This is a genomic window from Bizionia sp. (genome assembly GCF_048259285.1).
GTDB lineage: Bacteria > Bacteroidota > Bacteroidia > Flavobacteriales > Flavobacteriaceae > Algorimicrobium > Algorimicrobium hallyeonense.
In genome coordinates, this window is sequence record NZ_JBLXHU010000014.1 from 1 (window position 1) to 57671 (window position 57671).

61 protein-coding genes and 1 other RNA gene (1 of these 62 running past the window's edge) are annotated in these 57671 nt (G+C 34.1%); 33 read left to right on the plus strand and 29 right to left on the minus strand.

The genetic code is table 11. From position 1 onward, the window contains the following. The 4 genes from ACN0QX_RS08470 to ACN0QX_RS08485 all read left to right on the plus strand — a co-directional run. A partial coding sequence (locus tag ACN0QX_RS08470; protein ID WP_417196332.1) for a gliding motility-associated C-terminal domain-containing protein occupies positions 1 to 938 on the plus strand: 938 nt, incomplete at its 5' end. A gap of 11 nt (positions 939 to 949) precedes the next feature. Then, on the plus strand, positions 950 to 1876 hold the full coding sequence (locus tag ACN0QX_RS08475) for a type IX secretion system membrane protein PorP/SprF (RefSeq protein WP_248399208.1): 927 nt from the start codon (positions 950 to 952) through the stop codon (positions 1874 to 1876). An 11-nt stretch (positions 1877 to 1887) separates the two neighbouring features. Beyond that, positions 1888 to 3804, plus strand: a complete 1917-nt coding sequence (locus tag ACN0QX_RS08480; protein ID WP_417196334.1) for an OmpA family protein — start codon at positions 1888 to 1890, stop codon at positions 3802 to 3804. 215 nt (positions 3805 to 4019) lie between these two features. Then, positions 4020 to 4598: a hypothetical protein gene (locus tag ACN0QX_RS08485; RefSeq protein WP_417196336.1), complete on the plus strand. Its 579-nt coding sequence runs from the start codon at positions 4020 to 4022 to the stop codon at positions 4596 to 4598. A gap of 84 nt (positions 4599 to 4682) precedes the next feature. On the opposite strand, the gene ACN0QX_RS08490 is transcribed toward ACN0QX_RS08485, so the two are convergent. Beyond that, positions 4683 to 5180, minus strand: a complete 498-nt coding sequence (locus ACN0QX_RS08490; RefSeq protein WP_417196338.1) for a CAP domain-containing protein — start codon at positions 5178 to 5180, stop codon at positions 4683 to 4685. A gap of 164 nt (positions 5181 to 5344) precedes the next feature. Then, positions 5345 to 5992: a pyridoxamine 5'-phosphate oxidase gene (pdxH, locus tag ACN0QX_RS08495; RefSeq protein WP_248399200.1), complete on the minus strand. Its 648-nt coding sequence runs from the start codon at positions 5990 to 5992 to the stop codon at positions 5345 to 5347. Positions 5993 to 6073: 81 nt separating this feature from the next. Here pdxH and ACN0QX_RS08500 point away from each other — a divergent pair, with 81 nt between their 5' ends. Further along, positions 6074 to 6490 (plus strand): hypothetical protein, encoded by a 417-nt coding sequence (locus tag ACN0QX_RS08500; RefSeq protein WP_248399198.1) that lies wholly within the window; start codon positions 6074 to 6076, stop codon positions 6488 to 6490. Here the strand turns inward: ACN0QX_RS08500 and ACN0QX_RS08505 are convergent. The 8 genes from ACN0QX_RS08505 to lon form a co-directional block, all read right to left on the minus strand. Beyond that, positions 6480 to 7385 carry a ribonuclease Z gene (locus tag ACN0QX_RS08505; RefSeq protein WP_248399196.1) on the minus strand — a complete coding sequence of 302 codons (906 nt, stop codon included), beginning with the start codon at positions 7383 to 7385 and terminating at the stop codon, positions 6480 to 6482. The genes ACN0QX_RS08500 and ACN0QX_RS08505 overlap by 11 nt on opposite strands. Positions 7386 to 7463: 78 nt before the next feature. Next, positions 7464 to 7796: a ribonuclease Z gene (locus ACN0QX_RS08510; RefSeq protein ID WP_248399194.1), complete on the minus strand. Its 333-nt coding sequence runs from the start codon at positions 7794 to 7796 to the stop codon at positions 7464 to 7466. Positions 7797 to 7803: 7 nt separating this feature from the next. Further along, on the minus strand, positions 7804 to 8733 hold the full coding sequence (locus ACN0QX_RS08515) for an aspartate carbamoyltransferase catalytic subunit (protein ID WP_248399192.1): 930 nt from the start codon (positions 8731 to 8733) through the stop codon (positions 7804 to 7806). Between the two features lie 19 nt (positions 8734 to 8752). Beyond that, positions 8753 to 9292 carry a bifunctional pyr operon transcriptional regulator/uracil phosphoribosyltransferase PyrR gene (pyrR, locus tag ACN0QX_RS08520; protein WP_248399190.1) on the minus strand — a complete coding sequence of 180 codons (540 nt, stop codon included), beginning with the start codon at positions 9290 to 9292 and terminating at the stop codon, positions 8753 to 8755. A gap of 300 nt (positions 9293 to 9592) precedes the next feature. Continuing rightward, entirely contained in the window at positions 9593 to 11422 is a 1830-nt protein-coding gene (gene rpsA / locus ACN0QX_RS08525; RefSeq protein WP_248399188.1) for a 30S ribosomal protein S1, read from the minus strand. Between the two features lie 225 nt (positions 11423 to 11647). Then, on the minus strand, positions 11648 to 12343 hold the full coding sequence (gene cmk, locus ACN0QX_RS08530) for a (d)CMP kinase (protein WP_248399186.1): 696 nt from the start codon (positions 12341 to 12343) through the stop codon (positions 11648 to 11650). Next, a complete protein-coding gene (gene porQ, locus ACN0QX_RS08535) occupies positions 12344 to 13363 on the minus strand; it encodes a type IX secretion system protein PorQ (RefSeq protein WP_417196343.1) in 1020 nt (339 codons plus the stop codon). It lies immediately after the preceding gene. A gap of 116 nt (positions 13364 to 13479) precedes the next feature. After that, a complete protein-coding gene (gene lon / locus ACN0QX_RS08540; protein WP_417196345.1) occupies positions 13480 to 15930 on the minus strand; it encodes an endopeptidase La in 2451 nt (816 codons plus the stop codon). Positions 15931 to 16345: 415 nt separating this feature from the next. Between lon and ACN0QX_RS08545 the strand changes: the two genes are divergently transcribed. From ACN0QX_RS08545 to ACN0QX_RS08570, 6 genes are all read left to right on the plus strand, one after another. Continuing rightward, positions 16346 to 17197, plus strand: coding sequence for a hypothetical protein (locus tag ACN0QX_RS08545; RefSeq protein WP_417196347.1), 852 nt, complete (start codon positions 16346 to 16348; stop codon positions 17195 to 17197). Between the two features lie 479 nt (positions 17198 to 17676). Further along, entirely contained in the window at positions 17677 to 18918 is a 1242-nt protein-coding gene (locus tag ACN0QX_RS08550; RefSeq protein WP_248399178.1) for a hypothetical protein, read from the plus strand. Between the two features lie 353 nt (positions 18919 to 19271). Further along, the gene (locus tag ACN0QX_RS08555; RefSeq protein ID WP_248399176.1) at positions 19272 to 19835 is read left to right on the plus strand and encodes an RNA polymerase sigma factor; all 564 of its coding nucleotides are present in this window, start codon (positions 19272 to 19274) and stop codon (positions 19833 to 19835) included. 10 nt (positions 19836 to 19845) lie between these two features. Continuing rightward, positions 19846 to 20400 carry a hypothetical protein gene (locus tag ACN0QX_RS08560; protein WP_376860849.1) on the plus strand — a complete coding sequence of 185 codons (555 nt, stop codon included), beginning with the start codon at positions 19846 to 19848 and terminating at the stop codon, positions 20398 to 20400. A 10-nt stretch (positions 20401 to 20410) separates the two neighbouring features. Then, on the plus strand, positions 20411 to 21505 hold the full coding sequence (locus tag ACN0QX_RS08565) for a hypothetical protein (protein WP_417196350.1): 1095 nt from the start codon (positions 20411 to 20413) through the stop codon (positions 21503 to 21505). Between the two features lie 37 nt (positions 21506 to 21542). After that, the gene (locus ACN0QX_RS08570) at positions 21543 to 22265 is read left to right on the plus strand and encodes a head GIN domain-containing protein (RefSeq protein ID WP_248399171.1); all 723 of its coding nucleotides are present in this window, start codon (positions 21543 to 21545) and stop codon (positions 22263 to 22265) included. Positions 22266 to 22349: 84 nt separating this feature from the next. Here ACN0QX_RS08570 and ACN0QX_RS08575 read toward each other — a convergent pair whose 3' ends face one another. Genes ACN0QX_RS08575 through ACN0QX_RS08585 form a run of 3 tightly spaced genes read right to left on the minus strand, consistent with a single transcriptional unit; the run spans position 22350 to position 25351 of the window. Beyond that, positions 22350 to 23051, minus strand: a complete 702-nt coding sequence (locus ACN0QX_RS08575; RefSeq protein WP_417196351.1) for a hypothetical protein — start codon at positions 23049 to 23051, stop codon at positions 22350 to 22352. A gap of 15 nt (positions 23052 to 23066) precedes the next feature. Beyond that, complete coding sequence (locus tag ACN0QX_RS08580; protein ID WP_417196353.1) at positions 23067 to 24464, minus strand: MFS transporter; 1398 nt, start codon at positions 24462 to 24464, stop codon at positions 23067 to 23069. A 56-nt stretch (positions 24465 to 24520) separates the two neighbouring features. Beyond that, entirely contained in the window at positions 24521 to 25351 is an 831-nt protein-coding gene (locus ACN0QX_RS08585; RefSeq protein ID WP_248399166.1) for a M48 family metallopeptidase, read from the minus strand. A gap of 151 nt (positions 25352 to 25502) precedes the next feature. On the opposite strand from ACN0QX_RS08585, the gene msrB reads away from it, so the two are divergent. The 3 genes from msrB to lpdA all read left to right on the plus strand — a co-directional run bounded on the left by msrB (position 25503) and on the right by lpdA (position 28214). Then, on the plus strand, positions 25503 to 25985 hold the full coding sequence (gene msrB / locus ACN0QX_RS08590; protein WP_248399165.1) for a peptide-methionine (R)-S-oxide reductase MsrB: 483 nt from the start codon (positions 25503 to 25505) through the stop codon (positions 25983 to 25985). Between the two features lie 67 nt (positions 25986 to 26052). Continuing rightward, positions 26053 to 26589 carry a DUF1572 family protein gene (locus tag ACN0QX_RS08595; protein WP_417196355.1) on the plus strand — a complete coding sequence of 179 codons (537 nt, stop codon included), beginning with the start codon at positions 26053 to 26055 and terminating at the stop codon, positions 26587 to 26589. 248 nt (positions 26590 to 26837) lie between these two features. After that, positions 26838 to 28214, plus strand: a complete 1377-nt coding sequence (gene lpdA, locus ACN0QX_RS08600) for a dihydrolipoyl dehydrogenase (protein WP_376860864.1) — start codon at positions 26838 to 26840, stop codon at positions 28212 to 28214. A 158-nt stretch (positions 28215 to 28372) separates the two neighbouring features. On the opposite strand, the gene aroQ is transcribed toward lpdA, so the two are convergent. From aroQ to ACN0QX_RS08625, 5 genes are all read right to left on the minus strand, one after another. Continuing rightward, the gene (aroQ, locus tag ACN0QX_RS08605) at positions 28373 to 28795 is read right to left on the minus strand and encodes a type II 3-dehydroquinate dehydratase (RefSeq protein ID WP_417196357.1); all 423 of its coding nucleotides are present in this window, start codon (positions 28793 to 28795) and stop codon (positions 28373 to 28375) included. A gap of 63 nt (positions 28796 to 28858) precedes the next feature. Next, positions 28859 to 29497, minus strand: a complete 639-nt coding sequence (locus ACN0QX_RS08610) for a porin family protein (RefSeq protein ID WP_417196359.1) — start codon at positions 29495 to 29497, stop codon at positions 28859 to 28861. Positions 29498 to 29765: 268 nt separating this feature from the next. After that, on the minus strand, positions 29766 to 30428 hold the full coding sequence (locus ACN0QX_RS08615) for a porin family protein (protein ID WP_248399155.1): 663 nt from the start codon (positions 30426 to 30428) through the stop codon (positions 29766 to 29768). A 95-nt stretch (positions 30429 to 30523) separates the two neighbouring features. Next, positions 30524 to 31111 carry a hypothetical protein gene (locus ACN0QX_RS08620; RefSeq protein ID WP_417196361.1) on the minus strand — a complete coding sequence of 196 codons (588 nt, stop codon included), beginning with the start codon at positions 31109 to 31111 and terminating at the stop codon, positions 30524 to 30526. 109 nt (positions 31112 to 31220) lie between these two features. After that, a complete protein-coding gene (locus ACN0QX_RS08625) occupies positions 31221 to 31883 on the minus strand; it encodes a porin family protein (RefSeq protein WP_417196363.1) in 663 nt (220 codons plus the stop codon). A 215-nt stretch (positions 31884 to 32098) separates the two neighbouring features. Here ACN0QX_RS08625 and xerD point away from each other — a divergent pair, with 215 nt between their 5' ends. Then, the gene (gene xerD, locus ACN0QX_RS08630) at positions 32099 to 33010 is read left to right on the plus strand and encodes a site-specific tyrosine recombinase XerD (RefSeq protein WP_417196365.1); all 912 of its coding nucleotides are present in this window, start codon (positions 32099 to 32101) and stop codon (positions 33008 to 33010) included. A 62-nt stretch (positions 33011 to 33072) separates the two neighbouring features. Here the strand turns inward: xerD and rny are convergent, their stop codons facing one another. The 4 genes from rny to ACN0QX_RS08650 all read right to left on the minus strand — a co-directional run bounded on the left by rny (position 33073) and on the right by ACN0QX_RS08650 (position 35483). Then, on the minus strand, positions 33073 to 34644 hold the full coding sequence (gene rny, locus ACN0QX_RS08635) for a ribonuclease Y (protein ID WP_248399147.1): 1572 nt from the start codon (positions 34642 to 34644) through the stop codon (positions 33073 to 33075). 55 nt (positions 34645 to 34699) lie between these two features. After that, positions 34700 to 34827, minus strand: a non-coding RNA gene (gene ssrS, locus ACN0QX_RS08640) — 6S RNA. A 55-nt stretch (positions 34828 to 34882) separates the two neighbouring features. Further along, positions 34883 to 35176, minus strand: coding sequence for a cell division protein ZapA (locus ACN0QX_RS08645; RefSeq protein ID WP_248399145.1), 294 nt, complete (start codon positions 35174 to 35176; stop codon positions 34883 to 34885). A 16-nt stretch (positions 35177 to 35192) separates the two neighbouring features. Beyond that, positions 35193 to 35483 (minus strand): hypothetical protein, encoded by a 291-nt coding sequence (locus tag ACN0QX_RS08650; protein WP_417196367.1) that lies wholly within the window; start codon positions 35481 to 35483, stop codon positions 35193 to 35195. Between the two features lie 177 nt (positions 35484 to 35660). On the opposite strand from ACN0QX_RS08650, the gene ACN0QX_RS08655 reads away from it, so the two are divergent. The 4 genes from ACN0QX_RS08655 (at position 35661) to ACN0QX_RS08670 (ending at position 40883) form a co-directional block, all read left to right on the plus strand. Continuing rightward, positions 35661 to 37352 carry a M23 family metallopeptidase gene (locus tag ACN0QX_RS08655; protein ID WP_417196369.1) on the plus strand — a complete coding sequence of 564 codons (1692 nt, stop codon included), beginning with the start codon at positions 35661 to 35663 and terminating at the stop codon, positions 37350 to 37352. 12 nt (positions 37353 to 37364) lie between these two features. Further along, positions 37365 to 39830, plus strand: coding sequence for a TonB-dependent receptor (locus ACN0QX_RS08660; protein WP_417196371.1), 2466 nt, complete (start codon positions 37365 to 37367; stop codon positions 39828 to 39830). Between the two features lie 87 nt (positions 39831 to 39917). After that, entirely contained in the window at positions 39918 to 40292 is a 375-nt protein-coding gene (locus tag ACN0QX_RS08665; RefSeq protein WP_417196373.1) for a hypothetical protein, read from the plus strand. Positions 40293 to 40385: 93 nt separating this feature from the next. Then, a complete protein-coding gene (locus tag ACN0QX_RS08670; protein ID WP_417196376.1) occupies positions 40386 to 40883 on the plus strand; it encodes a hypothetical protein in 498 nt (165 codons plus the stop codon). Positions 40884 to 40975: 92 nt separating this feature from the next. Here ACN0QX_RS08670 and ACN0QX_RS08675 read toward each other — a convergent pair whose 3' ends face one another. Then, entirely contained in the window at positions 40976 to 42121 is a 1146-nt protein-coding gene (locus ACN0QX_RS08675; protein ID WP_417196378.1) for a cysteine desulfurase family protein, read from the minus strand. A gap of 115 nt (positions 42122 to 42236) precedes the next feature. Here ACN0QX_RS08675 and ACN0QX_RS08680 point away from each other — a divergent pair, with 115 nt between their 5' ends. Further along, complete coding sequence (locus tag ACN0QX_RS08680; RefSeq protein WP_417196380.1) at positions 42237 to 43175, plus strand: hypothetical protein; 939 nt, start codon at positions 42237 to 42239, stop codon at positions 43173 to 43175. 4 nt (positions 43176 to 43179) lie between these two features. Here the strand turns inward: ACN0QX_RS08680 and ACN0QX_RS08685 are convergent, their stop codons facing one another. Next, positions 43180 to 43728, minus strand: a complete 549-nt coding sequence (locus ACN0QX_RS08685; protein WP_248399130.1) for a Smr/MutS family protein — start codon at positions 43726 to 43728, stop codon at positions 43180 to 43182. Further along, complete coding sequence (locus ACN0QX_RS08690; RefSeq protein WP_417196382.1) at positions 43715 to 43924, minus strand: hypothetical protein; 210 nt, start codon at positions 43922 to 43924, stop codon at positions 43715 to 43717. The genes ACN0QX_RS08685 and ACN0QX_RS08690 overlap by 14 nt, the downstream gene beginning before the upstream one ends. Positions 43925 to 44045: 121 nt before the next feature. Here ACN0QX_RS08690 and ACN0QX_RS08695 point away from each other — a divergent pair, with 121 nt between their 5' ends. The 5 genes from ACN0QX_RS08695 to ACN0QX_RS08715 are packed head-to-tail and all read left to right on the plus strand — an operon-like array spanning position 44046 to position 47733. Further along, positions 44046 to 44780, plus strand: a complete 735-nt coding sequence (locus ACN0QX_RS08695) for a hypothetical protein (RefSeq protein ID WP_417196384.1) — start codon at positions 44046 to 44048, stop codon at positions 44778 to 44780. A gap of 12 nt (positions 44781 to 44792) precedes the next feature. After that, positions 44793 to 45215 carry a hypothetical protein gene (locus tag ACN0QX_RS08700; RefSeq protein WP_248399124.1) on the plus strand — a complete coding sequence of 141 codons (423 nt, stop codon included), beginning with the start codon at positions 44793 to 44795 and terminating at the stop codon, positions 45213 to 45215. Positions 45216 to 45224: 9 nt separating this feature from the next. Beyond that, positions 45225 to 47051 (plus strand): T9SS type A sorting domain-containing protein, encoded by a 1827-nt coding sequence (locus tag ACN0QX_RS08705; protein WP_417196386.1) that lies wholly within the window; start codon positions 45225 to 45227, stop codon positions 47049 to 47051. Positions 47052 to 47100: 49 nt separating this feature from the next. Further along, the gene (locus ACN0QX_RS08710) at positions 47101 to 47385 is read left to right on the plus strand and encodes a DUF2752 domain-containing protein (protein WP_248399121.1); all 285 of its coding nucleotides are present in this window, start codon (positions 47101 to 47103) and stop codon (positions 47383 to 47385) included. A gap of 9 nt (positions 47386 to 47394) precedes the next feature. After that, on the plus strand, positions 47395 to 47733 hold the full coding sequence (locus ACN0QX_RS08715) for a CCC motif membrane protein (protein ID WP_417196389.1): 339 nt from the start codon (positions 47395 to 47397) through the stop codon (positions 47731 to 47733). Positions 47734 to 47809: 76 nt separating this feature from the next. On the opposite strand, the gene rocD is transcribed toward ACN0QX_RS08715, so the two are convergent. Beyond that, on the minus strand, positions 47810 to 49057 hold the full coding sequence (gene rocD, locus ACN0QX_RS08720; protein WP_417196391.1) for an ornithine--oxo-acid transaminase: 1248 nt from the start codon (positions 49055 to 49057) through the stop codon (positions 47810 to 47812). A 199-nt stretch (positions 49058 to 49256) separates the two neighbouring features. On the opposite strand from rocD, the gene rlmD reads away from it, so the two are divergent. From rlmD to ACN0QX_RS08735, 3 genes are read left to right on the plus strand one after another with little or no spacing between them, the layout of a single operon-like run. Continuing rightward, positions 49257 to 50669, plus strand: coding sequence for a 23S rRNA (uracil(1939)-C(5))-methyltransferase RlmD (gene rlmD / locus ACN0QX_RS08725; RefSeq protein ID WP_417196393.1), 1413 nt, complete (start codon positions 49257 to 49259; stop codon positions 50667 to 50669). 5 nt (positions 50670 to 50674) lie between these two features. Continuing rightward, positions 50675 to 51217, plus strand: coding sequence for a DUF6452 family protein (locus tag ACN0QX_RS08730; protein ID WP_248399113.1), 543 nt, complete (start codon positions 50675 to 50677; stop codon positions 51215 to 51217). Beyond that, positions 51183 to 51920, plus strand: coding sequence for a DUF6048 family protein (locus ACN0QX_RS08735; RefSeq protein ID WP_248399111.1), 738 nt, complete (start codon positions 51183 to 51185; stop codon positions 51918 to 51920). Before ACN0QX_RS08730 ends, ACN0QX_RS08735 begins: the two co-directional genes overlap by 35 nt. A gap of 276 nt (positions 51921 to 52196) precedes the next feature. Here the strand turns inward: ACN0QX_RS08735 and ACN0QX_RS08740 are convergent, their stop codons facing one another. Further along, a complete protein-coding gene (locus ACN0QX_RS08740; RefSeq protein WP_417196432.1) occupies positions 52197 to 53360 on the minus strand; it encodes a THUMP domain-containing class I SAM-dependent RNA methyltransferase in 1164 nt (387 codons plus the stop codon). A gap of 131 nt (positions 53361 to 53491) precedes the next feature. Here ACN0QX_RS08740 and ACN0QX_RS08745 point away from each other — a divergent pair, with 131 nt between their 5' ends. The 4 genes from ACN0QX_RS08745 (at position 53492) to ACN0QX_RS08760 (ending at position 56163) form a co-directional block, all read left to right on the plus strand. Next, positions 53492 to 54220 (plus strand): class I SAM-dependent methyltransferase, encoded by a 729-nt coding sequence (locus tag ACN0QX_RS08745; protein WP_417196395.1) that lies wholly within the window; start codon positions 53492 to 53494, stop codon positions 54218 to 54220. Continuing rightward, on the plus strand, positions 54220 to 54894 hold the full coding sequence (locus tag ACN0QX_RS08750) for a ZIP family metal transporter (RefSeq protein ID WP_376860898.1): 675 nt from the start codon (positions 54220 to 54222) through the stop codon (positions 54892 to 54894). The genes ACN0QX_RS08745 and ACN0QX_RS08750 overlap by 1 nt, the downstream gene beginning before the upstream one ends. Before the next feature lie 9 nt (positions 54895 to 54903). Continuing rightward, complete coding sequence (locus ACN0QX_RS08755; protein ID WP_248399103.1) at positions 54904 to 55332, plus strand: DUF4268 domain-containing protein; 429 nt, start codon at positions 54904 to 54906, stop codon at positions 55330 to 55332. A 213-nt stretch (positions 55333 to 55545) separates the two neighbouring features. Next, positions 55546 to 56163: a MarC family protein gene (locus ACN0QX_RS08760; RefSeq protein ID WP_248399101.1), complete on the plus strand. Its 618-nt coding sequence runs from the start codon at positions 55546 to 55548 to the stop codon at positions 56161 to 56163. Between the two features lie 9 nt (positions 56164 to 56172). Here the strand turns inward: ACN0QX_RS08760 and trhA are convergent, their stop codons facing one another. Continuing rightward, complete coding sequence (gene trhA / locus ACN0QX_RS08765) at positions 56173 to 56799, minus strand: PAQR family membrane homeostasis protein TrhA (protein WP_417196399.1); 627 nt, start codon at positions 56797 to 56799, stop codon at positions 56173 to 56175. Next, positions 56799 to 57476, minus strand: a complete 678-nt coding sequence (locus tag ACN0QX_RS08770) for a DUF4294 domain-containing protein (protein WP_248399097.1) — start codon at positions 57474 to 57476, stop codon at positions 56799 to 56801. The genes trhA and ACN0QX_RS08770 overlap by 1 nt, the downstream gene beginning before the upstream one ends. Before the next feature lie 114 nt (positions 57477 to 57590). Between ACN0QX_RS08770 and ACN0QX_RS08775 the strand changes: the two genes are divergently transcribed. Continuing rightward, positions 57591 to 57671: the start of a M42 family metallopeptidase gene (locus ACN0QX_RS08775; RefSeq protein ID WP_248399095.1), read on the plus strand. The gene runs 1008 nt beyond the window's last position; only the first 81 of its 1089 coding nucleotides appear in the window; its start codon is at positions 57591 to 57593; its stop codon lies beyond the right edge, outside the window.

Genomic DNA, 57671 nt, shown 5'->3' on the forward strand with positions numbered 1-57671 from the left:
TGGCTTCGCCTGTAGATACAACAGATGATTCGGATCCTTGTAACGTTATTGTGACGCGTACTTGGACATTTACAGATAACTGTAATAATTCATCGTCGGTGTCGCAAACCATAACAGTAGCCGATACAACAGCTCCTGTTGCTACAAATGATTTATCTGACATATTTGTTAATTGTGCAGATATACCAGATGCTCCTACTCTAGTCTTTGACGATTGTTCAAGTGATGTAACCATAGTTAACTTTGAAGAAGTAAACACGTCGGATGGTTCTGAAACAGATTATGAAATAATTTGGAGCTGGACAGTTGTTGATACCTGTGGAAATGAGGCTCAATTAAGTCAGGCTGTGTATGTAACAAATGAAAACAGTATCATGACGTTAAATGATGATCGTTGTAATGATGATGGTATAATTGACTTATTTGATTACTATAATGGATCGGACATGTCCGGAGAATGGGTAGCATTATCCAATGTTGTAACGCTGAATGGTAATTTATTTGATCCATTAAGTGTTGATTTAGGTGATTACACATTTAGTTATACTATTATGGAAAATGGCTGTACAAGCACAACACAAGTTACAATAAACGTAAATGATGATTGTGTGGTACTTGCACCGGCACCAGAACCATGTGATAGAGAAAACATAATCGTTTCGACTGCTATTACACCAAATGGTGACCAATGGAATGAGAATTTTGAAATTTCTGGTGTTGATACTTGTGGATATACTTATGATGTTCAAGTCTTTAATAGATGGGGAGCAATCATATATAAAGCAAATAACTACCAGAATAACTGGAATGGTACAGCGCACAAATCATCTGTTGGTGGTGCTGACAAAGTACCTAATGGAACATATTATTATATCATTAACGTAAGAAATAGTGGATTTAAACCATTAACAGGTTACTTCTACGTAGGAACCAAATAAAACTTTAACCTATGAAACTTATAAAACATTATATAATTGCATTAGCATTATTGAGTTGTACGGTTGGAATTGCACAACAATTACCGCAGTTTACCCAATATATGTATAATACCATCTCTATAAACCCTGCCTATGCGGGAAGTAGAGAAACGTTAAGCGTTGTTGGTTTACACAGAAGTCAATGGGTTGGCTTTGATGGCGGACCAATAACCCAAACCTTATCTGTTCACTCTCCGTTAAGGAATGACAAAATAGGTTTAGGATTGTCTTTTATTAATGACAAATTAGGTGACGAACGTTTTTCATATCTGTATGGTGATTTTTCATATACCATACAAACTGGTCAGAAAACGGAGTTAGCATTTGGTATTAAAGCTGGTTTCACAAGTTATACTTTGGACAGGTATTCTGCAGATAGTTCGGGTGATCCAAGCATTTATGGTATTGATGATCGTTGGGACCCAAATATTGGTGCGGGTGTTTATTGGCATTCAGACAGATGGTATTTAGGTTTATCCACACCGCGTATTTTAACGAATGATTATAACGATGAAACAGGAGTCGGTCAAGACTATGCGGCATTGGAACGCGTGAGTTATTACTTTACAGGTGGATATGTTTTCACATTAAGTGAAAACACAAAATTAAAACCCGCGTTTCTTTTAAAAGCAACCAATGGAGCACCACTATCTTTTGACCTAACGGCCAACTTCCTATTCTACGAGAAGTTCTGGGCAGGAGCTGGTTACCGAATTGATAATCAAACCTCGGCTTTAGCGGGTATAGTTGATTTTCAAGTGTCCAAGCAGTTTCGCATAGGTTATGCCTATGAATATCCGTTATCAGACTTAATTGACTATACTGGAGGAACCCACGAAATATTGGTCATGTTTGAATTATTTAAAACAAAACGAATCAAATCACCAAGATACTTCTAAAATATAATCGTATGAAAACTAAAATTATATTCACATTTATTGCCTTAAGTAGTACGTTTCTATTTTCGCAAAAAAGAGTAGCAGATATATTCTTCGAGAATTACTCGTATGTTAAAGCTGCAGAATTATATGAAGAAACCGTTAGAAAAGGTGATAGTAGTGAACATGTATTAACGCGTTTAGGCGATTGTTATTACAACAACTCGGATACTGAATCTGCCGCAATATGGTATAAACTGGCCTTAAATAAATATAAAAAGGTAAATCCTGAATATATTTATAAGTACATCCAGACGCAACGTAGTTTAAGTAACTATGAAGAAGCTGACACCTGGTTAGCCAAATTTAAAGATATTCAAAATGATGATAGACGTGCCGATGATTTAGACGGAAGTAATATTGCGCTTTATGAATCTTTAGAATCCTTAAAAGGTGTGGAAGTAAAAGTTAAAAATCTAGATATTAATTCGAAATATTCTGATTTTGGTGCATTTGTTTATAACAACAATATGTACTTCGCTTCTGCAAGAAATACGGAAAATGATATCTACAAATGGAATAATGAACCCTACCTAGATATTTATTCTGCGGAAGTTAGTCAAGGTGAAAATAATATTGACAGCATTTCAAACCCAACTAGTGTCATTATAAAAGGAAAAGACCGAAATGATGTTCATGAAGCTAGTGTTGCCATAACTAACGATGGAAATACCATGTATTTTACTCGTGATAACGTTAACAAGAAAAATAAGCCGATCTACGATAAAAAAGGAACATCACACCTTAAAATTTATAAAGCCACTAAAGCGGAAGATGGTAGCTGGGATAATGTAATAGAATTACCGTTTAATGACGACATCTACTCTACGGGCCATCCTACTTTAAGTCCAGATAACAAAACATTGTATTTTGTGTCTGATCGTGAGGGCGGCTTGGGACAAACCGATATTTATCAAGTTGCTATTCGCGGCGATTCATATGATGCACCCGTAAATTTAGGCAAAAAAGTAAATACAGAAGGTCGTGAAATGTTCCCATTTGTTGCAAAAGACAGTACACTATATTTTTCCTCAGATGGCTATTTAAACCTTGGTTTATTAGATATTTTTAAAACAAACATCCTTAAAGATGCCGAAGCTGAAGTAGAAAATATGGGTGCTCCATACAATAGTGGCTTTGATGATTTTGCATACTTTGTAGATAGTGATACACAAAAAGGATATTTCTCATCCAATAGAGCCGATGGAAAAGGTGGTGATGATATTTACGGTTTTGTAGCACAACCTTGCAAGCAAATAATTACGGGAACAGTAAGAGACAGTAAGTTACTAACACCAATTGCAATGGCAACCGTTCAATTAATTGATGAAACCGGAAAAATTGTAAGTGAAGTATCAAGTGATGAAAATGGTTTATATCAAATTGAAGCCGACTGTAGTCAAAAATATAAAATTCTCGGTATGAAAGCCGATTACAAAGACGACCTGAAAGATGTTGAAACAACGGATGTTACGGGTGAAGAACACGTAGTAGACTTGAATTTAATTCCGTTAATTAATGATAATGAAATCGTAATTAATCCGATATTCTTCGACTTTGATAAATGGGGAATTAGAGCTGATGCGGCTTATGAGCTGGAAAACATTGTTTCAGTCATGCGCGCACATCCAAATATGGTAATTAAAATTGAATCGCATACTGATAGTCGTGGTGGTGATAACTACAACTTAAAACTTTCTGATAGAAGAGCGAAGTCTACCCAAGAGTATTTATACTCTAGAGGTATTACAACAGATCGTATTGAAAGTGCCATTGGATATGGAGAAACACGTTTAATAAATGAGTGCTCAAACGGTGTGAAATGTTCCGCGGAAAAACATCAAGAAAATAGACGTTCTAAATTTATTATCTTAAAAGATAATGATTAACTAACAGTTGTTTTTAAACATACAGTTAATAAGATTGGCGAACTGATTTAATATGCTTACACATCATTAATACCTTCCTAACAATAGTCTTAATAACTATAAAGCCACTCCAAATGGAGTGGCTTTTAAATTTTAAATAGATAAGATTTAATGAATTAATTATAGTAGATTTACGACCTAAAAAAAAATTAAATCTCAATCTACTATAATTCTAAATGAAACATAATCTACTACGCGCATGTCTTGTATTTTGTATTTACTATTCGTCTCAAGCACAAACACAAACATCTTCGTCTAGTGTTGAAAAATCTGTTTTTGGTATACAAACTGGCTTCTTGGGAATTTGGGTTCATCATGAGGCCAAATTAAGCAATAGTATAGCATTAAGAACGGAACTAGGTTTGGAAGCTGGCATTTTTGATGGTGCTAAATACCCTAAAACGGGATACTTTTTAGTTCCTGCCATCACTTTAGAACCGCGTTGGTATTATAATTTAAATAAACGTGTTAAAAAATCCCGAAATATTTCAGGTAACAGCGGAAATTTTATTGCCTTAAAAACAACCTACCACCCCGACGTTATTGTGGTTACTAATTATGACAATGTCAATTTTATTAGTGATTTTTCTATTGTCCCAACCTGGGGAATTAGACGACAAATTGGAGAACATTTCAATTACGAAACCGGAATTGGTATTGGTTATATTCATTTTTTCAATTCGAACAACGTCTCTTTTGATAATGAAGCCGATCTAGCTCTTAACTTACACTTAAGACTTGGTTATCGTTTTTAATTTCAGGTATTAATAACAAAAAAAACTACCAACTTGGTATCCAAAGTGGTAGTTTTTTTTAAAATAATCTGAATAAAGTCTTATTTATTTCTTAACAAAGATGTTTGTATAATACCAATCGCCTTCCGCATTTTGATCCGCTGATAAGTCAAAATCGGTAAAGTCTCCTTCTATATTCGCTTTATGATTTGTACTATTTAACCAAGCAGTTACAACCGTTTGAGCAGATGTAAAGCCATAAGCTACATTTTCCGATACATCGCGAGCCCCTAAACTACTTTCTAAAAATAATTTACGTTGGTAAAAATTATCATGAGAAACAATATTATTGGTAATCATATAATCTGTATGATTAAATGCCTGCGCTTTAATAATGCCAACATTATTCAACGGGTTTAACCCTTTACTTAATCTATAGTCATTAATCAATTCCATAATTTCTATTTCTATGGTCTTGGTTTCTGGAACTACTAAATTGGATGTATTTATTTCAGCAGCCTTATCTTCTATGGAATCAGAAGAACACGAAGTCATAAACATGACTAATAATAGCATAACTGGTAGTAAAGTAAACTTTTTCATTGTAGGTTATTTAGATTTGGGATTATAAAATTATAATCCTTTCTCTAAACAACTGTTAACAAAATGTTAAAATCGACAAACGACATGCATTTAATCGTTTTTTAATGTATTTAATCGATGAAATACACTTTAATATTTAATTTATATGCATTTCGTCGTCATAATCATGGCGATAATCGATTTTTAACCCAATTAAACGCTGTATCCAATTGATAATGAATCCGGTCATGCAATCTATTAGGCCGTCCCTGCCAAAACTCAATTGAAACGGGCTTTACCATATAGCCACCCCAAAAATCAGGTCTTGGAATTTCTTTTCCTTCGTATGCCTGTTCTAATTTTTTTAAATCGGCTTCTAATTCTGCCCGATCTTTAACCACAGCGCTTTGATTTGATGCTATAGCCCCTAACTGACTTCCTCTTGGGCGCGATTCAAAATAACCATCACTTAAATTCGCTGCTAACTTTTCGGCAACGCCTTTTATTATTATTTGGCGTTCTGCTCCATGCCAGAAAAATGATAAGCATACATGCGGGTTTTTAGCAATAGCTTGACCTTTTTCACTTTCGTAGTTTGTAAAAAAGATAAATCCTTCATAGGTAAAGCGTTTAAGTAACACGACACGGTTTTTAGGAAAGCCATCTAATCCAATAGTTGATATCGTCATGGCATTGGTTTCATCCTGCTCAAAATGAGTATCCACTTCATGAAACCATTTCTTAAAGAGTTCCATGGGATTTTCAGGTGTTTCCTTTAATAAAAGCGCGCCTTTAGCGTAGGTTTTTCTATAATTACTTAAGTCTCCATCCATTGATAATGTCATTTAATTTTTTGTACATTTGCACCAATTTATATGCATTTTACGCCCTAAATTTAAGCATTATTTAATAGAATGAAATTTGAAAATAGCATTTATTTCAACCAATTAAAACATCAAAAAGTAGTATTTCCATTTGGCACCTATTATCTCTTTGATAATTATATCATTGCCGAACATACAGAAGGAATCCACTTCGATTGGCCAGAAATTAAACAAATATCCGATTATTTGATTGAATTTTATGGACCTAATTTAAAAATTGGTCATATAACAAATCGTATAAACCACTACTCTATTGACCCCAATCTATGGATTAAGTTCAATAAAGAATATGGGTTTGTTATTGCATCTGCTATTGTAATCTATGATGACTTTGGCTACCGAAATGCTACTTTAGAAAAACAATTTTCTACTAATAGCATTAAGCGCTGCACCAGTTTGGAAGAAGCTATTTATTTTATGCAAAATTTAAAAGAGTTTAAAACGTAATAACCTTACCATCTCTTGCCAACTCTACAGATTCAAAAATAGTTTCAGCCTCTAATTTAAAATCTTTTAAATTATCGTAACGTGTGGAATAATGCCCTAAAAGTAAGGTACCTACTCCAGCCTGTTTGGCAATGCTAGCAGCTTGCTTGGCGGTACTATGTTTAGTTGGTGCTGCTAATTTTTCATGCTTCTCTAAAAAAGTAGATTCATGATACAGCAAATCAACGTCTTTTATAATTGGAATAATGGCTTCTGAATAAGCAGTGTCGCTACAAAACGCGTAGCTTTTTGGTTTATTTGGGGCTTTAGTAACCTCCTGATTTGAAATGATTATTCCGTCCATATTTTCTACATCAAAACCTTGTTTGAGCTTTCTATAATAGGCCACATCAATATCTGCATTCAAAACTGCATTCATATCCAGTTTGCGCTCACCTGATTTTTCTTTAAAAAGAAAACCGTTGGTGTAAATCCTATGATCTAAAGGAATGGTATGAACTTCCACCTTGTCATCTTCAAAAATCAACGCTGACTCTTTAGACGTGAGCTCATGAAAAATAAGTGGATAATTTGTCCAGGATTCGGCCAATTTCATTTGAAGGGTAATGATATCTTTTAAACCTTTAGGGCCGTAAATATGAAGTTCCGTTTCACGTGTTAATAAACGAAATGTAGAAATTAACCCAACGAGACCAAAAAAATGATCGCCATGTAGGTGTGAAATAAAAATATGCTTAATTCGTGCAAATTTAATTTTATTTCGGCGTAATTCCACTTGAGTACCTTCACCACAATCTATTAAAAATAAATGGTTATTTATGTCCAGAACTTGTGCCGTTGGATTGGTATCGGTACGTGGTGTAGCGCTATAACAGCCTAAAATGGTAAGTTTCATTCGTGTTGTTTGTCGTTAAGTTGTTAAGTCGATTGCGTTCAGATAGCTTAATACCCTGCGACTTACCAACAAACTTTTTTATAAACCTAAATCGCGTTCCATTTCTTCCATTTCAATAATATCGTGCGCTTCTTTTACGGTTGGAACCACTAACAATTCATCTGGCATATCGTCTAAACTTGCTTGATTAGTAACAATTACAAACGATTGTTTTGCTTTTCTATGCTTATTTGATAATTGGAGGAACTCTACAATATCTTGTAACACCACAGGTTTTAAGGTATTTAAATTAACAATAATATTGTCGTTTTTAAAGCGTTCGTATAGCACGTCTATTTTTTTAATTAATTCAATTACCGAAGCTTTCTCTTGGGTAATAATTGTTGTATTGTCAGTTTTATCAAAAATCATCATAGCGTTATTGTTTTATTTTGGATGCTAGTAAATAAATAATGGCCATTCTTACCGCTACACCATTTTCTACTTGGTTTAATATAATAGCTTGGTTGGAATCTGCAACTTCACTGGTAATTTCTACACCGCGATTTATAGGGCCTGGATGCATTATAGTTATTTCCTTATTTAAACTATTTAAAACATCCATAGTTACACCGTATTGTTGAGTATATTCTCTGGTGGATGGAAAATAATTAACTTCCATACGTTCGTTTTGAACTCGAAGCATATTAGCAACATCACACCAATTTAGAGCTTTCTGCAAATTGGTTTCTACCTTAACGCCTAATTTATCAATGTATTTTGGCAAGAGCGTTTTTGGTCCGCACACCATCACCTCTGCGCCTTGCAACTGCAATGCAAAGATATTTGATAAGGCTACACGACTGTGTAAGATATCGCCAACAATAACCACCTTTTTTCCTTTGACCTCTCCTAATCGTTCTCTAATGGAATAGGAGTCCAATAAAGCTTGTGTAGGATGTTCATGAGCACCATCTCCAGCGTTTATAATACTGGCATTGACGTGTTGCGATAAAAATACGCTTGCGCCTGGATTGGGATGACGCATAACAACCATATCTACTTTCATGGATAATATGTTACTAACCGTATCTATTAAGGTTTCTCCTTTTTTTACGGAGGATTGTGAGGCCGAAAAATTTATAACATCAGCTGAAAGTCGTTTTTCGGCTAATTCAAACGATAATTTAGTTCGGGTAGAATTTTCAAAAAATAAGTTAGCAATCGTAATATCCCGAAGCGAAGGTACTTTTTTAATGGGTCTGTTTATCACTTCTTTGAAGTGATCAGCAGTTTCAAAAATAAGCTTGATATCGTCTTTATTAAGGTATTTTATTCCTAATAAGTGGTTGACACTTAATTCGCTCATGATTATTAATTATTCTTTGTTAACTATTAATTAAATAAACGGCATCTTCTCCTTCGTTTTCAACCCAATTTACTTTTACGCGTTCATCATTTATAGCATCTACTTGTCGGCCTTTATAATTAGGCTGAATTGGTAAATGCCTGCTAAAGCGTCTATCAATTAGGGTTAAGAGTTCAATTTCGTGAGGCCTGCCAAAAGATTGAATGGCTGTTAAGGCTGCACGAATGCTTCGTCCAGTATATAATACATCATCTATAAAGACAATTTTCTTGTCTTCAACTAAAAAATTAATTTCGGTGGTATTGGCTTCAAGAGGTTTTTCGCCGCGTCTAAAATCATCTCTAAAAAACGTAATATCTAAAAGTCCTAATTGGACATTTTTGATTTTATATTCTTCTTTTAACATGGTAGCTAAACGGTTGGCAAGAAACTTACCGCGCGGTTGAATGCCTATTAAAACAGTATTGGTAAAGTCGTTGTGATTTTCAATAAGTTGGCAAGCCAATCGATGAAGAATGATGTTGATTTCCTTGGCGTTAAGTAACACTTTTTGACTCATAAACTATCCAAACATATTTGCTAAACAAAGTTACGGTAAAAAAATTGAGTTCACAATGCTTTTATAATACAAAGCATCTTGCGTGCTTATTACTAATTGGCTTTATTCCTGCTTATAAAACTGCTTATAAGCCACAACGTCCAAATAAGCATTAGGCCAGATACTAATCAAACATAACACTTAACAGGTTTTGGAAATCTGTTAAGTCTAGCTTATAAAAGATGTATGTTTCAAGAAAATTTAAGCATAAAAAAAGCCTCTCCAAATGGAAAGGCTTTTTTGTATTATAGAATGAGGAAATTATTTTCCTTCCATTTTATTTTTAAGAGCTTGTAAAGCATCATTGGCATCACCTAAAGTTGGTTTAGCTTCTGCAGCTGCGTTACTAGCAGCAGCTTTTACATTTGCAGCTTCTTCTTCTCTGAAGATTGCTGTATGCGATGCTACTACACGTTTGAACTCTTTGTTAAATTCAATGATTTTGAATTCAGCTTCTTCGCCTTTTTTCAATTTCTTGCCATCTTCTTTTTCAAGGTGACGAGATGGTACGAAAGCTACGATATCTTCATTAAAATCAATAGTTGCACCTTTGTCAACGATTTCTGTTAATTCAGCTGTATGAAGCGTTCCTACTGCGAATTCAGTTTCATATTTATCCCAAGGGTTGTCTGTAGTTTGTTTGTGCCCTAAACTTAATTTACGACCTTCAACATCTAATTCAAGAACAACAACATCTAATGTATCACCTACATTACAGAACTCACTAGGATGCTTGATTTTTTTAGTCCAAGATAAATCAGAAATGTAAATTAATCCATCAATACCTTCTTCTAATTCAACAAACACACCAAAGTTTGTAAAGTTACGTACAATACCTGAATGCTTAGAACCTACAGGATATTTTTTAGTAATATCAGTCCATGGGTCTGGCGTTAATTGCTTAATACCAAGAGACATTTTACGCTCTTCTCTATCTAATGTTAAGATAACGGCATCAACCTCATCTCCTACTGAAACGAAATCTTGTGCTGAACGTAAGTGTGTAGACCAAGACATTTCTGATACGTGAATTAATCCTTCAACGCCATCAGTAACTTCAATAAATGCACCGTAATCTGCAATTACAACCACTTTACCTTTAACTTTGTCTCCAACTTTAACCTCTTCACCTAATGCATCCCAAGGATGTTTAGATAATTGTTTAAGACCTAATTGGATTCTAGATTTGTTTTCATCAAAATCAAGAATTACAACATTTAATTTCTGATCTAACTCAACAATCTCATTTGGATGGTTGATACGAGACCAAGAAAGATCTGTAATGTGAACTAAACCGTCAACACCACCAAGATCAATAAAGACACCATAAGACGTAATGTTCTTAACAATACCTTCTAATACTTGTCCTTTTTCTAATTGACCAATAATTTCTTTCTTCTGCTCTTCAATATCAGCCTCAATAAGGGCTTTATGAGAAACAACAACGTTTTTAAATTCGTGGTTGATTTTAACAACTTTGAACTCCATTGTTTTATTAACATACTGATCGTAATCGCGAATTGGCTTCACATCAATTTGAGAACCTGGTAAGAATGCTTCAATTCCAAAAACATCTACAATCATACCACCTTTAGTTCTGCACTTAACAAAACCATTAACGATTTCACCTGTTTCATGAGCTGCATTAACGCGATCCCATGCTTTGATAACACGTGCTTTTCTGTGTGATAATACTAACTGACCTGTTGCGTCTTCACGAACATCAATTAATACTTCTACTTTATCACCAACTTTTAAATTAGGATTGTAACGGAATTCGTTTAATGAAATAACACCTTCAGATTTTGCGTTAATGTCAATAATGGCATCACGATCTGAAATGTGAATCACTTCACCTTCAACAACTTCATCATCTAAAGTGTCTACGAAATTTTCTGCTACTAATTTTTCAAATTCTTTTAATTGAGAATCTTCAACCTCATCAATACCTTCTTGGTAATTGTGCCAGTTAAAATCTTTTAAGAATTTTTCAGGGTTTGCTTGAGCTTCAGATACAACTGGAGCTTCTGCTGTTTTTACTTCTGTTGCTTCAGTTGCTTCAACTTCTGCTTGTTTTGCTTTTTCAGCCATTTAATATAAGTTAATACAATGCGTTAAAAGTTTTCAACTTCGCGAAACCGCAAGCGCATTGTGTTTTGTATTCTGTGTTGTTTTAGAAAATGGGCGACTAACACACAGAAGGATTATTGTTTTTTTAGTTTATTCCTTTTATTTTCTAACGCGTCGCTAAAAGGAGTGCAAAAATACTATATTTTCTGCAATTAAACAATAAGTAATTTTCTAAAAATTAAAGATTTAGTTATTTTCTTGAATCGCTGCTTCTGCCAACTTAACAATTTTTTGGAATTGTTGGTCCAGAGACAAATGAGAATTGTCTATTTCAATAGCATCATCTGCTTTTCTTAAAGGTGAATCTTCTCGGTTAGAATCAATATAATCCCGTTCTTGAATATTATGGAGTACATCATTATAGGTTACTACATCGCCACGGCTAATAAGTTCATCAAAACGACGCGTAGCACGCGTTTCTGACGAAGCCGTCATAAATATTTTGAGTTCTGCTTGTGGGAAAACAACGGTTCCTATGTCGCGACCATCCATAACCACTCCTTTTTCAGCACCCATTTTTTGTTGCTGTTTTACTAATTGGTAACGCACTTCTGGAATAGCAGCAACCTGACTCACAAAATTACTGACTTCTAAAGTGCGAATGGCTTTTTCTATATTTTCACCATTTAAATACACATCAGCAACATTTGTGGTTTCGTTTAGTTTGAAATAAACAACCACATCGTGAAGTTTGGATACCAAACCGACCACGTCAAATTGAGTCGAATTAATAAAACCATATTTCATGGCGTAATACGTCACGGCACGATACATAGCACCAGAATCCACATAAATATATCCTAAATGTTTGGCTAGTTGTTTAGCAACGGTACTTTTACCTGTTGAAGAAAAGCCGTCTATGGCAATGGTTATTTTTTGCATTTATCTTAAATCTAATTGCATGCCGAAAAAATTGGCATTGGATGCGCTTGTATATCTTACATGCGTAAAACTAAATCTAAATTTATTCAATTTCAGTCCAATTCCCGCAGAAATACCTGAAAAATTTCGTTGATCTACAATACGCAGCTCCTCACCCTTTCTGAAATTATAACCCAATCGGATATTAAAAGCACCTGCTGGAAAAATTTCAGCACCCAATATCGTATGTCTTATAACATTGCCGAAGAAACCAACTTTTTCTTGTGTTTGATTTCCTTCTAAATCCGTTTCAGCACGAGCCGGATTAGAAACGCCAATGGGCCATTTTTGTAAATTTTCAAAAGTAACGTGCCAACGTAATGGTACGTTTTCTAATGTTTGTGACATTCCAAAAGCGACTTCAAACGGCAACGGCTCATTTTGTCCTGCATAGGTTGTAATTTGTAATCCTAAATTGCGAACTACTAATGTAGCTTGAAATTCAATATCTTCATTTACATACATTAAACCAGCATCTAAAGCAGCTCCGAAAGAGTTGTATTGTTCTAATTTGGATGTAATTAATTTAACAGTTCCTCCTAAATAAAAATCGGAATACCCAATTTGTCTGGAATGTCCAAAGGATATAGCCGCTTCATTTCCACTAAACGAGCCTGTGGCGTTTCCTTGTTCGTCATAACCATCAAAACTTCCGTAATTTATATAGGTAACACCTCCAAAGAATGTGAGTGTGCGTCTATCCCAAGTGTAACCATAAGCTGCCGTTCCATAACTTATGCCTCCTAAATAACTAGAGTAATTAAGCGCTAACTGATTATCCATTTCGTCATTTATAGCTGCAGGATTGGTTAAAGCTTGACTAACATCATAATCCAAATTGGTAAACACTTTACCACCTAAAGCGGCTTGACGTGGGGAAGAAATTAGATTTAAAAATTGATATGTAGATTCACCACCAACTTGCGCAATCGCAGAAAGGCATAAAAGCAAGCAAAATCCAGTGGTAATTTTCTTTAACATATAAGGTTACGACGAAAGTAAGTCTATCTATAAACGGCTGCAAGTATAATTTATTTTTACATCATAAAAAAACCTCGAAAATAATTTCGAGGTTTTAATCTATGTAATGTCACTTTTTACAGTTTTTTGGCATTCTTCACCTTCTGATTAGTGAGTGCCAACTTAATAACATCGCTCATTTCAGACACATAATGGAAGGTTAAACCTTTTAAATATTCTGGTTTTATTTCTTCAATATCACGTCTGTTTTCTTCACTTAATAAAATTTCTTTTATACGTGCACGTTTCGCAGCAAGAATTTTCTCCTTAATACCTCCTACTGGTAGCACCTTACCACGCAGTGTAATTTCGCCAGTCATGGCTAAACTTTTTTTTACTTTTTTCTGTGTAAATAAGGAAACTAATGATGTTAACATAGTAACACCTGCACTTGGTCCATCTTTAGGGGTTGCGCCTTCAGGCACGTGAATGTGAACATTGTATTTATCAAAAACATCAGGGTCTAATCCTAAATCTTCTGCATTGGATTTAATATATTCCATGGCAATCGTTGCCGACTCCTTCATTACTTTCCCTAAATTACCGGTAACCGTTAAGGTACCTTTTCCTTTAGATAGAATAGATTCAATAAATAAAATATCGCCACCAACACGTGTCCACGCTAATCCGGTAACCACACCTGCAACGTTATTATTCTCATACTTATCGCGTTCCATTTTTGGGCCGCCAAGCACTTCAATAATATCTTCATTGGAAATTTTAACGTTATACGTTTCTTCCATAGCAATACTTTTGGCTGCATAGCGCACCATTTTGGCCAATTGTTTTTCCAAACCACGTACACCAGATTCCCGTGTATACCCTTCTACTATTTTCTCTAATTGCGGCTTGGCAATTTTAAGATGTTTATCCGTTAATCCGTGTTCCTTGAGTTGTTTTGGCAATAAATGGCGTTTAGCTATTTCCACTTTTTCCTCTATAGTATAACCCGTTACATTTATAATTTCCATTCTATCCAATAATGCTGGTTGAATGGTAGATAAACTATTGGATGTAGCAATAAACATGACTTTAGATAAATCGAAGCCCATTTCTAAAAAGTTATCATGAAATTCGCTGTTTTGTTCCGGATCTAAAACTTCCAGCATAGCAGACGAAGGATCACCTTGATGCGAATTAGACAATTTATCAATTTCATCTAAGACAAAAACAGGATTGGATGTTCCGGCCTTCTTTAAACTTTGAATAATACGCCCTGGCATAGCACCAATATAGGTTTTACGATGTCCGCGTATTTCCGCTTCATCTCGTAAGCCACCAAGCGACATACGCACATATTCGCGTCCCAATGCTTCGGCTACAGACTTTCCTAATGAAGTTTTACCAACACCTGGAGGTCCATATAAACATAGGATAGGCGATTTCATATCTCCTCGTAATTTTACGACCGCTAAATGTTCAATAATCCGACGTTTTACATCATCTAAACCGTAATGATCACGATCAAGAATACGCTGGGCGCGTTTTAAATCGAATTTATCTTTACTGAATGTATTCCATGGTAAATCTAGAAATAAATCCAAATAATTTCGTTGTATAGAATATTCGGCAACTTGAGGATTCATGCGTTGCATTTTAGCTAATTCTTTTTCAAAATGCTTGGCTTCCTTTGTTCCCCATTTCATTTTTTTAGAACGTTTACGCATGTCTTCTAATTCCTCATCATGACTTACACCACCCAATTCTTCTTGAATGGTCTTCATTTGCTGGTGCAAGAAATATTCACGTTGTTGTTGATTCATATCACTTTGAACCTTGGATTGAATATCGTTTTTAAGTTCCAATTTCTGGAACTCCATATTCATATATTTCAACGTTTCGAGAGCACGATCTTTTAAATCGTTTGTTTCTAATAAACTTTGTTTTTCCGTAACACTTAAGTTCATATTAGAGGATACGAAGTTTATTAAAAACGAATTACTCTGAATGTTTTTAATAGCAAACGATGCTTCACTTGGAATATTTGGGCTTTCCTCAATAATTTGAAGAGACAGTTCCTTTATAGAGTCTATAATAGCTTCAAACTCCTTATTTTGTTCAGCTGGTCTTGCTTCCGGAACATCTTCAATGGTTGCTCTTATATAGGGATCTTCTGTTAATACGTCCTTTATTTTAAAACGTTTTTTACCTTGAATAATAACCGTTGTGTTACCATCAGGCATTTTTAAAACTTTTAAAATACGCGCTACCGTTCCTGTTTCATGAATATCCGAAGCTTTTGGGTTTTCAACCGCTTCATCCTTTTGCGATACCACACCAATTACTTTACTGCCTTTATTGGCGTCGTTAATTAGTTTTATGGATTTATCACGACCGGCTGTAATAGGAATTACCACACCTGGAAACAAAACTGTATTTCGTAATGATAAAATAGGAAGCGTTTCTGGTAAAGCTTCGTTATTTATTTCTTCTTCATCTTCAGGTGTCATTAAAGGAATTAATTCTGAATTTTCGTCAAAATCTTGAAATGACAAACTGTCAAGGTTTAAAAAATTAGATTTCTTCATAGATATATTTAAGTCATTCTGTCATTAATTGGGGTTAAAAACAGAATCGTCTTTATGTTTTAATAATTCATTTTAGAAATATACAACTCGTTATCAGCTATTCATACCTTATTACAGCTGTATATATGCCTATAGTATTCAATTTATATGCCATGAATAAAAAGTCCCTTAAAACTAGTGCATTTTGCAATTATTCTTAAGTCTTATTTAATTCATACCTGCTTAAATATACATTTTTGTTAAATTTTCAGAGCCGCAAAACTTCGCGTATAACAACTCTATTGATAATGTATCAAGGGTTTAACAGATTAGGAATAGTAGTTTGATAATTTATTTACTAGATAATTTATGGTTGATTTTGTTAACCTTTTATTTCGTTACACATTAATATATAGAAATATTAAACACACAAATTATGAGAAGATTACATGTATATGCCATTACAGCCCTATTAATTTTTGCATTTAGCGCGCCTTTACATGCCCAACGCGGCATGATTAAGCGAAAAATTAAAAATGATATGAAGGAGAAATATGCGGAACCGGAACGAGAAAAAGGACGCGATGCCCTCCGCGATGTAACCTACGAAAATGATACGCGCTACCCAATACCAGAGAATCCTGTAAAAGCCACACTAGCAATGGAAATTAAATCCTTTAAAAAAAATGGCAAATTAGATGATACAAATACCACAAAACTCGTTTTTGGTGAAACGGGTGAATGCATGATTATGAATGAAGATGATAAAAATGAAACCCGAATGCTTTTTGACTATAAAGGTGCAGCCATGTATATGGTAAATCCTAAACAAAAATCGGCTACAAAAATGCCTATGATTAATTTTCAAAAAATGGCGCAACGCATGGCGGAACATCAAATGGATTTGGATGACGATACTGGAACTTGGGAACGTACCAATGAGCAAAAGGAAATTAATGGTTATAATTCTCGTAAGTATATTTATACCAACGCAGAGGAGAAAACGATTACCCATGTTTGGGTTACCCAAGATATTACAATCGATTTAAGCGAAAACCATCTTTTTGGCGGACAGATAAAGAATTTTATAAATTCGCCAGCCACGGCCAATTCAGCTTCAACAGACGAAAATGCACCAAGAGGCATGATGATACGAAGTGTTTATTTTGAAAAAAATCGAGACACGCCGAGTATGCAAATGGATATAACAGAGTTTAGTGAAAAGTCAAATCCTAAATATTTTGATTTAAGCAATTATGAGGTAGTTGACGTTTTAGGTAAACTATAATTTAAAATATCCATTTTATTATAAAAATAAGGTCTATTTATATTGTAGGACAACTTGCATTAACATCCAATAGGTTTGGTTAAAGCATACTACTGGATGTTTTTTTATGGTAAACGTTTAGGATATATAAAATAATCCCATTGAAAACTATATCACAGATAGCTTACAGTTTTAACCATAATTTCAAATTATTATGGCGAACTGATAAATCGATTTCATAAAACACCCTAAATAACTCAAAAGTAACTAGGCCTTTATATAGAAAATTAAACTTTTTAAAAATTTATTAAGTAATGTATTTACCTATCTTTTTTTAAAACACTAAAGAAATATAAAACGGTTTCGATAACCGAGAAATTAAGAACAACGTTTTAAACTATAAAACCAAGCGTAATTCATCAGGGTCTTTTGCCTTTAGATATTACAAAAGAAAACACAGAATCTATTTTTGTTAAACTATATAATAAATAAAACTAATTATGAAAAAATTACAAATTACATTAAAACCATTAATCTTTTTACTTGCCATGGGCTTCGCTATTTCGAGCTGTAGCAGTGACGATAGCATAGAGCCAATTCCTCAAAATAATGTGCCACCAACACTTTTGGACTGCGATTTCTTTAGTGCTGGAGGTGATATTCATCTCGAAAATATACCGGATGCGCCAGTAGATTATATTATAAGTTGCGATCCTAGAATTAAAGCCAATCTACTAATTGACGCAGGTGTTGTAATTGCGTTTGAAAAAAATGCAGGATTACAATTTATAGAAGATGAAAATTATAAAATAGAAATGAGGGGAACCTCTAGCAATCCTATAATTTTAACAGGTACAGAAAAAAACAAAGGACATTGGAGAGGTTTATTAATGACTAGCGATAATCCTTCTAATATTATGAGCCATGTAACGGTTGAATATGCAGGTCAAATTCGTCCTGGAGGCTGGAACTATAAAGGTGCTGTTATAGGTTCTTGGGGAGCTGTTATGGAGTTGGATAGCTGCACCATTCAAGATTGTCAAGAAATAGGCCTGCATTGGGTAGGATACGCATCCACCTTAAACATTTCAAATTCAACGTTTACAAGGAATGATCTTCCTATTTTAACGAATCCAAATTTTATCAATTCTATTGATGAAACTAGTACCTATTCTGGAAATGTCAATGATTATATCCGGTTAGAACACACTGATGTTAACAAAGATATTACATTTCATAATATAGATGTACCATTTTTCTCCAATGGATTTAAGCCAAGCAATAGCGCTAAAAGGCGATTTACATTTAAGCCAGGTGTTACATTAATTATGGATGCAGGAAGTGAAATTCGTTTTAATAATGCGTTTTCTTACCAACATGAAACTATAATGGTTGGTACAGCAGACAATAGAATTACCATTAAAGGAAAAGAAGCGGTTCCAGGGTATTGGAAAGGAATAAGTATAGAATCTAATAGTCCATTAAATGAAATAAGGTTTTTAGATATTTCGGATGCTGGTAAAACTACAGGTTATCCAAATGGCGCTATAAAATTAGGACATACTGATTATTTAAAAATTCACGATGTTAACTTTATTAATTGCTTTGAATATGGTGTGAGCATCAATTATTATTATGGTTATAATTTTTTCCTCGAATATAGTAACCTCACATTGGATAATACACCAAAATTATTCTCAGATTGGCAAGGAGCGGAAGTTATTGATCCATATAATCCATAATAGATTTACGAGGTTTATTCCCAAATCTTTAATTAGTCTGTTAGACCATTAAAAAAAGCGTCCTTTTAGAATTAAATCTAAAGGGCGCTTTTTTCATTGGCCGGAAATAAAACACCCGTTAAATTCTATATTGTTTTATCGCCAATTCAAAAAATTCTACTAGTGATTTTATCTTTTATCTAAAATAATTCTACCACCTTCAAAACACGCATTCATTTCAATGAGAATTTGTTACAGAAGCTTCTTCAACTGAGTTCTTAATTCATAAATTTAAAGAATATATAAACTTTTTTCTTTTCAACTGTAACAATTCGTTTTTTGTAGCATCTTTATAATAACAAACCGATTTATTTTTGACACTAACCACAAAAAATATTGAAGAGCTCATTGCTTTGTGCCAATCTGGTAACCAACAAGCGCAGTTGGAAATTTACAACAGATATTACAAAGCCATGTATAATACCGCTTTTAGAATTGTAAAAAACGCTTATGAAGCTGAAGATATTATGCAAGAATCATTTTTATCAGCCTTTACCAAGCTTGACACTTTGCAGGAAGCAGCAACATTTGGAGCTTGGTTAAAACGAATTGTGGTAAATAAAAGTATTTACCTGTATCATAAAAATGATAAGCACCAAAATGTTCCTGTAGACGCCGTTTTATACAAATTAGAGGATGAAAGCTCTAGTATAAGTAGTGAAGAAACAGAAAGCACCAATAAGGTGAAGGTAATTATTCAAGCCATAAACAGTTTAAAAGATAATTACAGAATTGCATTAACCCTACATTTAATTGAAGGATATGATTATGAAGAAATTGGCATCATTACCAATGTAACCTATGCAAATTGCAGAACCACCATTTCACGTGCAAAAGAAAAATTAAGACAAGCCCTAGAGCCTATATTAAATTATTAAAACAGTTATTATGAAACCAGACGATTTAGATACGTTATTTACTGATTTACAAGCTGATTTTGATATAGAACAGCCTAAAGACAATCATGAAGAACGTTTTTTAGCAAAGCTAAATAAACAGGCAATCACCAATAAACCCAAACCTAAAGTTCGAAAACTGTGGTTACCAATTATAAGTATTGCGGCCTCCATTGTATTATTGGTTTCGCTAGCTATTGGATCCAATTCAAATTCAGAAATCACGGGATTAGCAAGCGTTTCGCCAGAAATGGCTAAAACAGAAAGTTTTTTTACAGCTACTATTTCTGCAGAATTAAAAAAATTAGAGGCATCCTCCAATAGTAAAACACGCTTACTTATTAAAGATGCTATGGTGCAGCTAAACAGATTGGAAGCTGAATATAAAATTCTTATTTCCGATTTAATTGAAAGCGGACAAGATCAACGTGTTATTTATGCCATGATTTCCAATTTTCAAAATCGTATTGAAGTTCTAGAAAACACCTTAAAACAAATTGAACATGTAAAAGCATTAAACAACAACTTATCAGAAAAAACTCTTTAAAATATACCTCATGAAAACAAACATTTTATATAAACTCGTCTTGATTTTCGCACTTTTACCTGTAGTAGTTTCAGCTACTACAAATCCTGAAAAGCGTGATAAACATTCTGAAGAAAAAACAATTAAGAAATCTTATAATGTCTCTAAAAACGCAACCTTAAAAATTGATAATAGCTATGGTAACTTAAATATTATTACATGGAATGAAAACCGCATTGAAATCACGGTTAATATTACTGTTAGCGGTAATAATGAAGATAAAGTGCGTGAAAAAATTGACAATATTAACGTCGATTTTGAAGCGAGCTCAAATTACGTTTCAGCAAAGACTATTTTTAGTAAAGGAAAATCTAATTCTTGGTGGAACTGGGGCAGTAACAGTAGTATTAATATGAAGGTGAATTATGTAATAAAAATGCCAATGACCAATTCCGTTGATTTGGATAATGATTATGGCAGTATTATTTTGGATAAATTAGAAGGAAACGCCAAAATTAATTGCGATTACGGTAAAATTACCACCAAAGAGTTAATGGGAAATACGAATGAGATTGAATTTGATTATACTAAAAATTCCTACTTTGAATATATAAACAACGGAACGATAAATGCCGATTACAGTGAGTTTACCGTTGCAAAAGCTAAAAACATACATTTAGAAGCGGATTATACCAACTCCAAATTTGAAACCATTGAAGATTTAAAATACGATTGCGACTATGGATCACTTACAGCGGATAGAGCTAATAATGTTAGTGGCTCTGGCGATTATTTAACCATTGTTTTAGGCGATATCTATAAAAACGTATCAATCGATTCAGATTATGGTTCTATTAAAATAAAAAACATCAAAGCTACAGCTAAAAACATTACGATAGATTCCGATTATGTTGGAATACATATCGGTTTTGAATCGGGTTATCATTTCAACTTTGAAATAGATTTAGACTATGCATCGCTTCGCAGTCATGACGGCTTTGAATTTAATAAGAAACGTGATGAATCGACCAGTAAATATTATCAAGGGTATTACGGTTCTTCCAACACGAATAACTACATTAAAATTATTTCAGATTACGGAAGCGTAACCATTGACAAAAACTAAATAGTAATCAAGATAATAACCACTAAAATCAAACACTATGAAAAATCAAATTTTATTACTCACCATCTTATTAACCACTGCTGTTAGCTGCGCACAATTTGGTAAAAAAGTTTCAGGAAACGGCAACGTTGTAACTCAGGATAGAAACACCAGCGATTACTCCGAAATTAGTTGTGCAGGACCATTCGATTATATTTTGGTTTCAGGAACCGAAGGACAACTTACAATTGAAGGTGAAGAAAATTTGCTGAAACATGTCATTACCGAAGTAAAAAACGGAACGCTTTCAGTAAAAACAGAAAATGGCATTAATTTGAATACCAGTCGCGGAAAAACAATTAAAGTAACAATTCCTTTTAAGGATATTGAAGAAGTAAGTTTAGCAGGATCTGGAGATTTATACAGTAAAGACCAAATAACGGCTGATGAATTTGATGTTAATTTGGCTGGATCTGGAGACATTCGATTGGAAATAGTAGCCAACGAAATAGAAAGTCATTTGGCAGGTTCAGGCGATATTACATTAACAGGAAAAACCAGAGACTTGGAATTAAGTATTTCCGGTTCTGGAGATTATAGCTGTTATGGATTAGAAGCTGATAATACAGAGGTCACCATTTCGGGTTCTGGCGATGCTCAAGTTGTAAGTAATGCTTATTTAAAAGTGCGCGTTTCAGGATCTGGAGATGTAACGTATAAGGGAAGACCAGCAAAAGAGGATACGAAGATTTCGGGTTCTGGGAGCGTGAGCATGAAGTAAAATACGGACGAATTTTATTAGGAGCGATACAAAAAAACCCGAAGCACGTGCTTCGGGTTTTTTGTAAAGTGACATTAAGTTACCCTAATTTAATGTGTATTCTAATAATGTAACAGAACCACCGCCTGAGATATATTCAATTAAGCCAATATCCTTTGCGTAAAAATAATCCGCTTCTTCAGTTTGTCCCGATGCCGACACAACTAAATGCACATGTAAAACATTGGTATACGCGGTTCCCTCTACGGTTTTAGTCATATCCCGTTCAATCATCTCTAACGTATATAGTGCATTTACAGGTGTATCAGGAATTCCTGGTGCCCCATCTGTTGGCGTAAACGAAAGTGTATAGTTAACATTAGAACTCCATGTATCACCTACTTCTGCGTCATCCTTAAGCATATTTACCACAAACGGTGTGGACTGCACCTCAAAACCAGGAAGCTCATAATAAACTTCATTGCGCACATAATAATTGGCACCTCCTTTACGCATCCATGCTGGAATCCCTAATAAATTATCAAACTCAAAGTAATTGATACCATCAATGATTTCGGTTCCTATTATGGTATAGGTTTCTTCCGTTCCGCCTAAGGCATTATACGTCCATGTATTTCCCACCGCTCTTGGCCAATAATCTCCCGTGGTGTTTCCACTTGGTTCATTATTTCCATTGCCTTCGACTCCGTTTAAGCCGGCATCAAGCGGCTCATTATCACAAGCAGTAAACGTAATGAAAAAGATTGAAAGAGATAAAAGTGTCAAAGATTTGAGGTATTGTTTCATGTTCCTAGTTTTATATTAATTTTTTATTATGTTGTTCGATTCACGTGGCACTCTAAATAAGAGCAAAATTCCAAAGAGGAAAAATACGAATAAAAATAAAATGGCATTTCGCATGCTTCCCGTAATCTGATCTATAGTTGCAAAAATAATCATACCAATGACAATTCCTATTTTTTCGGCTACATCATAAAAACTAAAATAAGATGTGGTATCCGCAGTTTCAGGCAAGAATTTAGAATAGGTGGATCGTGCCAAAGCTTGAATTCCTCCCATAACTAATCCCACAAAACCTGCAGTAAGATAAAAATGAATAGGCGTAATAACGAAATAGGCAGCTAAACATAGCAGCATCCAAATAATATTTACAGCAATTAGCGTTTTAATATTTCCAAATTTTTCAGAAGCTCTAGATGTTAGAAAAGCACCTAAAATTGCCACCACTTGAATCACTAAAATACTGATAATTAAGCCAAAGGTTTTTTGACCATCGTCAGCCCATAAAATCTCCTCCTCGCCAAAATAAACCGCAATCAGCATAATAGTTTGTACGGACATACTGAAAACAAAAAATGCCGCTAAATAGCGTTTTAAGCGTAAATTTTCTTTTAATTGTCGCCATACTTGGCGTAACTCCCTAAAACCATTCAGTACCACATTCCGTGTTACTTTTCCGCCATTTTTAACGCCTTTAGGTAGTATGTAAAAGGTGTATTGACTGAATAAAATCCACCATAATCCCACAGTTACAAATGCCACACGCATGGCTTCAACAGACGCCGCATTTTTAGCATCCTCCAATGCCAAAGCAATTTTGGCATTAGTACCGGTTTCTCTAATAGAATCGGCTATACTAATATCAAAGCCAAATACGCCAGGAAACATAACCAACCCTAAATTAAATAACAGGAGAATAACACTACCTACATACCCTAATGAAAATCCTCTGGCACTAATACGGTCTTGTTGCTCAGGAAATGCAATATCTGGTAAATAGGAATTGTAAAAAACCAAACTCCCCCAATATCCAATAAGCCCCATAAAATAACAGAGTAAACTAATGTAAATGTGATCTAAACTAAACCAATATAACCCAATGCAACCAATGCCACCCACGTAACAAAAAAACTTCATAAAGGCTTTCTTATTCCCTATATAATCGGCAATTCCAGATAATAAAGGCGACAAGATAGAAACTACTAGAAATGTAAACGCCGTTACAAATGTAATGAGTGCTGTACTCTTAAAATTGTAGCCAAAAGCCGATACGACCTTAATTTCCGAAATAAATAAGGACGAATAGAAAATTGGAAATATAGATGATGCTATGGTTAACGTATAGACCGAATTGGCCCAATCATAAAAAGCCCAAGCATTTAGAAGTTTTTTACTGCCTTTAGGTAGTGGTTGTTTCATAAAAAAAGCTGCTCTTTTTTGAGCAGCTCCTAAAGTAAACAAATATTTTTAAACAGTTAATATTTCCCTAACGATCTAAATTCAGATACGCCAAATTTTTTGGCTTCTGACTTGGCTTGTGGTACTAAATTAGTTAAGTTTTCAATTCGTGAAGCATTGGCTGGGTGTGTGCTTAAAAATTCAGGTGGTGCTTGTCCACCACTATTGGCATCCATACGTCTCCATAAATTGGCCGCTTCTTCTGGATTATAACCAGCAACAGCCATTAAAATTAACCCTATTTTATCAGCTTCTGTTTCATGACTTCTACTAAACGGTAACATAACACCAACCTGCGTACCAATTCCGTACGATTGGTTAAAAATATCACGTGTTTGGTTATCTTCAATAAGTACGTTTCCAGCTAAAGCAATACCTTGCTGAATATAAGCAGCACTCATGCGTTGCTGACCATGATTAGCCAATGCATGCGCCACCTCATGACCCATAATTGCAGCAATAGCTGTTTCGTTTTCAGCAATTGGTAAAATCCCTGTATAAAAGGCAATTTTACCACCTGGCATACACCAAGCATTAACTTGGTCGGATTCTATTAAATTGTATTCCCACTTATAGCCTTCCAAATAACCTTGATAGCCATTGGCATTTAACCAACGTTCTGCCGAGACTGAAATACGCTGACCAACACGCTTAATCATTTCAGATTGAGACGTACCAGTTATTACTTTATTTTCTGCTAAAACTTGATTATACTGCTGAAATGCCGTTGGGAATAATTGATCATTCGAAACCAAAGCCATTGTTTGACTTCCTGTAAATGGATTTGTTGCGCAGGATGCGACTAAAAGTAATACGAATAATCCACTTATTTTTTGTTTGAATTTCATGTGTTTTGGGTTTTCTTTTTCTAAATTAACAAAAATTGAACCATTTTAAAAGTTCAATTTTAAATAGTTAACAAATATAAGTTATAAATACATAAATTGAAATAACCTGTTATGTTTTAATAGTCTTTCCGACCAAATAAGAAAAACAACTATGAAATATATCCTATCTGTAGTCCTATTAACGGTTTTTTTTAGCTGTAACAGTTCTGCTCAAAAAAAGAATTCTAATGAGAATACAGCATTTCCAATTTCCAAAACCGAAGCTGAATGGAAACAAGAATTAACTCCTGAACAGTTTTACGTGATGCGCGAAGCTGGAACAGAACGTGCGTTTTCAAGCCCTTTAGATAAAAATTATAAAAAAGGAACCTACGTATGTGCTGCCTGTGAAACACCCTTGTATAAAAGTGAACATAAATTTGATTCCGGAACCGGATGGCCAAGTTTTGATCGTGTTATTGAGGGCAATGTTGCGTTTGGAACCGATAACGATTTAGGCTACGCCAGAAATGAAGAACACTGTGCAAATTGTGGTGGGCATTTAGGTCATGTTTTTAATGATGGCCCACGGGAAACTACTGGAAAACGTCATTGTATAAATGGTACGGCTTTAAAATTCATTCCAGAGTCTTAAATTTCCCATTCTTTAAAAAAGTATAGCATTATAAAAATTTCTATTTTTGTAATGCTATTTTTATTTTATGGAAAACGATTTATTAACGGGTATAATAAAGCAGTTTAATTACTACAAAACGGTTGGAGATAAAACGTTCGACCAATTAACTTTTGAAGAAATGACTTGGCAGTATAACGATTCGGCCAACAGTATTTCCATAATTGTTAAGCATATGGTTGGTAATATGTTCAGCAGATGGACCAATTTTTTAACGGAAGATGGTGAAAAAATTTGGCGCCAACGAGACCAAGAGTTTGAAGCCACCTATACCAATAAAGACGAATTAATATCTGCGTGGGAACGCGGTTGGAAATGTCTTTTTGATGCCATTGAGCCTTTAAAAAACAACGAACTAAACACCATAGTTTATATCCGGAATGAAGAGCATTTAGTTTCTGAAGCCATTTTTAGACAATTAGGACACTACGCCTACCACATTGGTCAAATAGCACATATTGGCAAAATGTTGAAAGATAATGAATGGCAATCCTTATCAATTCCAAAAGGGAAATCCGTAGCCTATAACCAAGTGAAATTTTCAAAGGAAAAAGAAAATAAATAGTTTACAAATGATGCGTATCTATTAAAGATTTCTATGTCATTGCAAACAACTTAATTGCTTATGCTTTTTGCTAAAAAATTAGCACATCTGCGTGAGTGATAGTAACGGCATCCTTTTGCTTTTTCTGCAAAAGATATAGTGAATAGCACGACCTTTAGGTCACGCCCAAATAAAAATGAAACTACAATTTATTATATCGGCTATGTTTCGTAAATTCGTAGCATCAAAAAACGATTAAAAAAAACACAATGAGTAAATACGATATTATTGTTCTTGGAAGTGGCCCTGGAGGTTACGTAACTGCTATTAGAGCATCACAATTAGGTTTTAAAACTGCTGTAATTGAAAAAGAAAACCTTGGTGGTGTTTGTTTAAATTGGGGTTGTATTCCTACCAAAGCCCTTTTAAAATCGGCTCAAGTTTTTGAATACTTGAAACACGCTGAAGATTATGGGTTATCTGTTAAAGAAGCTGACAAAGATTTTGATGCGGTTGTAAAACGCTCAAGAGGTGTTGCAGATGGCATGAGCAATGGTGTTAAGTTTTTAATGAAGAAAAATAAAATTGACGTTATTGAGGGTTTTGGCAAATTAAAACCTGGAAAAAAAGTAGACGTTGATGGAAAAGAATATTCTGCCGATCATATTATTGTTGCTACTGGTGCACGCTCTCGTGAGTTACCAAGTTTGCCACAAGATGGTAAAAAAGTTATTGGTTACAGAGAAGCCATGACGCTCAAAGAGCAACCAAAAAAGATGATTGTTGTAGGTTCTGGTGCTATTGGTGTTGAGTTTGCATACTTCTACAATTCTATGGGAACAGATGTTACTATCGTTGAATTTTTACCAAACGTGGTACCTGTTGAAGATGAAGATGTATCAAAACAGTTAGAGCGTTCATTTAAGAAAAGTGGTATTAAAATCATGACATCTTCTGAAGTTACAAAAGTAGACACATCGGGAACTGGTGTAAAAGCAACGGTTAAAACCAAGAAAGGTGAAGAAGTTCTGGAAGCAGATATTATTTTATCAGCTGTTGGAATCAAGTCTAATATTGAAAATATTGGTTTAGAAGATGTTGGTATTGCGGTTGATCGTGATAAGATTTTAGTAAACGATTTTTATCAAACAAATATTCCTGGTTACTACGCAATAGGCGATGTTACACCTGGACAAGCATTAGCACACGTTGCGTCTGCAGAAGGTATTTTATGTGTTGAGAAAATTGCAGGTCAGCATGTGGAAGCTTTGGACTATGGTAATATTCCAGGTTGTACATATGCATCTCCAGAAATTGCATCTGTTGGTTTAACGGAAAAGCAAGCTAGAGAAAAAGGATTGGATATTAAAGTTGGAAAATTTCCGTTTTCGGCTTCTGGAAAAGCGAGTGCTTCTGGTGCTAAAGATGGCTTTGTTAAAGTAATTTTTGATGCTAAATATGGCGAATGGTTAGGTTGCCACATGATTGGTGCTGGTGTAACCGATATGATTGCAGAAGCTGTTTTAGGAAGAAAACTAGAAACTACAGGACATGAGGTATTAAAAGCAGTACATCCACACCCAACAATGAGTGAAGCAGTTATGGAAGCTGTTGCTGATGCTTATGGTGAAGTAATACACCTTTAATAAATAAGGAATCCGGTTTACGGTTCTCAAATGGAAGAGCTTATTACCGGAGGAATCCCATTTAGAAATATAAAAAAGCACGATTCTTATAAGAATCGTGCTTTTTGCTTGTATGTTTTTAATGTTAACGTCAAGGAATTTTTACCTTGAATACGGATTTAGGATGGAATAAAACTCTGAATAGCCAATTCATAACTTTGAAGACCAAATCCTAAAATAACGCCTTTGGCATGAGGTGCAACATAGGAATGATGTCTAAATCCTTCGCGCTTAAACGTATTAGAAATATGAACTTCTACAACAGGGGTTTCTATGGCAGCAACGGCATCACCAATGCCTACAGACGTATGCGTATAAGCGGCTGCATTTAAAATAATCCCATGATAGCTAAAACCGACTTCTTGAATTTTGTCAATAATTTCACCTTCAATATTAGATTGAAAATGCTCTATTGTAAATGACTCATATTTTGACTTGATGGTATCAAAAAATTCAATGAACGTTAAGCTCCCGTAAATTTGCGGTTCACGTTTCCCTAATAAGTTTAAATTGGGACCGTTTATAATGATTAGTTTTTTCATAAAGTAAAGGTATAAAAAAAACCGAAGTGTGGACTCCGGTTTTAATTTATGATTATGTGTGGATTAGAACATAAAACCAACACCTACTTGCCATAGTGCGTTTTTGGCATCTAGATTTTCAAAAACAGTATCATCTTTAAAAATATCTGTTAAACCAAATGTATAACGACCATTTACAAAAAATCCGTTATCAAATTTATAGGCAGCTCCTAAAGCTAAACTAGTATCAAAATCTTTGATATACGAATCATCTTGATTAATTTCAATATCACCACCATCCGAATTTGGTTGAAAATCTAACTCTTCATGAATTTTAAAACCAAATTGTGGTCCGGCTTCTACACTTAATCCTTCAACTAAATACACTTTAACTAATACAGGTACTTGGATATAATCCAATTGGTATTCTATATTATCGTCCGTATCAAAAACATTGTCTTGATCTATTTCACGCACATCAAAACCTTGTCCAGAGTACATAACTTCTGGCTGAATGGATAAGCGTTCTGTAATTGGGATTTCGGCTAAAACACCCACATTAAAACTAGTACGCGATTTTAAATCATTAAAATCATCACTCGTAATTGTGGAAAAGTTTACACCACCTTTTACTCCAAATTGAACGGCTTTTGAATCCGATTGTGCATATATACTTGTTAAGCTAAAAACTGCGGCTGCAGCAACTAAAAATACTTTTTTCATTTGTTTTGCTTTTTTAGGGTTTATAATTATTATGGTACAAAGATGTTTATCTTTTAAAATAGAAATTGACGTTTTCAGTAAGAAAAATAACGCAAAAAATAATTTATAAAATTGGAAAGCCTCATAATGGGTATTAATAATTATCTAACAAATTGATAACTTTAACTTTAGAAGAAAAACACGTAATATTAGGATATGCTAAAAAAATTCAAGCATAAAAAAACCGAAGCCAAGCTTCGGTTTTAAATTATTTTATTAATCTATAAATTTAGAACATAAATCCAGCAGAAATTTGAATTACGCCATTATTAATTTTGTATTCATCGCGAAATTCATCCTCATCATTAATATTCATTAAGCCTAAATTATAACGTGCTCCAAAATTTAAGCCGTTATCTAATTTATAGCCTAAACCAAAATTAAGACCGAAATCAATTCCTTTTAATTCGTCATCAATATCAATTTCTTCTGATCCTGATTCTGAAAAATCTGTTCCACCTCCAGATATAGAGTACTCATACTCATATTCACCTTTAGCAGAAACCAAAAAGCTAACTTGTGGTCCTACTTCAACGTTAAAGCCATCTACGATGTAATACTTAAACATTACTGGTAAATTGATATAATTTAATTTTAAGGTAGATTTTTCAAAATCTCTTTCGGTAACTCCACCAATAGTTGACGTTTCAGTATATTCGTTTTTCGCACCTTGCATTGAGTATAATAACTCGGCTTGAAGGCCCATTTTTTCATCGAACATATATTCAGCTGCACCACCAATGTGTAAGCCTACTTTAAATTCAGCATCTTCAATATCACCTGTTAATGTTGCAAAATTCACACCAGCTTTAGGACCAAAGCTAAACTCTTGAGCTGATACTTGACTCAAACCAATTACAGCAATAGCTGCAGACAGTAATAATTTTTTCATGTAATAAATTTAATTAAGTTAAGATATTTTTGAATTGGCAAAAATACGCCGAATCATGATATCCACCAAATTAAAGGTAGGTTTAATCCTATAATTTAAAATCCAAATTCTACGCCAAAATTAAAGGAATTGAAACCACTACCGGAAACATAGGTCCCACCACTGTATGTATCTCCATAATCTACACCGCCAGAAATACTTTGAAAAGATGCTATTAATGCAATGGTTCCCAAATCAAAACCAAATTTTGGTCGTGCATAAAATCCTGATTTAGCATCGCCAGATACATTTACGCCAACACCTAAATCAAGACCTCCAAAGAACTTACGGTCCGCGAAGTAATATCTTGCCGAAGCTGCAATAGGAACGAATGAGGCATCTTTATAATTTCTAATAAAATAATTACCGCTATTACCAGCGTAATAAGAATAATCGCCATCTCCTACAAAATGTGTGTAGCCTAATAAACCCCCTACTTCCAGGTTATCAATTAGCTCAAATAAGTAGGCCACATCTAAACCAAAGTTAAAAGAAGAAACATCGCTTGATGTACTTAATGGAATTCCAATATTAGCCTCTGCATAAAAACTACCCGTTTTTGCTTTTTCGGCAAAATCATTTTGAGCAGTCATTTTTGTTAATCCGAATACTGCAATAGCAGCAAATAAAATTGGTTTTTTCATAATTGTTGGTTTTAGTTAAAAGATTGATATACTTAATTATAAACAATTTACAAAAATAAAAAAAGCCAAAACAGTGTTTTGGCTTTTTAATATTATTACAATATAATGTTTAGAACATAAATCCTGCAGACAATTGGAATACGCGATTTTTACGAGATAAAGATCCTGAAAAAATACCAGTTAAGCCATCGTCAACATCATCAACTTTAGAAATACCTATGTTGTAACGAGCTGCAAAAAACAAACCACTTGGTAATTCATAACCAGCACCAATGTTCATACCGAAATCTATAGATTTGTATTTATCTGAAGTATCCACATTATCTGGATCTTCAGGGTCTATACTAATTTCATAGTCATTTAATTCATCTTTAGCAGCAATTAAAAACCCTACTTGAGGACCCGCTTCAATGCTTAAGCCATCAATAGGAAAAAATTTAACCATAATAGGAAGATTAATATAGTTTAAATTCACCTTATAGTCCGCTTTTGCGCCAGCGAAATCATACTTAGATTTGTAACCCTGATTAGAAAATAACAATTCTGGTTGCACAGCAAATTTTTCAGAAAACTTAACCTCTGCAACACCTCCAACATGGAAACCAACTTTCATTTCTGGATCATCAACACCATAATAACCATCATAGATGCCAAAATCACCACCTAAATTGGCTAAATTCAAACCACCTTTAACACCAAACCTAACGTCCTGTGCTGAAAGTGAACCAATACTAAAAACAGCAACAACTGCACATACTAATAATTTTTTCATAATTTTAAGTTTTAATTAATTGATTATCACAAACTAACCACTTTTTTCGCAATAATTAAAATTTTGAAGCTAACTTATTAACATTCTAATTAATAATTTAGAATAACAATCTATTTTTCAGCATCTTAAAGTATTAGTTGTTAACAATTACCAAACCTACATCCACTTTTAATGAGATTTACATACTTTTAGAACTTTATCCTATCTTTGTTACAATGACCTGGAACCAAGCCTTAACGGATTTTAATTTATACCTAAAAATTGAACGTGGATTATCTCCAAATACCATTGCCAGTTATACTTTTGATATAGAGAAATTGATAGCTTTTCTAGAGGAACATAACATGAACAGTTCTCCTAATCAAATCACGTCTGAAACGGTTCAGCAATTTATTTACGACATAGCAAAAGATATCAATCCGCGCTCACAATCCCGCATTATATCCGGATTGCGCAGTTTTTTTGGTTATTTAGTTTTTGAGGATTATAGAACTGATAATCCAATTGATTTAATTGAATCCCCTAGAATTGGCCGGAAACTTCCAGACACTTTAAGCTTAAAAGATATTGACCGGATTATTAATGCTATTGATTTAACCAAAGAATACAATCAAGTACGGATTGGTGAACGCGATAGAACCATGTTGGAAACCCTTTATGGATGCGGTTTACGCGTTAGTGAATTGGTGAGTCTGAAAATTTCAGATTTGTTTTTTGAAGAAGGATTTATCAACGTTACTGGAAAAGGTGATAAACAGCGTTTTGTTCCTATTAGTCCTACAACTCAAAAATATATAACTATTTATATTCGCGATGTTCGTTCTGCTATAGATGTTCAGAAAGAATATAACGACACCTTATTTTTAAATAATCGTGGGAAACAATTAACGCGTGCCATGATTTTTACCATTATTAAAAAATTAGCGACAGAAATAAATCTCAATAAAACCATTTCCCCACATACCTTCAGGCATTCCTTTGCAACACATTTATTAGAAAATGGTGCCGATTTAAGAGCTATTCAAATGATGCTTGGTCACGAAAGCATCACCACCACCGAAATTTATGTGCATTTGGATAAAAAGCAATTGAAGAAAGCCATCCATACATTTCATCCTAGGAAATAAACCGCCAAAAAAAAGTCCCTCTTTTTAAAGAAGGACTTTTTATATATCTAAAATATAATATTTTATTTCGCAATATTTACTGCACGTGTCTCACGAATTACCGTGACTTTAACTTGACCTGGATAGGTCATATCTGTTTGAATTTTTTGAGAAATACTAAAGGATAAATCAGCTGCTTTTTGATCATCCACTTTTTCGCTTTCTACAATAACACGTAATTCACGACCTGCTTGAATAGCATAGGCTTTTTTAACACCTCCAAACCCGAAAGCAATATCTTCCAAATCTTTTAAACGTTGAATATAACTATCAAGAACTTGACGTCTTGCGCCAGGTCTTGCGCCTGAAATAGCATCACAAACTTGAACAATTGGCGCTAATAAGGATTTCATTTCAATTTCATCGTGGTGAGCACCTATGGCATTACAAACATCATCTTTTTCACCAAACTTTTCAGCCCATTGCATACCTAAAATAGCATGTGGTGTTTCCATATCTGCTTCTGCATCTGGCACTTTACCAATATCATGTAATAATCCGGCACGTTTAGCCATTTTTGGATTTAAGCCTAATTCGGCCGCCATTATACCACAAAGTTTAGCAACTTCACGCGAGTGTTGTAATAAGTTTTGACCGTAAGACGAACGGTATTTCATACGTCCAACCATCTTTATTAGTTCAGGATGAAGGTTATGAATTCCTAAATCGATTATAGTTCGTTTTCCTACTTCAATAATCTCTTGTTCAATTTGCTTGGTTGTTTTTTGAACCACCTCTTCAATACGTGCTGGGTGAATACGACCATCTGTTACCAATTTGTGTAAGGATAATCTAGCAATTTCACGACGTACAGAATCAAAACAAGATAAGATAATGGCTTCTGGTGTGTCATCAACAATAATCTCTACACCTGTTGCTGCTTCAATAGCCCGAATATTACGACCTTCACGACCAATAATACGACCTTTAACATCATCTGATTCGATATTGAAAACAGAGACACAGTTATCCACCGCCTCTTCCGTTCCAATACGCTGAATGGTATTAATAATAATTTTTTTAGCTTCTTGCTGCGCCGTTAGTTTAGATTCTTCAATCGTGCTCTGGATATACGCCATAGCATCATTTTTAGCTTCACCTTTTAAAGACTCTACTAATTGTGCTTTGGCATCTTCAGCAGACAGGCTAGAAATAACTTCTAGTTGTTCAATTTGACTTCTATGTAACCTATCTACTTCTTCTTGTTTCTTTTCAATAACTTCTAAGCGATGGTTGTAATCCTTAACTTTTTCTTCCAGTCCATCGTTTAATTTTTTACTTTTTGAAAGCTCTCCCGACAATTGCGATTCTTTATCACGTGTACGTTTTTCGGCATCTGCCATCTTTTTGTCACGTGAGTTAATCACTTTTTCATGTTCTGATTTTAACTCAATAAATTTTTCCTTTGCTTGAAGTATCTTATCTTTCTTAATTGATTCGCCTTCACTTTTAGCTTCTTTTAAAATAGCTGAAGCCGATTTTTTTGCGCTTTTAATAACTTTAGAAGCGTTGTTGCGCTCTAGCACTTTAGCAACAATAAAACCTATTATAATACCTAATAATATTCCACCTACAATAACAATTGTATTATCCATTTTCTAGTTGATTAATTTATATAAAAAAAGCCTGCACCAGAATAAAGTTTTGTATAAACTCCTTAAAACAAGTTTAGGGATACCAAGCTGATCAAGGGTCTGTTCGAGATACTGAATAAATTCAGCACTAACAGCATGCTTTTACAACTTAAACTCACCCTTTTTAAAGAATTCGTGTTGAGTTTATCAAAAAAAATAACTAATGCAGGCAGTAACCTTTATTTTATTTATAAGAACGTTAAGAGTTTAAATGCGAATCTAATAGGTCGTTTAAAGCATCTAACTTTAATTCCACTGTTTCATTCGCATAGTCTTTATCTAATGATTTCTGTTCCACTTGAGAAGCAAATTGCAAAGCGCACATGGCTAATACATCTTGCTTATCTTGAACAGAATAACTTTGCTCAAATTGCTTTATCATAGCTTCAATATTTTTGGCGGCTTTTCGCAACCCTTCTTCCTGACTCGGCGTAATCGTTAACGGATACACACGATTGGCTATTGATAATTTAATTTTTAGTTTTTCTGACATTGAAAACTATGATTCATTACTCGGAAAGTTGCGCAATACAATGATCAATTTCCCGAATTAATGCGTTTATTTTGAGTTTTGTTTCTCTTTTATTTTCGTCACTGCCAAGCATGGAATTGGCCATTTTCAGCGCTTCATATTTTTCTTCCCAATCAGCAACTTGCATTTTATGAGACTGAAGCATATGTTGAGAAGATTGGAGTTCTTGCTGTAATTTTAAATTTGCTTCTTTTAAAAGTCGCTGCTTATGTAAAACCTTGTTGATTTTGTTTTCTAAAGCATTTACAGTTTCTTCAATTTTACTCATCTATCATATCCATACTTATCTCACAAAGTTAACATACCTCGATTTAAATAACAATAGTTTTTCAATAAAAATTAAATAATTTACGTTTCTCCTTAAAATCGCTTCCTATGCTAATGCTTGCGGTTTTTGCTTGTCCAATTTGAATCAAATTGATATTTTAGCAACAACATCCATTTTATGCAAAAATTCCTCACATTTTTTTTACTATTCGCGTTTATAGGCCACGCCCAAACCCCCTACCCTACTGATTATTTTAGGCATCCCTTAGATGTTACCATCATTCCATCTGGTACATTTGGCGAATTGCGTTCCAACCATTTTCATTCAGGAATGGATATTAAAACCCAACAACGCGAAGGTTTAAAAGTATTTGCAACGGCTGATGGGTATGTTAGTCGTATAAAAATTGCTCATTATGGTTACGGAAAAGCGCTTTACATAACACATCCAAATGGTTACACCACGGTGTACGCACATTTGCAGCAATTGTCCCCAACTTTAGAGGCTTATATAAAAAAGCTCCAATATGAACAGGAAACATTTGAGATTGAGGTATTTCCAAAAATAGATGAATTACCAGTTTTAAAAGGCGATTTGATCGCTTTTAGTGGAAACACAGGAGGTTCAGGCGGTCCACATTTGCATTATGAAATTCGTGATAATGCCGAAAGACCAATAAATCCGTTACTTTTTGGAATAGACATAACCGATACTACCAAACCCATTATAACGGAAGTTTATGCCTACCCTATTTCTGAAGATTCCCATATAAATGGGACTAAAGAACGCCAAAAATTGCGTTTAATTAATACGCCAAATGGCGATTATACCGTTGAAAATATTCAAGCATTTGGAAAAATTGGCTTTGCTATTGAAGCAAATGACAGACAAGATCTAGCCTCTAATAAGAATGGTGTAGAGAACATTCAAACCTTTTATAATGGGAATCAGAAATTTGAAATGGATTTTAAACGCTTTACATTTGATGAATCCAGACTCCTAAACCGTTATATTGATTACGGTCATTATACAGACAAAAAAGAACGGCTTCAAAAATTATTTGTAGAAAGTGGCAACACCTTAAGCATGTTGAAAAATATTGATGATAATGGTTATATTCAAGTAGAAGATAGCACATCATCAGTTTATAAAGTCCGCGTTAAGGATTTTCATAATAATGATGTTTGGCTTACCATTAATATTGAAGGTTTAGTAGCAACCGATGTAAAACCAAAAGAAATTATAGAAACACCGTTTCATATATATTCAAAAAAAGCCAATGAACTTATAAATAAAAATGTCTCGGTATATTTTCCGCAGGATGCTTTTTTTGATGATTTTTATATCAATTTTGAAGTTAACAATGATACCATCACCTTACATGAAGATACCATTCCACTTCGTGAGAACTTTACAATAACCTACGACATTAGCAGTTATAAAGACCAAGATTCTGATAAATTATATATTGCACGTTTAGTAGGTTGGCGGAAACAATACACTATTTATTCTAAAACCTATAGAAAAGAAAACACGCTAACAACATATAATAAAACGTTAGGAACTTACGCTTTAACCGTAGATAACATAAATCCCACAATAAAACCCATCAATTTTACAGAAGGCAAATGGTTGAGTAAATACCGCTTTTTAAAAGTGAAGATTGAAGATGAAGGTTCAGGAATTTCTAATTATCGCGCTACTATAAATGGCAAATGGATTTTAATGGAGTATGATTATAAAACAAATTTACTGGTTTATGATTTTAATGATAATGTTTCAACCGAAACAAAAAATAATTTAAAGATAATTGTAACAGATAATGTGGGAAATAATTCTACTTTTGAAACAACCTTTTTCCGAAAATAAAAAATTAAAACCTTGACATATAAATCACTTTCAGTTTTCGTTGTTCTTTTGCTACTGGTGTCGTTTACAGCCATTGCCCAAACAGGAACCCTAAAGGGTGTTATTTTAAACAGCACCAACACACCCATTTCAGATGTTAATATTACCGCAGGAAATTCAGGAACTACAACCGATGAAAATGGGTATTACAGTATAAAAATACCTGCGAATCAAGAAGTAACTGTTACGTTTACTCATATAACCTTTAAATCTGTAACCGCAACCTTCAATCTTAAAAATGGTGAAGAGGTCGAGTTTCATCCCGTTATGGATGAAGCAATTGAGCAAATGTCAACCGTAGTTATTTCTGGAAAAACGCGAAAAGATGTTCAAGGAATTATTACCCTGCAACCGGAAACCATTAGAAATATTCCAGGCGCCAATTCCGGTGTTGAGAATTTATTAAAAACCTTACCAGGTGTTAGCAGTAACAATGAATTGAGTACACAATACTCCGTTCGTGGCGGAAATTTTGATGAAAATTTAGTTTACGTAAACGGCATTGAGGTCTATCGTCCGTTTCTTATTCGTTCTGGACAGCAGGAAGGTTTAAGCTTTGTGAATACGGATTTAGTTCAGAATGTCGATTTTTCCGCTGGTGGATTCCAAGCCAAGTATGGCGATAAATTATCATCTGTTTTAGATATTACCTACAGAAAGCCTTATCAATTCGGTGTGACTGCCGATTTAAGTTTGCTTGGCGCAAGCGTTTCTGTGGAAGGACGAAGCAAAGATTCTAAATTTACAGGTATTGTTGGCATGCGTTATCGTGATAACAGTTTATTGGTGAATGCCAAGGAAACGGAAACCAATTACGATCCGAAATTTGCCGATGTGCAAACCTTTTTAACCTATAAATTTACCGATAAATTTCAATTGAGCTTTTTAGGAAACGCCTCCATTAACAAATACAACTACGAACCTGAAACACGCCAAACTAATTTTGGAACGCTTCAGAATCCACTTGCACTATTGGTGTTTTATGAAGGTCAAGAACGCGATAAATACGAAACCTATTTTGGTGCTTTAAAAGGAACCTATTTAGTTAATGACGATTTAACATTGAATCTTATTGCTAGCACATATCACACCGTTGAAGAAGAACATTTTGATATTTTGGCGCAATACCGTTTAGGTGAAGTCAACACCAATATTGGCGATGAAGATTTGGGTGAAGTGGAATTTAGCGAAGGCATTGGTGGTCAATTAAACCACGGAAGAAATGATTTAGATGCTTTAATTACGACTATTGAGCACCAAGGAAGTTATAAGAAAGACGATAACGATTTTGAATGGTCTATAAAATATACCAATGAGGATATTCGCGACCGGTTAGTAGAATGGGAAGTGATTGATTCTGCTGGTTTTTCTATAAATCCACCGAGTTCAGATGCCTTTAATGACCAACCCTATTCGCCATATTCAGGACCATTGGAACCTTTTCAAAACGTACGTGCCAAGAACAAAACACAAATTGACCGACTGCAAGCCTATTTACAATGGAGCAGACGGATGGATATTGGTGATAATGAAGCGTGGTTAAATGTGGGTGCACGTGCTCACAATTGGACCGTAAGTGGTGAAGGCATTGAAAGTACAAGCCAAACCGTATTTAGTCCGCGTGCACAATTCGCTATTAAACCCAATTGGGATAAAGATATGCTATTCCGGATTGGAACTGGTTTGTATTACCAACCACCATTTTATAGAGAGTTACGCGATTCTTCAGGAACCGTAAGGCCAGATGTAAAAGCTCAAAAATCGTTTCATATTGTTCTTGGAAACGATTACAGCTTTAAAATGTGGGACCGACCCTTTAAGTTAACCACGGAAGCTTATTATAAAAAAATAACGGATGTAAATCCGTACACTTTAGAAAACGTACGTATTCGCTACAGAGCCAAAAATAATGCCGAAGCTTATGCATACGGATTGGATATGCGCTTGAATGGCGAGTTTGTGCCAGGAACCGAATCTTGGTTTAGTTTTGGGTATTTAAAAACCGAAGAAAACATTGATGATCGTGGTTATATTGCCAGACCAACAGATCAGCGTTTAAAATTTGCCGCGTTGTTTCAAGATTATGTACCCAGTTTACCAAAAATGAAAATGTATTTAAATTTGGTGTACAATACAGGTCTTCCAGGAGGATCACCAAGTTATGCCGATCCGTATGAGTATCAAAACCGATTGCCTGATTATAAACGTGCTGATGTAGGTTTTCAATATGTTATTGTTGATGATAAAGATGACTACCAAAGTGGCTGGAGAAAGCCCTTTAAATATTTATCAATAGGCATTGAAATTTTCAATGTGTTTGATGTACAAAACTCGATTACCAACACCTGGGTTCGTGATGTGTATAGCAAGCGCCAATATGCGATACCTAATTACTTAACACCGCGTGTGTTTAATGTGCGGACGAGTATGCGGTTTTAAATAATAAGCCAAAAGTATATTATTTTGTAATCAAAAATTTAACAAAGTTTTGATTCAAGCAATCTGACTTTATACTACTTTTGTGTTGTGAAAACAAAATTTCAACTACATATAGCCATTTCCTTACTCCTAGTTTATGTATTAAACTTCGGAACGGCTATTCATGATGTTTTGGTAGATTCGTTTTCGGAAAGCACGTTTAAAACACAGACGACTGATAAACAATCTAAAGATGATTCGTCTCGTTTTTACGCCTATCAAGATCTTGAAATATTAGGCCATAATCCTATTGATTCTGATGTTCCTAATGTTTTTACAGAGCGCTTTGCATCATATAATACGATTCTAACTTTAGATGCTTCGCAAACAGCTCGAGATAATCAATATGTTAAAGCAGGACAGTATATTATACCGAGTTATAATACGCAAACCTGCATCTTCCCATTCCACGATTTTATTTAAAATCCTTTTTTAGTTTTTGTTTCGCTGAATTTTCAGCCACTATTTCATGCTTTTAAATAAGCGCATTTTAAACATTCTAAAAAAATAAAAATCATGGATTTAAATACCATTATCATCGGTTTAGTTATTACAACAGTAATTATTGTGCCACTAGTGTACATTCAAATGTCTCAAAATATTCAAAAGAAAAAAGCGAAAAACACATTTATTGCGAACGCCAAATCAAAAAACATTCATGTTTCCGAAATGGATTTCTGGGGAACCTATTATGCGATTGCTTTAGATGTTTCGGAAAATAAACTGGTCTTTTCTAAAAAAACAGAAGAAGAAACCGTTTGGATTACAGCCGATTTAAACCTCGTAACCGACTGCTACATTCATAAAACAGATAGAACCATAAAAAATAAAACGACCAATAAAATTGAAACAGACCGGATTGATCTCGTGTTACGCACCAAAGGTCAGGAAGATTATGTTTTGGAGTTTTTTAATGTGGATATTAACTTTGAAATGACAAATGAAAAAGTGTTGCTAGAAAAATGGCTAGCACGTATTTCAAAGCAATTGGTAACAACTAAAATTGCTGCTTAAAAATTTTATATTTAGTGTTAAGTTTTAAGGTTCAAAATTCAAGTTTCATCATGCTTGACTTTTGGACCTTATTAATTAAAATAGGTAATTACTTAAGCCTTAACAAATTCCTTTAAAACAGAAATGACATAATCAATTTCATCTTTCGTGTTATAAATACTAAATGAAAAGCGAATAGATGGTTTCTTTAAATCATCTTCACTTAAAATTTCACTCAAAACATGTGATCCTTTTGTACTTCCACTTTGACAGGCACTTCCTTTAGAACAAGCTATCCCTTTCAAATCCATTTGAAATAATAAAATCAATGCTTTTTCAGGTGGAATAGGTAAACATACATTAATTAAGGTGTAAGTGCTTTTTTCTAAATTACCAGACATGCCATTAAAACGAACATCTGGAAATGCTAGCTTTAATTCAGCAATAAAATGTCGTTTTAAATCTAATACATACGCGCTTTCCGTTTCCAAATTGGCATAGGCCATAATGAAGGCTTTTTCTAAACCTACAATATCATGAACAGCTTCCGTACCTGCCCGAATGCCGCGCTCCTGCTGACCACCAAAAATTAACGGTTTTAAACCTGAATTTTTTCTAATAAAAGCAAAACCTACACCTTTTGGTCCATGGAATTTATGGGCACTTGCCGCTAGAAAATCAATGTGAACATCTTGTAGGTCCAGTTTATAGTGTCCAATACATTGTACAGCATCACAATGAAACAAAGCGTTATTAGCTTGGCATAAATTGCTCACACGTTTCACATCCAAAATATTTCCTATTTCATTATTAACATACATGAGGCTTACCAAAGTCTTTCCATGTGTTTTAAGAAGTTGTTCTAAATGTTCAAAATCTACCTGACCATCAGCATCTAATTTTACATAGCTCACTTGTATATCACATGTTTTTTCCAGTTGCTCAACCGTATGCAAAACCGCATGATGTTCAATTTTGGAGGTTATAATATGTTCAACCCCTAAATCGCGAATAGCGCATTGCAAGGCTAAATTATCAGCTTCCGTACCACCTGACGTGAAAACAATTTCACCAGCACTTACATTTAACTGTTTCGCAATTGTTTTTCTGGCTTGTTCTATTAAAACTTTGGAAGCGCGTCCAAAACTATGTGTGGATGAGGCATTACCATAATCATTGTGCATAACGGCTGTCATAGCATCAATAACTTCATCCCTTACTTTTGTGGTTGCTGCACTATCAAAATATACTGGTTTCATAAGCTTATTCGTCTCCATAAATTAATCATACAAAATTACGAGAAATAAAATTATTTGTTCCCGATGACGTTGTATATTTACCAATTCTTTTAATTTTGTATAAAATATACTCGTCATGCGAAAATTACTTCTAGTACTTCTAACATTTTCAATGGTTTCATCTTGTGATGATGGTGACATCATTAACGTTGATTTTGAATTTGGCGATACATTTGTAGCCTGTGGCGAATTGGTTTTCTATCAAGTTAAAGAAAACCCATTTGAATCGTTATCACTCCAGATAGTTGAACCTGCATGGACTTTAGAAAAATTAATAGAAGTAGACACCATTACAGGACTGCTTGTAAATGACGAACCTATTGAAATTGCAATAGAAGGAACAGCTAATCAATTTAATTACCGCTCCTATAATAGCAATCCAGCACCTTTATTTTGTAATGACGTACCTCCTTCTGATATTCAAATTAATGAAGATTTATCAAGTGTTTCAGGCACTGGTATTATTAATGTATTTTTAGTTGAAGATGATAATGATGGTATTCCAGCCGAAATGGAAGATGCTAATCTAGACGGCGATTTTGATCCGGCAACAAACCCAACCGATACTGATGGTGATGGTATTCCAGACTATTTAGATGTGGATGATGATGGCGATAATGTTTTAACGTCTGTAGAGATTGAAGATGATAATGCGGATGGAGACAATGATCCATTAACAAACCCAAGAGATACCGATGAAGATGGCATTCCAAACTATTTAGATACCGATGATGATAATGATGGCACATTGACGATTGATGAAGAAAATGCACCAGCCGATCAAAACCCTGCCAATGATTACACAGATCCTAGTATAGCGGATTATTTAAATCCAAATGAAAGTGCTACACTTCCAGCAACAGCGTATCGTGCGCACCCAATCAATCAAGTGTTTACTATAACCTTGCGGGTTGAATACGTGCAATTTCCTACTATAACACAAGATGTTTTCGATATGGGCTCATTAACAGATTCTAGATTAACTAATACTCGTTTGGTAACACCAGAGTTTTAAGGAATTAAGAGTTATTGGCATTTTGATAGATATAGACCTCTGTAGCACCAACACCATATTTCTGGAAGTCGGCGTCATAAAACTTAACAGCATCGTACCTGCTAAATAGATATTCTAATTCTGTTTTTAAAACACCTTCACCCACACCGTGGATAAACACCATTTTTTGAATGCGTTTTCGGATGGCGAATTCCAATTGCCCACGTGCCGTGTCTAGTTGTAAGGTTAACATATCATGATTGCTCATCCTGTTGGAGTTTTCAGTCAAATGATGAATATGCAAATCCACTTCCATAGTTGGCTGATAGCGTTCTTTAGCCTTTTTGGTAGTTGCCTGCTTTCTTTTAGGTTGTTCCTTCTCTCTTATAATGGCTTCTGCAGCTCTTAAATCTATTTTCATTGGTTTGGTAACAACCAATTCATTTGGTTCAAAATCAAGCTGAAAACCATCAGGAGTTTCAATGGTTACCACGTTGTTTTTTACTTTAGTAACTATTCCTGACAAGTCATCATCTAAAACAGCTACAGTATCTCCTATTTTAAATGTCTTCATGTTCATTTTCTTTATCATTGGACTCTTTATCAAATTTGCTCGGAATCTTACTCGAGATTTTATAAATACCATACATTAAAATAATAATTCCTATTATTAAAATGGCGACGTTTTTCTCATCTCCAGACTGACCATATATTGCTGTAATACTGCCAATTAAAATTAATAAATAGGAAACATATTGCTGCTTTTTCATGAGGTGGTCGATAAAATTTTACTGTTTGTCGAATTTAATATTAAATGTTGAAACCACATATATTTTGCATTCTTTTTTTTCGTAGATTCAAACAAGTTAATCCATTAAATGATAGCGTATTATGAAAAACAATACTTCAGTAACCCGAATACTTCATGTCTTTATTTTAACATTTTTCCTTCACGTCGGCTTGTTTGCACAGGTTGGGATTGGGACTACTACTCCAACAACAACATTAGATGTTAATGGCGCTATTTCCTTACGAGATGGTGGTACCTTGACTTTAACAAATGGAAATAACAACAATATAAATTTAGGCACTGTCCCCTACTCTAACTACAGAATTGTTGGTCCAACAACCGTTTTCAATGTGAATAGTTTAATTCCCATAGCATCTTCAGACGGCCAAATAATTACATTACAAAATACAACTAATGCTGTAATGATAATTAGACATGATGCTGGTGGCAATGTAAACAATCGGATTCTTGTTCCAAGTGAAAAAAACCTAGTGTTAACTGGAAGATATTCATCTGTAACATTAATGTATAGTGATAATCAAAACAGATGGATAGTTCAAAACAAGCTTTCAGATGAAACTATTTATGTAACTGCTCCAGCAGATTATGCACCATTTACAATTTATAATTTAACCTATCCTATTGCTGCTTGTACTTCTACATCTGCGGTTAGTGTAAATTTACTTGGTGATTGGAGCGTTTTGAACCAACCATGGGAGGATATAACTATACATCATGTAGAAGCAAGAACTGGTGAAGTTAGGTTTGTTTTAGTGAATAGTAGTCCAGGCACTACCTATATTGGGATGGACTTTGTAATTAGTGTTAGAAATTAATTCAATTAAATTATGATGAAATATCTATATATCTGTATTTTTTTATCCTGTTTTTTAACCTTTTCTCAAAAAACAAATAGTGGTGTTAAAATGAACCAAGTCACTTTAGAAAATCAAAAAAGTTATTCATTTGAAGAATATATTTTATTACCTAAAGTAGAAAAAAATGCTGTTAAAACGATTGAATCTATATCTAATGGCGAAGAACAAATTAAAAAGATTGTTTATTTAGAAAATCAAAAAACATATAGTGTCGCGGATTATCTAAATAAACCTAAATCTGAAAAAAGTGTCATTTCGGTTGAAAATTCTAAATCGGAACAAAAAAAGACCCAAGTAAAAAATATAATTATTTTAAAAAATCAAGAAGTATTAACAAGAGAAGAATATTTAGGGAGACCGAAAACAACAAAATCTATAATTATTAATAATTAAAATATTACCATGAAATATTTATATACATTAATTCTATTTGCGGTTAGTGGTTTATCATTTTCACAATCTGATTTATATGTTAGCAATGGTAGCTATGTTTATGTTGATGGCACAGGTTTTACTAGTGGAACAAATGCACCATTATATGTAACCAATTCTATTAACTTAAACACCAACAGCCATATATACCTGCGTAACGAGGCTCAAATATTACAAGGCAACAATGTTGGTAATTCTGGAGCTGGTAGATTAAGTGCTTTTCAAACAGGTACTGCAAATACCTATGCTTACAACTATTGGAGTTCTCCTGTAGGTATTAACGCTGGTGCAGCTGGAAATACAGCTTTCAGACCAAACAATAATATGTATCGTGAAACCGCGGCGCCAATTACCAGCACACCTTTTGGGTACGTAGCGGGCTATAATGGTACAACAACACAAATTGCGAGTTATTGGTTATATACATTTATTGGATTACCATCTACGACTAACGCCTATGAAGATTGGATTGGTTTAGGTGGTGGTACATTGCCCGTTGGAGGCGATCCTAATGGGACCCTAGCTTCAGGCTACGGTTTTACTATGAAGGGGAATCCAAGTGGAGGCCAACAATATGATTTTAGAGGACGACCAAATAATGGAAATATAACCGTTACCTTGAATGCCAACAGAGAAACATTAGTTGGCAACCCATACCCTTCCGCTTTAGATGCACGGGATTTTATTCACAACGCTACCAATGCTACACGGATGACTGGAACTCTTAAATATTGGGAGCAAGCACCTGGCGCTAGCTCCCATAATTTATCGGATTATGTTGGTGGTTATGGTATTTATACCATTTCGGCAGGAGGTGTTGACTCATTTACCAATGCGCCATTTACTACTTATTTACTAGATGGCACACCAACAAACGCGCCGTTTGGACCGGGCTCTAAAGTAGCGCGTCGTTATATTCCAATTGGCCAAGGTTTTATAATTGAAGGCAACGGAACAGGTGGAACCATAACTTTTAATAACGCCCAAAGGCAGTTTTATAAGCAATCTGGTGCCAATAGTTATTTCTTTAGAAACGAAACTGACAATTATGAAAGCGACTTGGATGAAATAACTTATAATGAAGATGGTTTCAATATCGTACCAGCAGATTTTAAACGTTTCCGAATTAATGTCGATTTTACAGAAAACGAATTATACACACGACAGCTGCTTATGAATTTTCACAATTCGGCAACACCTGGCTTTGACTACGGTTTAGAAGGAAAAGGTGATACGCCGTTGGCATCGGATGCGTATTGGACATTAAACAATGAACCCTATGTTATTCAGGCTTTCAGTTATGATCAAGCTTTACGAATTCCATTGATTGTTAAAGCACGAACTAATCAGCCTGTGCGTTTTAGAATTTATGACATTCAAAATTTTGATGATAGTCAACCTATCTATATTCATGATATAGAAAATGATATTTATGTGAATTTAAGAGAATCTAATTACAACATTAATTTACCTCTTGGAACGTATTCAGAGCGTTTTGAAATAACGTTTACTACTCAAACATTGGGAATACCTGATGTTGCATTTACTGATTTTACCATCTTTCAAAATAATGAAACATCCCAAATACATTTAATAAATCCAAACCTTCGTGATATTAAACATCTTATAGTTTATGATGTGTCTGGAAAACAGGTATTGGACATTAAAAACATGCCGCTTTCCGAAAAGCACACTATTTCCACTAAACAATTTAGTGATGGCATGTATGTGGTTTCTGTTGCTTTTAAATCTGGAATACATCTGAATAAAAAAGTAATCATTTCAAATAAAAAGTAAAATATTCATGGCTTTTTTTAACTTTGACTAAATTCAAATTAAAATAGTTATGTCTTCACCAGAAGATTTTATGCTACCCTGTTTAAACAAACAAATCTTTGGGTTTGATTGTATGGGCTGTGGTTTACAGCGTTCCATATCGCTTTTATATCATGGTGAATTAGTGGCTGCATTCAAAATGTATCCAGCCGTTTTTCCATTAATTGCCTTATTTATCTTCATAGCTTTCAATATTTTTTTTAAATTTCAACATTCAAACAAAATTATTAATACACTCGCCATTACAACCGTAATCGTTATAATTGGGAGTTTTACTTTAAAACTAATCACTTAAATTTTACACATGGAAAAACAAAGACTCAATCCAACACTAGTTTATGTACTGGCTATTTTAGGATTATTATGCTGTTGCGTTGCCGGTTTCGGCTTTATTTTAGCAGGAATTGCTTTTTTTATAGCGCATAGCCAAATTCAAAAAGCCCAACTAAATCCGGATGATTATGATTTAAAAAGCGTTAATGCTATGAATACCGCAAAAACGGTTGCATTAGTGATATTGATAATCAATATTCTATATTTACTTTGGTCAATCTATCAAATTATTTCAATGGGCGGATGGGATGCTTATATGGAACAATTTGATGAGGCTATGAAGCAGTTTCAGCAAGCCCAAGTTGAATAATGTTTAATTTATCTATAAAAAAAAGCGACTCACGTCGCTTTTTTTTTATTTATAATAATAGGTTTGTTTACTAATTTTACTTTTCAAATTGTTTTAGGGTTTTGGTAATAATAGCGACACAGTCTAATAATTGCGCTTCTGTCATCACTAAAGGTGGTGCAAAACGAATTATATTGCCATGCGTAGGCTTCGCTAATAAACCGTTATCACGCATTGCTAAACAAATGTTCCAGGCAGTATCACTATCTTCATCATCGTTAATTACAATAGCGTTTAATAAGCCTTTACCACGAACCAAACTTACAATGGAGCTTGTTTCAATAAACTTATTTAATTCACTGCGGAATAATTCACCAAGTTTATAAGCATTTTCTGCTAGTTTTTCATCTCTCACTACTTCTAAAGCAGCAATAGCAACGGCGGCAGCAACTGGATTACCTCCAAAAGTACTTCCGTGGTTTCCTGGACGAATAACACGCATAATAGCATCATCAGCTAAAACAGCAGATACTGGATAGGCACCACCAGACAAGGCTTTACCTAAAATTAAAACATCTGGCTTAACATTTTCATGATCTACCGCTAATAAACGACCAGTTCTAGCAATTCCTGTTTGAACTTCATCTGCAATAAATAAAACATTGTATTTTTCACAAAGTGCTTTTGCTTTTGCTAAATAATCGGCTGCAGGCACGTAAACACCAGCTTCACCTTGAATTGGTTCAACTAAAAATCCACCAACATTAGGGTTGGCTTTTAAAGCACTTTCCAAAGCGTCTAAATCATCATAGGCAATTTTGATAAATCCGTCTGTATATGGTCCGAAATTTTTACGCGCAACAGGGTCGTTTGAAAACGAAATAATAGTGGTTGTTCTACCGTGAAAATTATTTTCACAAACAATAATCTCTGCTTTATTTTCATCGATTCCTTTTACTTCGTATGCCCATTTTCTACAGATTTTTAAAGCAGTTTCAACCGCTTCTGCTCCTGTGTTCATGGGTAATAATTTATCGAATCCGAAAAATTCGCAAGCAAATTTCTCATACTTACCTAACATATCATTATGAAATGCTCTGGACGTTAATGCCAATGTAGATGCCTGCTTATGCATAGCATTAACAATTTTAGGGTGACAATGCCCTTGGTTTACTGCGGAATAAGCCGATAGAAAATCATAATACTTCTTCCCTTCTACGTCCCAAACATAAACGCCTTCACCTTTAGCCAAAACCACAGGAAGTGGGTGGTAATTGTGTGCGCCATACTTGTTTTCTAAATCAATTGCTTGTTGCGATGTTGTTACTTGGTCTAAAATAGCCATTTTAATAAATTTAAGTTGTTGAATAAAATAACCATTCCTACTGTACCTTTATTCTTCCGAAATCCCGATAGTAATCGAGACGAAAATTCAGCGTGGGAGAGAAATCATCCCTAGGGCTCGCAAATTACTAAATATCTCCTGTTTCTTAAAATATTTACCACATGTTTTTTGCTACGAAAAAAGAAAGTACTTTTGCAGCATGGCAAGAAAAAATAATAGAAAGCAAATATTCACCAATGTCGAAGTAGTTGATGCTGGTGCAAAAGGAAAAGTAATAGGGAAAGCACCCGATGGTAAAGTCATTTTTATGCCAAATGCGGTTCCAGGTGATGTGGTTGACGTGCAAACCTTTAAAAAGCGTAAAGCCTATTTTGAAGGTAAAGCAACTATTTTTCATAAACTATCCGAAAAACGTACCGAACCTGAATGCCAACATTTTGGGGTTTGTGGTGGTTGTAAGTGGCAAAATATGGGCTATGAACACCAATTATTTTACAAGCAAAAAGAAGTTACCAATAATTTAACACGTATTGGACATATAGAATTACCTGAAGTTACCCCTATTTTAGGTTGTAAGGCCCCCTACTTTTATCGTAATAAAATGGAATTTTCCTTTAGCGATAGCCGTTGGTTAACCTTGGAAGAAATTCAATCAGATAGAGATTTAGGCGATAGGAATGCTTTAGGCTTCCATATTCCAGGCATGTGGGATAAAATTTTAGATATAAAAAAATGTCACCTGCAAGCAGATCCATCCAATGCCATTAGAAATGCGGTTAGGGAGTTTGCCATTGCAAATGAGTTGGCGTTTTTCAACACCAGAAATCAACATGGTTTATTGCGAACTATGATGATAAGAACATCATCTACGGGAGATATTATGGTGATGATTCAGTTTTTTAAAGAAGATAAAATCAAGCGTGAATTACTATTAGATTATTTAGCGGAAACCTTTCCTGAAATCACCTCACTGCAATATGTAGTGAATGAAAAAGCCAATGATACCATTTACGATCAAGACGTGATTTGTTATAAAGGCTACGATTATATTTTTGAAGAAATGGAAGGCTTACGATTTAAAATCAACGCCAAATCATTTTATCAAACCAATTCGGAACAAGCGTATGAATTGTATAAAATTACCAGAGATTTCGCTGGATTAACAGGAAACGAATTGGTTTACGATTTATATACCGGAACCGGAACCATTGCGCAATTTGTTGCCAAAAAAGCGAATAAAGTGGTTGGGGTTGAGGCTGTTCCTGATGCTATTTTAGCTGCCAAAGCTAATGCACAATTAAATGGCATTGCTAACGTTGACTTTTATGTGGGCGATATGAAAAACGTCTTTAATCAGGATTTTATTAATACACACGGTCATCCAGATGTTATTATAACCGATCCACCACGCGATGGCATGCATAAAGATGTCGTTAATCAAATATTAAATATTGCACCGGAAAAAATAGTTTATGTAAGTTGCAACAGCGCAACACAAGCACGAGATTTACAACTTATGGATGCACAATATAAAGTAACACGTACACAAGCTGTGGATATGTTTCCCCAAACGCATCACGTTGAAAATGTTGTACTTTTGGAAAGAAGATAAAACCTATGAAAAAAATACTTGGCTTAATAATTCTGATTTGTTGTATCACTTTGAGTTGCGAACGTGATGATATCTGTACCTTAGATACTGTTACAACCCCACGTTTAACGATTTCGTTTTATAACATTGAAAACCCGGAACAGCAAAACCCTAGAAATGTTGCTAAATGTCGTGTTCAAGGAATTGGTAACGATGAAACACTTCCAGATTTAGATGGTACCCGAGACAAGCAAGTAATTTTACTTCCACTAAAAACAACAGAGAATAGTACGTCATATAGTATTTATAAAAATTACAAGTTAAATAATAATAATACGCCTGATAATCCAGATGATGATTTTATTACCGGTAATGAGGATATAATAACGATTTCGTACGTTACGGAAGAAGTTTACGTTTCCCGAGCATGTGGTTTTAAAACGGTTTTTAAGAACATTTCCATAACCGTTGAAGATGATGGAGACAAATGGATAAAAATTATTCAGTCTGTAAATGATAATCAAACAATAGAAAATGAATACACCACAAACTATAACATCTATCATTAAAACATGTTTGATTGGTTTGCTGTTTTGTTCAGTTTCATTTGCACAAAACGATAGCATTCCTTCAAACAAAAAATTAAAAGACAGTAGTAAGCAGCTAGAGAAATACGGACTGCGTGTTGGTGGTGATGCCAGTAAATTACTGCGTTCATTTTTAGATGATGACTATAAGGGTTTTGAAGTAAATGGTGATTTCCGATTTACAAAAAAATGGTATTTAGCTGGAGAATTTGGTGTTGAAGAAAAAACAACGACCACAGATTATATTGATGTTACAGCCACCGGAACTTACATAAAACTTGGAGCCGATTATAACGCTTACGAAAACTGGTATGGTATGAATAATTTACTGTATGGTGGTTTTCGTGTGGCATTCAGTAATTTTAGTCAAGATTTAAATAGTTTTGGTGTGTACTCGCAAAATCAATATTGGGCACCACAATTTTCATCGTCAGAATCTAAAAAATTTAGTGGACTAAATGCAGTATGGACTGAATTTATTGTGGGCTTAAAAGTAGAAGTTCTTACCAACTTGTTTTTAGGTGTTAATGCCCAATTTAAATATATAATTACGCAAAGCGAACCCGATAATTTTGAAAACATCTATATTCCTGGGTACAATAAAACCTATGATAGCGGGAGTTTTGGCTTTGGCTATGGCTATAATATTTCGTATTTAATTCCGATTTTCAAGAAAGCAAAATAGTGTTCAGTGTTCAGTGTTCAGTGTTCAGTGTTCAGTGTTCAGTGTTCAGTGTTCAGTGTTCAAAAGATTAAAAATTCCAGAAAATAAATACTAAATTCCAAAACGTAATTACAGAATTTCTACAATTAACTTCCTGTAATTACCCCAATAGCTTTTTCTCCTTGACTTTGCCAGAAGTATAAGGTCAAAGTTTATGAATCCAAATTTAAAGTTAGAAAAACGAGAGTTTATTCAGCTTGAGTTAAAAGTCATACGTCCTAACAACAGAAGGGAAACTTAATCCCGATCTTGATACTTCGCTTTTTTACTTCCTTCATACATGACATATTTAACTAAACGCGATTCTAATTTTGCATTCATTAAATGTATTTTTCGGGATGGTCGTAATCCCACATGCTTTAAAGCATCTAAATTAGATGTAATAAACCACGCATCAGTTCCTGGATAGTTTTGTTTTAAGGTGTCACCAATTGCAGCATAAAATTTTTCCATATCAATATCCAATCGTTCTCCATAAGGTGGGTTGAAAACCATATGGAGTTTGGCATCACCCGCTTTTTGAGTTTTAAAGAAATCCTCATGTTTGATACTTACAAATTCATCTAAATGGGCATTCTTCAAATTATCCTTGGCTTTTGCCACGGCACTAGGCGATTTATCATAACCTATTATTTTATGATGAAAGTCGCGTGTTTTTTTCAAAAGTGATTCTTCAATTTTTTCAAACAGTTCCACATCCCAATCGTTCCAACGTTCAAAGGCAAATTCCTTTCGCATTAAATTTGGTGGAATATTACATGCTATCATAGCAGCTTCAGCCAAAATAGTACCACTTCCACACATGGGGTCCATAAAATCCGATTGACCATCCCAACCGGATAACATAACCAGTCCTGCTGCCAAAACCTCATTTATTGGCGCTATATTTGTAGCCGTTTTATAGCCACGTTTATGTAAAGATTCGCCGGAAGAATCTAACGAAATGGTACATTGATTTCTATCTATATGAACATTCACTTTTAAATCAGGAAACCGTAAATCAATATTTGGTCGCTCATTCGTGGTGTCTCTAAATTTATCCACAATGGCATCTTTAGTTTTTAGAGAAATATATTGCGAATGGGTAAATTGTTCCGAATGAACGGTAGAACTAATAGCTAAAGTACCACTAGATTTCATATACTGACTCCAATCCATTTTATAAACTTGGTCATACAGGTCTTGTTCATCTTTAATCCGAAAACTATTTATAGGTTTTAATATTTTTATAGCCGTACGCAAACCTAAATTAGCTTTGTACATAAAACCTTTATCACCAGTAAAACTAACCATCCTAGTCCCCTTCTGGATATCAGTAGCTCCCAGTTGCAGTAGTTCTTTTTCTAATAAATCTTCAAAGCCAAATAAGGTTTTGGCAACCATTTTATAATTATTCTCCATTGCAGACATTAAATAGATTGCAAAAATACAGTATTTTTGTGGCAAGACAACAGACTTTACTCAACAAAGACATATTTTTGGGTGACGAAATAACGATTATAAGATCAAATCCCAGCATTGGGAAAACTTCTATGGAAAACACATCGCAATGGTTTGCTTCATGGTTTGACACACCATATTATCACATACTCTATAAAGATAGAGATAATAGCGAAGCACAGCTATTTATGGATACCTTAACCAATTATTTAAATCTGCCAGAAGATGGTGAAATTTTAGATTTAGCATGCGGAAAGGGCCGCCATGCTATATATTTAAACTCATTAGGTTATCGTGTTACAGGTGCCGATTTATCTGAAAACAGCATAGAACACGCGAAACAATTTGAAAATGAAACCTTAAATTTTCAAGTACATGATATGTGTAAACCTTTTAAAAAGCAGTTTGATGCTGTTTTTAATTTGTTTACTAGTTTTGGATATTTTGAAAATGAAGCGGATAACTTAAGAACCATTAAAGCTATTCAAGCGGATTTAAATGAAACCGGATTTGGAGTTATAGATTTTATGAATTGTGATTTTGTTATTGAAAATTTAGTTCCGGAAGAAACAAAAACAGTTGAGGGAATTGAGTTTCATTTAAAACGTTATGTCCAAGATGGCTATATTATAAAAGACATTCAGTTTGAAGATGCGGGAGAAAATTATAAATTTCAAGAACGTGTTCGGGCGTTTACTTTGGATGATTTTCAAGAATTATTTGATCAAGCAGGTGTTTATTTATTAGATATTTTTGGGGATTATAAATTAAATAAATTCAATAAAAACACGTCTGAACGTTTAATTATGATTTTTAAGTAATGTTACACTATTTATTACCCATATTAGCCGTTATTATTGGAGCGGCCTTGGTTATTTTAACACGCAAAAAAGCCTATTTTAACTTTAAATTGCTACTTGCTTTTAGTGGTGCCTTTTTATTAGCTCTAACGCTTTTTGAATTATTACCCGAAGTATATCATCATCTAGATGCCAAGGAAACTGGACTCTACATAATGTTTGGAATTCTAATTCAAATAATTTTAGAATTCTTTTCCAAAGGTGCAGAACATGGTCACGTTCATGTCCATACGCATGATGACTCGTTTCCTTGGGCATTATTTATAAGTTTATGTATTCATAGCTTTTTAGAAGGTTTTCCAATCCATGAACACAATGATATGGTGTATGGCGTTCTTGTTCATAAAATTCCAATTGCTACGGTTATTACGGGTTTTTTAATCCATTCAAAAGCTACTAAATTCCAAGTCATTGCCTTCTTAATAATTTTTGCTGCTATGACACCTTTGGGAACTTACATTTCGAATCACGCCAATATTGCAACGCATTACATTAGTGCTATTAATGCTATTGTAATTGGTATCTTTTTGCACATTTCAACAACCATTTTATTTGAAAGTGGTGAAGGTCATAAATTTAATCTCACCAAGTTAATAGCAATCGTTTTAGGTATTGCTGCAGCTTATATGATTTAATATTGCTTTATGTTTTCAAAAGAAGAATCTAGACAACTCCGCCAATTATTCTGGACCAGTTTTGGGAAATCCTTTCCTAGAAAATGGATCTTGTATGACACAAAAATAAAAGGGATGAGTTTTAAATTTCATTTTGATACGAAACATGCCATGGTTTCAATAGATTTGGAAGATGATTTAGAGAACCGCATCAATATTTGGGAAAAATTAGAGGCGTTAAAAACCATATTAAAAGATGATTATTTACCATTAGCTATTTTTGAAGAAGAATACTATTTAGAAAACGGCAAAGAAATCTCCCGAATTTATGTGCCTTTAGAACAAAAAGTATCCATTCATAACAAAAATACCTGGCAAGACGTAATGGTTTTTTTAAATGATACCATGAGTAAATTTGAATCCTTTTTTGAGGATTACAGAGACGTTATTACGCCTTAATCTTTTTTTTTACAAAACTCAAATTCTGCCTCTTTCACCAACCACTATAAAACAAGTTGAATTGACACCTTTCAATGAATCCTGAAAATTAAAATTTAAAACGTGATATTCAGCCAATTATATCGCGTTGATTTCCTACCTTTGCAGCCTTAAAAAATCAAGTCTCAAAATGAAATTTATAGAGACGAAATAATTTTTAATTATTATCAGATAATGGACCACCTTGTTACTTTTTCAATAACGGTATTTACAGGATTCTTTGCTATTATGAATCCAATTTCAAATTTACCTATTTTTCTATCTCTAGTTGGAAATGCCGATAAGGAAACCAAGTTACGTATTAGTAAACGTGCCGTTTTAATTGCTTTTATTATTGTGGCCATTTTTGTTATTCTTGGTAAAACCATTTTTGAGTTATTTGGTATTACTATTCCAGCCTTTAAAATTACAGGTGGTATTTTAATTTTTTATGTAGGTTTTGACATGCTGCAATCGAAAAAATCCAATTTAAAACATTTAAAAAACACACATATTGACGAGAATATTGCTGTTTCACCTTTGGCTATTCCTATTCTAGCAGGGCCTGGAACTATTGTTACGGCTATGAACTTTGTATCGGATGCTAACGCTTTAAAAATAGGCTTGGTATTATTAATTTTTGCTGTAATGTGTTTGCTTACTTATATAACCTTCAGTTTAAGCGACTTTATAGTGCGTAAAATTGGTAACAATGTGATTTCTGTAGTAGGAAAAATTATGGGTTTAATTATTGCCATTATTGGAACTAATATGATTATTGAAGGAATTAAAATTACCTTCCACCTACCGTAATATTCAGATTTAAATCACGTAAAAAAAGACCATTATAAAATGGCAAATGGCACCAGCTAATACAAAAAGATGCCAGATTACGTGGTTAAATTTTATTTTATCAATAGCATAAAATAAAATACCGGCTGTATAAGCAAAGCCCCCTGCAAATAACCAGAAAAGTCCTGTAGTACCTAAATTTTCGGATAAATAGCTGAAATCAAATATAACAAGCCATCCCATTAACAAATAAAGTAAAACGGAAAAGAATTCAAATCGTCCTGTAAAAAACACTTTTAGAACGAGTCCAAGTGCTGTTATACCCCATACGGTCCAAAATAAATGCCAACCTTTGCTGGCTTCCAGTGTTATTAAGGCAACAGGGGTATAGGTTCCGGCTATTAAAAAGTAAATACTTATATGGTCTAGAATACGGAAATAATGTTTGGGCTTATCAGATTGTACAAAATGATACAAAGTAGAAGAACTAAACAATAAAATTAAGGTTATCCCATAAACTATAACGCTAAATAAACTGTAGTCCGTTTTACCGGAATTATACAGTATTAACAACACTAAAGCGGCAATACCTGTAAGTGCGCCAAGCGCATGAGTTAAACTATTTAAACGTTCTTCAAAAGGAGTTTGTACGCGCATTAGGGCATTTCTTTGGTTTTGAGCCATTTGTTGGTTAATTCAAAAAAATCAAAATCTAAAGCAGATTCTTGACGTTCCAAACGGCCACTTTGGAAATTACGCTCTAGAACATCTTCAATTAAATAATCTTCTTTTACATTCCAAGGATCAAATTCTTCTTTAAGAGAAATATTAAAAAGTAAGGCCGTATTATTAAACCAAAAGGCGCGCCAACCACTGCGTAAATCTTTTATTAAATCGAATGTAGTTACCCCTGTTTGTCTATGAATTAATTTTACAAGAATTTGTCCTTCGGTCTTGGTAAGTTTTTTCAATTCGGCTGAAAATTCATCTTCAATATATTTCTGAATTAATTTAGCATAGCGTCGCTTTTCACTTTCACGTTCCAAGCTATTTAAGCGTTCGTTTAAAGACTCCAAACGTTCGGCTGCTAGTTTAGCATACGGATAGACTTTAATAGTTTTTCGTCTGATAACTAAATAGCGTTTCCGATCTTCATCACTATTAAATTTTAAACGATGAAGCAACATGACTTCATTTAAATTAATAGCGGTTTTAGGAATAGAATCGCCTTCAACCAAGATGTAAAAAACGTCTGTAGAGTCCTGCACCTCCTCCTCTATTTGAGCAAAAAGCATCATGGGAAAAACTAAAAATAAGTAGACAATTACTTTCATAGCTTAAAATGAATCCAAAATCGTTCCAAATTGGAAGTGTAAAATTAATAATTTAAAAACCCTTTAACCTTAAAATAGTATTAATATTGTTATTTTAGTGCAAAAATAATACAGATGGCAAAAAAGAGTATACTGAATAAAAAGTCGATGGACTTTCTAGAGAAATATTTAAATAATGCATCACCAACAGGTTAT

What these genes read in the sequence shown, in the direction of transcription:
- ACN0QX_RS08475 (WP_248399208.1), top strand. Translation starts at nt 950, where the DNA reads ATGAAACTTATAAAACATTATATAATTGCATTAGCATTATTGAGTTGT.
- ACN0QX_RS08480 (WP_417196334.1), top strand. Translation starts at nt 1,888, where the DNA reads ATGAAAACTAAAATTATATTCACATTTATTGCCTTAAGTAGTACGTTT.
- ACN0QX_RS08485 (WP_417196336.1), top strand. Translation starts at nt 4,020, where the DNA reads ATGAAACATAATCTACTACGCGCATGTCTTGTATTTTGTATTTACTAT.
- ACN0QX_RS08490 (WP_417196338.1), bottom strand. Translation starts at nt 5,180, where the DNA reads ATGAAAAAGTTTACTTTACTACCAGTTATGCTATTATTAGTCATGTTT.
- pdxH (WP_248399200.1), bottom strand. Translation starts at nt 5,992, where the DNA reads ATGGATGGAGACTTAAGTAATTATAGAAAAACCTACGCTAAAGGCGCG.
- ACN0QX_RS08500 (WP_248399198.1), top strand. Translation starts at nt 6,074, where the DNA reads ATGAAATTTGAAAATAGCATTTATTTCAACCAATTAAAACATCAAAAA.
- ACN0QX_RS08505 (WP_248399196.1), bottom strand. Translation starts at nt 7,385, where the DNA reads ATGAAACTTACCATTTTAGGCTGTTATAGCGCTACACCACGTACCGAT.
- ACN0QX_RS08510 (WP_248399194.1), bottom strand. Translation starts at nt 7,796, where the DNA reads ATGATTTTTGATAAAACTGACAATACAACAATTATTACCCAAGAGAAA.
- ACN0QX_RS08515 (WP_248399192.1), bottom strand. Translation starts at nt 8,733, where the DNA reads ATGAGCGAATTAAGTGTCAACCACTTATTAGGAATAAAATACCTTAAT.
- pyrR (WP_248399190.1), bottom strand. Translation starts at nt 9,292, where the DNA reads ATGAGTCAAAAAGTGTTACTTAACGCCAAGGAAATCAACATCATTCTT.
- rpsA (WP_248399188.1), bottom strand. Translation starts at nt 11,422, where the DNA reads ATGGCTGAAAAAGCAAAACAAGCAGAAGTTGAAGCAACTGAAGCAACA.
- cmk (WP_248399186.1), bottom strand. Translation starts at nt 12,343, where the DNA reads ATGCAAAAAATAACCATTGCCATAGACGGCTTTTCTTCAACAGGTAAA.
- porQ (WP_417196343.1), bottom strand. Translation starts at nt 13,363, where the DNA reads ATGTTAAAGAAAATTACCACTGGATTTTGCTTGCTTTTATGCCTTTCT.
- lon (WP_417196345.1), bottom strand. Translation starts at nt 15,930, where the DNA reads ATGAAGAAATCTAATTTTTTAAACCTTGACAGTTTGTCATTTCAAGAT.
- ACN0QX_RS08545 (WP_417196347.1), top strand. Translation starts at nt 16,346, where the DNA reads ATGAGAAGATTACATGTATATGCCATTACAGCCCTATTAATTTTTGCA.
- ACN0QX_RS08550 (WP_248399178.1), top strand. Translation starts at nt 17,677, where the DNA reads ATGAAAAAATTACAAATTACATTAAAACCATTAATCTTTTTACTTGCC.
- ACN0QX_RS08560 (WP_376860849.1), top strand. Translation starts at nt 19,846, where the DNA reads ATGAAACCAGACGATTTAGATACGTTATTTACTGATTTACAAGCTGAT.
- ACN0QX_RS08565 (WP_417196350.1), top strand. Translation starts at nt 20,411, where the DNA reads ATGAAAACAAACATTTTATATAAACTCGTCTTGATTTTCGCACTTTTA.
- ACN0QX_RS08570 (WP_248399171.1), top strand. Translation starts at nt 21,543, where the DNA reads ATGAAAAATCAAATTTTATTACTCACCATCTTATTAACCACTGCTGTT.
- ACN0QX_RS08575 (WP_417196351.1), bottom strand. Translation starts at nt 23,051, where the DNA reads ATGAAACAATACCTCAAATCTTTGACACTTTTATCTCTTTCAATCTTT.
- ACN0QX_RS08580 (WP_417196353.1), bottom strand. Translation starts at nt 24,464, where the DNA reads ATGAAACAACCACTACCTAAAGGCAGTAAAAAACTTCTAAATGCTTGG.
- ACN0QX_RS08585 (WP_248399166.1), bottom strand. Translation starts at nt 25,351, where the DNA reads ATGAAATTCAAACAAAAAATAAGTGGATTATTCGTATTACTTTTAGTC.
- msrB (WP_248399165.1), top strand. Translation starts at nt 25,503, where the DNA reads ATGAAATATATCCTATCTGTAGTCCTATTAACGGTTTTTTTTAGCTGT.
- ACN0QX_RS08595 (WP_417196355.1), top strand. Translation starts at nt 26,053, where the DNA reads ATGGAAAACGATTTATTAACGGGTATAATAAAGCAGTTTAATTACTAC.
- lpdA (WP_376860864.1), top strand. Translation starts at nt 26,838, where the DNA reads ATGAGTAAATACGATATTATTGTTCTTGGAAGTGGCCCTGGAGGTTAC.
- aroQ (WP_417196357.1), bottom strand. Translation starts at nt 28,795, where the DNA reads ATGAAAAAACTAATCATTATAAACGGTCCCAATTTAAACTTATTAGGG.
- ACN0QX_RS08610 (WP_417196359.1), bottom strand. Translation starts at nt 29,497, where the DNA reads ATGAAAAAAGTATTTTTAGTTGCTGCAGCCGCAGTTTTTAGCTTAACA.
- ACN0QX_RS08615 (WP_248399155.1), bottom strand. Translation starts at nt 30,428, where the DNA reads ATGAAAAAATTATTACTGTCTGCAGCTATTGCTGTAATTGGTTTGAGT.
- ACN0QX_RS08620 (WP_417196361.1), bottom strand. Translation starts at nt 31,111, where the DNA reads ATGAAAAAACCAATTTTATTTGCTGCTATTGCAGTATTCGGATTAACA.
- ACN0QX_RS08625 (WP_417196363.1), bottom strand. Translation starts at nt 31,883, where the DNA reads ATGAAAAAATTATTAGTATGTGCAGTTGTTGCTGTTTTTAGTATTGGT.
- xerD (WP_417196365.1), top strand. Translation starts at nt 32,099, where the DNA reads ATGACCTGGAACCAAGCCTTAACGGATTTTAATTTATACCTAAAAATT.
- rny (WP_248399147.1), bottom strand. Translation starts at nt 34,644, where the DNA reads ATGGATAATACAATTGTTATTGTAGGTGGAATATTATTAGGTATTATA.
- ACN0QX_RS08645 (WP_248399145.1), bottom strand. Translation starts at nt 35,176, where the DNA reads ATGTCAGAAAAACTAAAAATTAAATTATCAATAGCCAATCGTGTGTAT.
- ACN0QX_RS08650 (WP_417196367.1), bottom strand. Translation starts at nt 35,483, where the DNA reads ATGAGTAAAATTGAAGAAACTGTAAATGCTTTAGAAAACAAAATCAAC.
- ACN0QX_RS08655 (WP_417196369.1), top strand. Translation starts at nt 35,661, where the DNA reads ATGCAAAAATTCCTCACATTTTTTTTACTATTCGCGTTTATAGGCCAC.
- ACN0QX_RS08670 (WP_417196376.1), top strand. Translation starts at nt 40,386, where the DNA reads ATGGATTTAAATACCATTATCATCGGTTTAGTTATTACAACAGTAATT.
- ACN0QX_RS08675 (WP_417196378.1), bottom strand. Translation starts at nt 42,121, where the DNA reads ATGAAACCAGTATATTTTGATAGTGCAGCAACCACAAAAGTAAGGGAT.
- ACN0QX_RS08680 (WP_417196380.1), top strand. Translation starts at nt 42,237, where the DNA reads ATGCGAAAATTACTTCTAGTACTTCTAACATTTTCAATGGTTTCATCT.
- ACN0QX_RS08685 (WP_248399130.1), bottom strand. Translation starts at nt 43,728, where the DNA reads ATGAAGACATTTAAAATAGGAGATACTGTAGCTGTTTTAGATGATGAC.
- ACN0QX_RS08690 (WP_417196382.1), bottom strand. Translation starts at nt 43,924, where the DNA reads ATGAAAAAGCAGCAATATGTTTCCTATTTATTAATTTTAATTGGCAGT.
- ACN0QX_RS08695 (WP_417196384.1), top strand. Translation starts at nt 44,046, where the DNA reads ATGAAAAACAATACTTCAGTAACCCGAATACTTCATGTCTTTATTTTA.
- ACN0QX_RS08700 (WP_248399124.1), top strand. Translation starts at nt 44,793, where the DNA reads ATGATGAAATATCTATATATCTGTATTTTTTTATCCTGTTTTTTAACC.
- ACN0QX_RS08705 (WP_417196386.1), top strand. Translation starts at nt 45,225, where the DNA reads ATGAAATATTTATATACATTAATTCTATTTGCGGTTAGTGGTTTATCA.
- ACN0QX_RS08710 (WP_248399121.1), top strand. Translation starts at nt 47,101, where the DNA reads ATGTCTTCACCAGAAGATTTTATGCTACCCTGTTTAAACAAACAAATC.
- ACN0QX_RS08715 (WP_417196389.1), top strand. Translation starts at nt 47,395, where the DNA reads ATGGAAAAACAAAGACTCAATCCAACACTAGTTTATGTACTGGCTATT.
- rocD (WP_417196391.1), bottom strand. Translation starts at nt 49,057, where the DNA reads ATGGCTATTTTAGACCAAGTAACAACATCGCAACAAGCAATTGATTTA.
- rlmD (WP_417196393.1), top strand. Translation starts at nt 49,257, where the DNA reads ATGGCAAGAAAAAATAATAGAAAGCAAATATTCACCAATGTCGAAGTA.
- ACN0QX_RS08730 (WP_248399113.1), top strand. Translation starts at nt 50,675, where the DNA reads ATGAAAAAAATACTTGGCTTAATAATTCTGATTTGTTGTATCACTTTG.
- ACN0QX_RS08735 (WP_248399111.1), top strand. Translation starts at nt 51,183, where the DNA reads ATGAATACACCACAAACTATAACATCTATCATTAAAACATGTTTGATT.
- ACN0QX_RS08740 (WP_417196432.1), bottom strand. Translation starts at nt 53,360, where the DNA reads ATGGAGAATAATTATAAAATGGTTGCCAAAACCTTATTTGGCTTTGAA.
- ACN0QX_RS08745 (WP_417196395.1), top strand. Translation starts at nt 53,492, where the DNA reads ATGGAAAACACATCGCAATGGTTTGCTTCATGGTTTGACACACCATAT.
- ACN0QX_RS08750 (WP_376860898.1), top strand. Translation starts at nt 54,220, where the DNA reads ATGTTACACTATTTATTACCCATATTAGCCGTTATTATTGGAGCGGCC.
- ACN0QX_RS08755 (WP_248399103.1), top strand. Translation starts at nt 54,904, where the DNA reads ATGTTTTCAAAAGAAGAATCTAGACAACTCCGCCAATTATTCTGGACC.
- ACN0QX_RS08760 (WP_248399101.1), top strand. Translation starts at nt 55,546, where the DNA reads ATGGACCACCTTGTTACTTTTTCAATAACGGTATTTACAGGATTCTTT.
- trhA (WP_417196399.1), bottom strand. Translation starts at nt 56,799, where the DNA reads ATGCGCGTACAAACTCCTTTTGAAGAACGTTTAAATAGTTTAACTCAT.
- ACN0QX_RS08770 (WP_248399097.1), bottom strand. Translation starts at nt 57,476, where the DNA reads ATGAAAGTAATTGTCTACTTATTTTTAGTTTTTCCCATGATGCTTTTT.